This is a genomic window from Nocardia niwae NBRC 108934 = DSM 45340 (assembly GCF_001613465.1).
GTDB lineage: Bacteria > Actinomycetota > Actinomycetes > Mycobacteriales > Mycobacteriaceae > Nocardia > Nocardia niwae.
Genome location: NZ_BDCK01000015.1, coordinates 286,503 through 344,173 on the forward strand (window position 1 = coordinate 286,503; position 57,671 = coordinate 344,173).

Here is a 57,671-nt window from a genome sequence, read left to right on the forward strand (position 1 = left end):
GGGAGGAGATCGACGCGATGATGGTGATGGGTGTCGACCCGGTGCGCCGCCTGGTCGCGCCCCGGCTCGCGGCGGCGGTGCTGGTCAGCGTCTTGCTCTGCGGTTTCGTCGTCTTCGTCGGATTCGCGACCGCGTACATGTTCAACGTGTACGCGCAGTCCGGGACGCCGGGCTCGTTCATCAGCTCGTTCGCCTCCTTCGCGGTGGCGAACGACTTGATCATCGCGTTGGTCAAGGCCGCGATCTTCGGTGTGCTCACCGCGGTGATCGCCTGTGACATCGGCTTGCACGCGCACGGCGGGCCGGGCGGTGTCGCGAACGCGGTCAACTCGGCGGTGGTCAGCTCGGCGCTGATGTTGTTCGCCACCAACATCATCCTCACCCAGCTGTACAACACCTTGTTTCCGGCGAAGGTGGTGTGAGGATGGCGAGCACCTACACACCCCCGGCGCTGAAACCGCTGCGCAGTGTCGGGAAAGCCGCGCTGGCGCCGGTGCACGCCAACCAGCGCCTCGGGCATCAGGCCATCACGTTCTTCCAGGCGCTGGCCGCCATCCCGTTCGTCCTGCGGCACTACCGCCGTGAGGTGTCGCGGCTGACGGCCGACGTCGGCTGGGGCAACGGCTCGCTCATCGTCGGCGGCGGCACGATCGGCGTCGTCGTGATCCTGTGCGCGTTCGGCGGCATCATCGTGGGGATGGAGTCGTTCACGGCGCTGAACCTCCTCACCATGTCTCCGCTCACCGGCGCGATCTCCGGCTTCGCCACCACGAGGGAACTCGCGCCGATCCTGGCGACCTTGGCCTTCGCGATCCAAGCGGGATGCCGGTTCACCGCGCAACTGGGCGCGATGCGCATCTCCGAGGAGATCGATGCGCTGGAATCCATCGCCATCCGCCCGCTTCCGTACCTGATCAGCACCCGCATGATCGCCTCGACCCTGACCATCATCCCGCTGTACAGCATCGGTCTCGCCACCGCGTATCTGACCACCAAGATCACGGTGCTGTTCTTGGGCGGAACGGCGGCAGGCACCTACGACCACTATTTCTTCCAGTTCCTGATCGGCACGGACGTCTTCTTCTCCCTGCTCAAAGTGGTGGTGTTCGTGATGCTGTCGACGTTCATCCAGTGCTACTACGGCTATGTGGCCACCGGTGGTCCGGAAGGCGTCGGTGTCGCGGCCGGGCGGGCCATCAAGATGGTGATCGTCGTGATGGTCTTCGCGAATCTCTTTCTGACCTTGACCATCTGGGGCATCGATCCCGGATTCCGGATTTCGGGGTAGGGCCGACGATGATTCTGGACCCCAGCGGCCGCGGACCGAGCGCCCGACAGCTGACCCTCGCCGGACTGGCGGTGCTGACCGCGATCGCGGTGCTGCTGTACCTGCTGGCGCTGCGCTACACCGGCTACTTCGAGGACAAGGTCCCGGTGACCGTGGTGCTCACCAGCACCGGCGACGGTCTGCCCGGCCGGGCGGACGTCAAGTTCCGGGGCATGGTCGTCGGCCGGGTGGCCGCGGTGGACGTGGTGGCGCGCGGCGCCAGACAGCAAGCGCGCGTGGATCTGAAACCGGGTGTGGCCACGACGATTCCGGTGAACGTGACCGCCAGGGTGATTCCGAACAACCTGTTCGGCGTCACGGCGATCGAACTCGTCGACAACGGGCCGGAACCGAAGACGCTGCGCGCCGGTGCGACCATCCCGGAGGACACCGGCAGCGAGACGGTGGCGTTGCAGACCACGTTGAACGTCCTGCGCAACGTCCTCGACAACATCCAGCCCGAGAAATTGGGCCGGGTGCTGGCCACCCTCGCGGCGGCGCTCGATCCCGGGGCCCGCGCACCCGGCTCGACGGTGGAGCGCCTGGACAACTGGCTCACGGAGATCCGGGCGACACCCGGCGTCGACCGGCTGCTCGGAGATCTCGGGCGGGCGTCGATCGCGTTGAGCCAGTCGGCTCCCGAGTTGGTCGGAGTGCTGTCGGAGTCGGTGACCACGGCACGGACCCTGGCCGAACGACGATCGAGACTCATCGATCTGCTGGCCACCGGCAACGCGACGGTCGATACGGTCAACGCGCTGTTCGCCCGCAATCCGGACGCGGGCAAGTTCCTCGTCGCCGGACTGGACGATCTGTTCGGCGGCTTGGCCGAGGACCCGGAAGCCATTCCCTACACCGCCGCCAACCTGAACGTGGCGCTGCAACGGCTGGCCACCACATTCCACTACGGCCCGGCCAAACAGATGGTGTGGAAGATGGACGTGTCGTTCACGCCGTTCCAGCAGTACACGGCGAAGGACTGCCCGCACTACGGCGATCAATACGGCCCCCGCTGCGGCGGCGCCACGGTACCCCAGGTGGCGCCGGAGCAGAACTACCCACCGCAGCTGATACCGAAGTGGCTGGATGCGGCCGGGCCGGCGCCGGTACCGGTCGCGCCCGCGCCGCTGGGCGCGATGGGCCTGGTGCGCCCAGGGCTGCCGGCGATTCCCGGACTGCCCTTCCTCCCGGGGCTGCCGTCCATCCCGGGCCTGTCGCCGCCACCGGATGCCGTCGCGCCGACGGAGCCCGGCACGCAGCCCCTCGGTGCCGAGGGGCAGCCGATCGCGCTGCGCGGACCCGATGCTGTGGCGGCGATCCTGGGAACGCGACCCACCGTGGCGCAGTACCTGCTGCTGAGCCCGGTGCTGGCGGGCGGATCGGTGAGCGTGGCCGCGCACGACGAAGGGCCGGGCAAATGAAATCGGCCAAGGCGCTGGCGGGCTTCAGCTTCTTCGCGGTGGTGGCCGTCGCGCTCACCTTCACCATCTGGTCCACCCTGCAACGGTCGGTCGAGGGGGACACCCACCGCTATTCGGCGATCTTCTCCGATGTGCTCGGCCTGCGCGTCGGGGACGACGTGCGCATGGCGGGCGTGCGGGTCGGGCGGGTGGACAAGATCGACTTCACCGACGGCTACCGCGCCAGGGTCGATTTCCGGATCGATGAACGCCAGCATCTCACCACCACGACGAAGGCGCTGGTGCGCTACCAGAATCTGATCGGTCAGCGCTATATCGCCCTGGCGCCGGGCAAGGAAGCGGGCGCCGTCGTGGAAGCCGGGGCGCAGATCCCGCTGGAGCGCACCGAGCCCTCGTTCGACGTGTCCGCGCTGCTGTCCGGATTCGAACCGCTGTTCAGCGTGCTGCAACCCGATCAAGTCAATTCCCTGTCCGAGACGTTGATCCAGGCGCTGCAGGGCAATCAGGTGTCGCTGCGCAGTCTCATCGTGCAGGCCTCCGAACTCGCGGGCACCTTCGGGCAGCGCGACGAGATCCTGGGGGAGGTGCTGGGCAATCTCAGTTCGGTGATCAGCGGTCTGGCCCACCGCAGCGGCGAGCTGGAGACGTTGCTCACGCAGGCCAGGGCGCTGGTCGAGGCCCTCTATTCGCAAGGAGAGAGTTTGAAGCACTCGGTCGACCGGGTGGCCGACACGACCGACTCGCTGACCCAGTTGATCATGCAGGTCAAACCGGGCCTGGCGGCGGCGCAGCAGGACGCCACAACGGGTGTCGCGTTGTTGCTGCTCAACGGCGCGTCCCTGGATCGGGCCGCGGTCGAATTGCCCGCCGTCCTCAATGGAGTCGCCCGCTTCACCAGCAACGGCGCCTACGGCAACGCCTACCTGTGCGGCCTCGACGTGTCCTTGTGGGGCGTGCTCTTGCCGCCGGGTCTGTTCTCCCAGGTGGGCGGCAATTCGCATTCGGAGGTGTGCCGATGACCAGGCGCCTTCCGGCTCCGGGATTCCTGCGGAATCGGTACCTGCGGCTCGGCTTGATCGCGGCCGCCACAGTGGCCGCGCTACTGATCGGGTCGAGTGTCCTGACCCAGGCGCGTCTGGGCGACAAGACGATTCACGCCGAATTCGCCCAGGCCGCCGGTCTCCGTCCCGGCGCGACGGTCGACGTCTCCGGGATCGAAGTCGGCGAGGTGCACTCCGTGCGCCTCGACGGCACCACAGTGCTGGTGGACCTGAAGGTTCGCCGCGATCTTCGGTTGGGCGCGGACGCGCGCGCGGCGATCAAGATGTCGACCATCCTCGGCCGACTGCACGTGGACTTGCTACCCGGCGATGGAAACGGCCTGCCGGGCAATCGCATTCGCCTCGAGAACACCTCGGTGCCGTACAACCTCAGCAAGGTCATCCAGGACCCGAAGTACAAGAACTCCTTCGAACGCATCGAACGCCTCGACCCGCAGAAACTGCGTCAGGCACTGGACCTGGTCGACCAGCAGCTGGGGGATTCACCGCAGCTGGCGGTCCAAGCGCTCGACAGCATCGGCGCCCTCGCCAAAGTGGTCACCGATCGTCGGGAGGAGGTGGACGCACTGCTGAAGAGCATGGACCAGGTGTCCCAGCTCGTCTCCGACAATCAGAACAGCGTGCTGCTGTTGCTGACCCGCGGCGAAGCGATCGGCACCGCGGTGCGGCAGCGGCAGGATCTGCTGAAGCAGCTGCTCGACAACGTCGCGGCCCTGTCGCGACTGCTGCAGGAGATGGGGGTGGAGAACAACGGTCGGCTCGCGCCCCTGATCCACGATCTGAACACCATGTCGGAGGGGCTGGAGAAGAACAGGGACAACCTGGACCGGCTCTACGAGAACATGCCGATCGCGTTGCGGCAGTTCAACAACGCCGTCGGCAACGGGCCGTACGGCGACGTGTGGGCACCATGGTTCTTCCCGGACAACTGGCTGTGTTTCGCGCGAGCCGTACAGGGGTGCAACTGATGAGAACACGACGATTCGCCCAGGTCGGTGGGCTGATCGTGGCCGCGCTGGCCACCGCGAGCTGCGCGCTCGTGCCCGACAGCCTGACCGCGCTGCCGAGGCAGTATCTCGGCGAGCACATCCGCGTCAGCGCCGATTTCGAGAACGTCGCCGGGCTCTACGCGGGCAACGAGGTCGCCGTGCTCGGTGTCCCCGTCGGCCGGGTCGACACAGTGGAAGCCAAGGGCAGCTACGTCCAGGTCACGATGAGCTTGGAGCAGGGCACCAAGGTTCCGGCCGACGCCATTGCCGCCTTGGTGTCGCCGCAGCTGATCACCAACCGCCATGTCGAGCTCGCCCCGGCCTATGGCGGCGACGGGCCGATCCTCACCGACGGGATGCACATTCCGCTGTCCAGGACGCGGACACCGGTCGAACTCGACCGCATCCTGCAGAATTTCGACCAGCTCGGAGCCGCGCTCAAAGGCGACGACCAGAACGGGCCGATGGCCAGCCGGGTCTTGTTCCCGCTGCTGGACGGCAACGGCGACAAACTGCGCGCGACCTTGGACGCGCTGTCCTCGGCCTTCGAGATCACCTTCGCCAACAAGGACCAGATCTCGAACACGATCATCAAACTCAACGAGATCACCCAGATCATCGCGCAGAACGACCAGACCGTGCGCGATTTCAGCGGCCGCCTCACCGAGCTGGTGCAGCTGATGGGGGACCAGGCGCCCGGTCTGCAAGCGGTCCTGCAGCAGCTCGACCAGTTCGTCACGAATACCGGCACGCTGGTGGGGGAGAACTCCGATCAGCTCGCGGGTGCGCTGGAGCGATTCACGACCATCACCGAACAGATGCGGGCCAACTCTCGCGGCCTCACCGAGATCGTCGACGTCGGGCCGCTGCTGTTCGAGAACCTGTCCAACGCCGTCAGCCGGGAACATCAAGCGCTGCGCCTGCACGCGCTGACCGACAAGGTGCTGCTCGACAACGAGGTCCTCTCGCAGTTCTGCGAACGCATCCAGATGCGCCTCGACGGTTGCCGCACCGGAAAGATGCAGGACTTCGGGCCCGATTTCGGCCTCACCGCGGCACTTCTGGGGATATCGAAATGACCGGCACGAACCCGCTTCGGCGCGCGGCGGTGGCGGCCGCGCTGGTCGCGGCGATGAGCACCGTGACCGGCTGCAGCGTTACGGTGGCGAATCTGCCGATGCCGAAACCCGGCATCGGCGCGCCCGGCTACCCGATCCGGGCGGCCTTCCGCGACGCGCTCAACCTGCCCGATCACGCCCACGTGAAGATCGGCGGCACCGATATCGGCGTCGTCACCGCGATCAGCACGACCAATTTCATCGCGGAAGTCGAGATGCTGATCAGGGAGGACATCCTGCTGCCACGGGGCACCACCGCGGAACTGCGTCAGGCGACACCGCTGGGAGACATCTTCGTGGCGATGACCTTGCCCGAGTCCGCGCCGGGCGGGGAGAACCTGCGCGCGGGAGACGTCATCGACACCGAGCACACCTCGGCCGCGGCGTCCGTCGAGCAGTTGATGATGTCGGTCTCGATGCTGATCAACGGCGGCGGCATCAACCAGGCCGCGAAGATCACCTCCGAGCTGGACTCGATGTTCGCCGGTCGTGCGCCGCAGCTCGCGCACCTGCTCGGCGAGCTGACCAACGTCATCGCCGCGCTCAATCAGCGCACCGGGGACATCGACAACGTGCTGACCGGTCTCAACGTGCTGACCGGCGAATTGGCCCGGCGCAAAGCCGAACTCGGCGACGCCGCGGACACCTTCCCGGCGCTGCTGGCGCTGTTGGCCGAGAACAATCAGTCCATCGTCGACCTGCTCGACAAGGTCTCGACCACGATGACGGCGCTCGGTGACTTCACCGACACGACCGGGCCGCAGGCGGTCGGCCTGTTCGACAGCATCCAGCGGTTGATGGCCGGCTTCACCCAGATGGGCGACGACCTCGGCGGAACGTTGAACGGTCTGCACACCATCTACCCCTCGCTGATGGCGAGCCTGGACGGCCCCGCCCTCGCGGTCGCGGCGACGGTGTCCTACCTCAGCGTCGGCGCCTTGACCGATCCCAGCGGCAGCAGGCCGCCCGAATTCGGTGACGTCCCCGCGTTCATCGGCAGCCTGGCACAGGTGATCGAGAAGGTCATCGGCCGGCTCACCAGCCCGCCGCAGCAACCTCGGCAAGGAGGAGAGCGATGAATCCTCCGCTGTGGCAGTGGCTGGTGCGCCGCCGTATCGCGGTCGCGAACTTCGGATTGGTCGTGGTGCTGATCGTCGGCGCGGCGTATCTCGGCGCCGAAGTCCTGCGGATCAACCCATTGCCGGACAATTACGCGGTGACGGTGGAGTTGCAGTCCTCCGGCGGCTTGTCGGCGGGCAACGACGTCACCTTCCGCGGCATCAGGGTGGGCAAGGTTCGCGAAGTGAAGGTCGCGGGAAGCGGCGTCGCGGCCGTCGCCGAGATCGATTCGTCGGCGAAGATCCCGGTGGGCGGCACGGTCGCCGTCGGCCGGCTGTCGGCGGCGGGCGAGCAATACCTCGACTTCCGTCCGGATTCCGACACCGGCCCCTACCTCACCGACGGGGCGCTGGTGGAACGGTCCCAGACGACCGTCCCGGTGACGGTGCAATCGGTGCTGACCAACCTCAGCGGCTTCATCGGAGGTCTGAACCCGGACCGATTGACCGTCATCGTCGACGAGCTCGACAAGGCGCTGGCCGGTGGCCCCGACCAGCTCCGGAATATGGTGTCGGGCATCAGCCGCGCCATGGCCGGGCTGACCGATCTGCTTCCCCACACCCGGCAACTGATCGAGAACCTCGAAGTGATCGCGGAGACGACGTCGCACGCGCAGCCGGACCTCGCGACACTCACCCGCACGGGCGGGGTGTTGTTCGAACAGCTGACCGCGGCCGACCAGGAAGTACGTCATCTCCTGGACGAAGGGCCGGTACAGCTGCGCACACTCGGCGGCTTCGTGTCCCGCACCCAAGACCCCTTGACCAACCTGGTCACGAATTTCGTCGCCATCACCAAGGCCGCCAAACTGCGCGCGCCGGCGATCGCGGCGCTGTTCCCGGCCTTGCGAGTCGGGTCGGAGGCGCTGGGGATACCCGCCCACGACGACGCCTTCTACACCCTGGTGGACATCTGGCCGCGCCCTACCTGCGAGTACGACACCATCCCGGTGGTGCCCACGGACAAGATGACCGACACCAGGGTCCGGCTCTACAACTACTGCGTCACCAACGATCCCGCCCTGCAGGTGCGCGGTTCGGCGAACGCGCCACGGCCCGACATCCCGGACAACGGTTCCACCCGGCCGCCGGGCGTCGGTGGCGATGAGCTGTCCCGCCCGGTGCCCGGCAACTAGGAGATCCCATGAAGAGTGAAGACGTCGAACCGGCCGCTGAGACCGATTCGCCCGCAATGTCATCGGAAAAGCAGATCGACCCGGTGCAAGCCGGCTCCGGTGACCCGGCGGACGGGAACGGGGGCGGCGGGGCGGATACCGGCTCGGCCGCCGCGAAACCCCTTGGTCGGTGGGAGCGGCTGCGCCGTCTGCCGATCGGACGCCCCGGACCGGTGGTGCTGCGATCGGCGGCCGCGGTTCTCGTGGGCGTATCGGTGGCCTCGGCCGGCTACTGGTACATGCAGAACGACAACAGCAAGGATTTGCTGGCTGCGCAGGAAGACGCGCGCGCCGCGGCCTGCCGATACGCGCCCATCCTGGCGAACTACGACTCGAAGAACCTCGACGCGTACTTCGCCGCTGTAGGTGAAGGCGCCACCGGCGACTGGAAGAAGCAGTTCGAGTCCACCAGCACCGAACTGCGTGCGGTGCTCGGCGAGGGCCAGGTCACCTCGGCGACGCGCGACGTGCAATGCGCGATACGCGCCGGTGACGAGCACTCCGCCGAAGCGATCGTGGTCATCGGCCAGACCATCACCAGTCTCGGCACCAAGGGCAAGCCCGCGCCGGGCCAGCTGTCGATGGTGATGCGCTTGGAGAAGGTCGGGGACCGGTGGCTGGTGAACAAGGTCAACTCGCCATTGGCGCTGCCCGCACAGCCCTAGGCTAGAAGAATACGCGTACACATAATTTAGTACCGAGCACCCCGATTTTTGTAATTTAGTAGTTGTACCTTCTTGTTCCTGTCGCGAAAACCATTAGAATAGTAAGTAACATAATTGGAAGGTGACCTTCTCGGTCGTCGAACGCAGCTGGAAGGACATTCCGATGACCGCAGTCGCTCGTCAACCCGACCACGGTGTGCCGCTGGCAAAGGATCGCACCCGTATCGGTATCAGCGTCACGCATCGGCCGTTCACCAAGCGGCCGATCGAACTCACCGATGCGCTGGATTTCTGGTCCTTCGCCGGCGCCGCGGCGAACGTGGTCATGCAGATGGCGCGGCCGGGCGTCGGCTATGGCGTGGCCGAAAGCAAGGTGGAGTCCGGATCGCTGATGAAGCATCCGTGGAAACGTGCGCGGACTACCACGCAATATCTCGCGGTCGCCATACTCGGCACCGACGAAGAGCGCAAGGCGTATCGCGAGGCGGTGAATGTGGCGCACCGGCAGGTGCATTCGGCCCCGGGCGCCCCGGTGAAGTACAACGCCTTCGACCGCAATCTCCAATTGTGGGTCGCCGCCTGCCTGTACATCGGATTCGAAGACACCTACCAGCTGCTGCACGGAAGAATGAACGACGAGCAGGCCGAGGCGTTCTACACCTCGTCCTCCACCCTGGGCACCACCCTGCAGGTAACCGAGGACATGTGGCCCGCCACCCGGGCCGAATTCGACGAATATTGGAACGCCGCGTGCGAGCAAGTCGTCCTGGACGACTACGTCCGCGGCTACCTCGAAGCCTTGCTCGAGCTTCGAATGATCCACTGGTACCTGCGGCTGCCATTCCGGAAGCTGCTCCGATTCCTCACCATCGGATTCCTGGCTCCGATCTTCCGGGAGCAACTCCGGGTCGAGTGGACCGCCGCGGACCAGCGGCGTTTCGAGCATCTGTTCGTGTTCGTCTCCTTCGTCAACCGCTTCATTCCGCGCTTCGTACGCCATGGCGGATCACGCGGGCTGATGGTCGACCTGCGACGGCGCATCCGGAAGCAGAAAAACCTGATCTGAACAGTTGCTCGGTAAACCATTCGGCCACTGCGGGACTCGGATTTGGCGATTTCGCGCGCCGGCCGGTACATTCGTTCTCGTCAAGCTACCGAGCGATCGGTGGATAGGCACGAATACCCCCGAGCGAGCCCCGAACCGATGCAGACCGGTTCGGGGCTCGGTTGGTTCGGGCGGTTTTCGAACAATCCGGTCCGGTACCGGGCGATGTCACATGCGCGATCGAAGCCGCATCGCCCCGTGCTCGCGTGATCGGCCGCCTTTGCCCGGATGCGCGGCCGAACGAATCAGTCCGGCGGTTCCTGCGGCTCGTCGGTGGTCAGTTCCGGAGCTATCTCCCGGGTCGCCATCCCGCCGTGGCGGTCTTGATCGGTCGGACCAGGCCTGCCTCCCTTGGGCTCGCCCGTCTTCTCGTCGTCGGTGTCTTTCTCGCGTGCCATGACAAACCCCTTTCCGTGTCGCTTCGAACTACCCGTCCGGCCTCACTTCAATCGGCGGGCGGCCCGACCGGTGCGGCTACGCGAGGGTGATGTCGGAAGACGTGGATGTCATCATGGCCGAAATCGACTGTGATCGGACCGGGGACGCGGTCTGAGCGACGCGCTCGAGCCGAGGCTGTCGTCCTGCGGTCAACGGCGACGTTCGTGCACGGTGAGCAGCACGTGATCGAAGCGGGTGCGCGTGTGTACTCCGGCGCCGCCGAAATCGATCAGCGCCGCGACCAATTCCTCGGCCAGCGCGCGTAATTTCGTGTTCGTTTCCTGGGACCGCCAGATCAGCACGCGAAATGCCTGATCGGCCGAGATCCCGTACACCAGCATCAAGGCGCCCTTCGCCTGCTCGATCACCTCGCGTGCGGCGACCAGATCCGGCAGCGTCTCATCGATGATTTCCTGGCGTTCCTCATCGACGGTATCGGTGACATCGATATAGAAACCCGCCGTACCGACCACCGCACCGGTGGCATCACGCATCTGATCACTCACCACCAGCACGTGGCGCACCGCGCCCGCGGTATCGATGATGCGGTGGCGGCCGCTGAAAGGCAGCCCGGTCCGCACCGCCGTGGCCAGGGTGTCGGCGACCTCGGCTCGATCGTCGGGATGTTTGTGTGCCAACAGCAATTCCGTCGTCGGCGTCACCTGGCCCGGCGCGTAACCATGCAGGGCCGCGACCTCGTCCGACCATTCCCAACGTTGATCGGCGAACCAGAACTGGAAACTTCCGGTCCGCTTCGAGAGTGGGACCGTGGGCGCCGGTCCCGATGGCGCGTAGTCGTTCACCGCCTCTGCATTCCCCGCCGCCGAGCCGGTATGCGCCAGAACCGCACCGGCAGGCCGTGAACCGCCTCACGAGCCGCGCCCTCCCTTTGCGTCTCGGGTTACCTCGGCGGGGACAGATGTCCACAGCAGCAACCGGCCTGTTCGGGCACAGCCCCCGTCGGACGCGGACGGCGCATGATCGCAACCCGGCGCATCCGCCGACGGCTTCGGCGCTCATAACGCGGGTATCCGCCGCTTCGTGGTGGATACCCTGCGACGGGCGGTGAGCACGCCCCTGCTGTATTTCTTCATCCTCGGTGACATCTTGGGTGCGGGCGTCTACGTGCTGGTCGGCTCCATCGCGCGGGAATCCGGCGGCGCGGTCTGGCTGCCGCTGCTGGTGGCGCTCGGTCTCGCCTGCCTCACCGCCGGTTCCTATGCCGAGTTGGCGACCAAGTACCCGAAGGCAGGCGGCTCGGCCCACTACGCGGGCCGCGCGCTCGGGCCGGCGGCCGGATCGCTCGTAGGTTTCTGCATGCTCGCCGCCGGGGTCGTGTCGGTGGCGGCGCTGAGCAGGGCTTTCGCCGCGGACTACCTGCGCGCCCTGGTGACGTTGCCGACCGCCGTCGTCGTCGTGGTCTTCCTCACCGCGCTGGCGTTGCTCAACGTCTACGGGATCAAGGAGTCGCTGCGTGCCAACGTAGCCGCGACACTGGTCGAACTCGGCGGGCTCGTCCTCGTGATCGGACTCGGAGCGTGGGTGATCTTCCGGGGAGACGCCGACCCGGGCCGGCTCGCCGAGGTGGGGACCGCGGAACAGGGCGTTGCCGGCGCAACCCTCGCGGGCGCCGTCCTGGCCTTCTACTCCTTCGTCGGATTCGAGACCTCGGTGAACCTGGCGGAGGAAGTCGCCGAGCCGCGCAGGTCGTATCCGCGAGCGCTCTTCGGGGCGCTGCTCACCGCCGGTGGCGTGTATCTGCTGATCGGGTTGGTGGCCGGTGCGGCGGTGCCCACCGATCGGCTGGCGAATTCGAGCGGTCCGCTTCTGGAGGTGGTGCGCTCGGCGGGCGGCGTTCCGGACGAGTTGTTCGCGGTGGTCGCCTTGGTGGCCGTGGCGAACGGCGCCCTGCTCACCGGCATCATGTCCTCGCGGTTGGCCTACGGCATGGCTCGTGAGGGACTGCTGCCGCGGGCGCTGGGCCGGGTCCTGCCCGGCCGTCGGACGCCGTGGGTGGCGATCGCGGTGACAGCGGTCGTGTCGCTGCTGCTCGCACTGACCGGGGAGGTCGCCTCGCTGGCCGAGACGTTGGTGTTGTTGCTGCTGGTCGTTTTCGCGGCGGTCAATGTGTCGGTGCTGATCCTGCGGCGCGAGCCGGACGAAGCGGAGCATTTCCGCGTGCCCGTCGTGGTGCCTTGGCTGGGTCTGATCTCCTGCCTGTTCCTGTTCACCCGGATCGGCGCAGAGGTCTGGCTGCGGGGTTCCCTCCTGATCGGCATCGGAGTGTTGTTCGCGGCCGCGAACGCGGTTCGTGCCCGTCGGTCGGAGCCAGATGGCCGCAGCGCCTTCCCGTCCCGACGTGGAGCATGACGATTCGCTTTCCATCGGGCGGCGACACGACCATGTCCTTGCACCGGCATAACCTCAGTGGTACACAAAATCTATGACAGTCTAGTCAGATTTTCTTCCCGAAGAACAACGGTATCCGGGTGTGCCCGGCTGCCGGATCAACGGCGCCGCAGCGCCGATCGCAGTACGGAGATCGAATCGAACTCGCAACAGTCCCTGGAGGTACCCACGCAATGACATACCCCGCGCACGGCGGCTCTCTGCTCGGCAACGGAGCCCACGGTCACACCCCGCGGCGAGACAGGGCACTCGCGGCAGCGCATCGCGGTATCGCCGTACCGGACCGTCCCAGCGAGTGGCACCCGGGGATGCTGTGGTGGGATGCGAGCACAGTTCTGGTGACATATCCGCGGCCCGGTGGCGACGAATCCTGGAATACCGTGCCGCACCTGGTATTACCGGTCGGCCACGGGCGCCTGGCCTTCCGGATCTCGTCGCATTCGAGCGAGGCCGGGCACCTCGCGCGTGAACGCCGGGTCATCGTGCAAGCGGCGGACTGGCGAGGGGAACCGGCCCTAGGGTCGCGACAGCACCGAGGCGCCGCCGAATTGTTGCGCACCGGGCCGCTGTTCGACCGGGTCAGGACCGGTATGCAGGTGAAATACGGTAGACGGCTCGGCTTGGCCCGGCTGGCCCACCGCGTGGTCATGGGCGCGGCCCCCTACGGCGACACCGTGGTCGTCGTCACCGTGGACGACGATTGGTTCCCGGACATGTGAGCTCACCCGCCGGGGAACCGCTCTGCGCTGCCTCGCGGCATGCCCTCGGCTCTGATGCCGAGCGCGGCGAGGATTTCGCGCCAGAGTCGCCCGGCCCGGTTCGGCGGTGATCCGGCGTCTCGGGGGCAACAGGTCCACCGGCCACAGCAGAAAGAAAATCCGCTCGGACCGGACACATGCACGGAATGTTGTCCATACGATGGGGGTCGTCGTGTCGCGGAAGGCGTGACGCACCGAGGGACGACGGAGGTCGAAGTTGAAGGTCCATCTGCAGGTCAGCGGAGCGCCGCGGCAGGTCGCGACGGACGCGCGGGAACTGGCCGAGACCGGCGCCGATGGACTGTTCACCTTCGAAGGTCCGCACGACGTGTTCTTCCCGCTCGTCGTCGCGGCCGGTGCGACGTCCCTGGAACTGATGACGAACGTGGCGATCGCCGGTCCGCGCAGCCCGATGCATCTGGCGCACGCGGCGCACGACTTGCAGGTGTACAGCGAGGGTCGTTTTCGCCTGGGGTTGGGCTCGCAGATCCGCGCCCACATCGAGAAGCGCTACGGCAGCACGTGGGGTGCGCCCGCGGCGCGCACCGCGGAGAGCGTGGCGGCGGTACGGGCCATCCTCGCCGCGTGGGAAGGGAGGGCGCCGTTGAACTTCCGCGGCAAGTACTCCACGCACACCCTGATGCCGCCCACCTTCGACCCCGGCCCGAACCCGTTCGGGCCGCCGCCGGTGCTGATGGGTGCGCTCGGGCCGGTGATGACCCGCAAGGCCGCCGAGGTCGCCGACGGGCTGCTGGTGATGCCGTTCAACAGCGCGCGCCACTTCACCGAGCGCACGCTGCCCGCGCTCACCGAGGGCCTGCGCCGTTCCGGCCGGACCGCGGCCGAATTCCCGGTGATCGCGCAGGTCATGGTCGCACTCGGACGCACCGAGGAAGCTCTGGCCGCCGCGATCGGCGGTGTCGGCGCGCTGATCGCGTTCTACGGGTCCACCCCCGCCTATCGTCCCGTCCTGGAAGCCGAGGGATGGGCACAGCTGCACTCCCGGCTCAACGCGTTGTCCAAGGCGGGCGGATTCGCCGAGATGCGGTCGCTGGTGACCGACGAGATGGTGCGCACCATCGGAGTGGTCGGTACTCCGGAAGAGTGCGCGGCACAGATCCGGGCCCGCTTCGGCGCCGGGATCGAGGAGGTGTGCTGCTATTTCCCCGGCTACACGCCGGACGCGGCGGATGTCGCCGACTTGGTGGACGTGTTGCACGGGCGCCGCGACGTCATCACGCCCGGTGCGGGGCGGGGTGGCGAAGCTCGAAGGTAACGACCACAGACCAGTCGGTGAGTCCGGACGAGGCCGCGGAGTGGGATCCGCTGTCCGTCCCCGCCGCGCGGCTGCTCGATCAGCAGCTGGTCGGTACGTCGCCTTGGACGGGGATCCCCGCCGGCATCGATCCTCGCGGTGGCTCGGGACCTGCCGCGGGGTCGGTGGCATGGCGTGCACGGTATCGCCGAGCAGGGTGAGCGGGCCCACGGGCGATTGTGTCGAGGCGCACCGCCCGGAGCGTTCCGGGAAGGTGGGTGCATTCGGAGGGGATCGAGCGCACCCACCCTCGCGCCTCGGCGCCAGCTGAGCAGCGGGCACGGCCGGCGCGGGCAGCGTCGGGACTGACCGACGGAGACGAATGCGAAAACCCCCGGAAACCCCGACCCGTGACCGACCTTAACTCCCTCGGCTGTGCGATGGCGAGAGAAACCGCAATTCCCCCTTCCTGAAGCGGATTTCAGGCGCCTTCAGGCTGTCTTAAGCCGCGCCCTGCGAAAGTGCTCACCAGCTTCGAGATCACGATTCCCTCAGGAGGTTTCGCAATGAAGGCCACTGTCCGCCGTACCCTTTCCGGACGGCGCGGGCTGCTCGCGTGCGCCGCTGCCGCCGCTGTTCTCATCGGCGGCCCCGTGGCGCTGTACGCCACCGCGAGCCCGCAGGCGCCCGCCCGGCACGCCGTCACGGATCACGAGTGGTCGCTCACTTCGGCACCCGCGATCGGCGAGCAGCAAGCCGCCGACAAGGCGCGCGAGGCCGTGCCCGGGAGCACCGTGATCGCCACCGAATTCGACGACGAGGGAAGCACATCGGTGTGGGAGGTCGAACTCCGGACACCCGACGGCGTCGAGCACGAGGTGACGATCGACGCGACCAGCGGGGCCGTGCTGCGCACGGTGCGACAGGACTGACAGCGACACAACGAAAGGTCAAGGTTCCGCCAGATATGATGCTGCGCAAGATCGCCACGATATCGACGCTCGCTGTCGCGCTGACCGGCGTCTCGGCCGGGAACGCCGGCGCCGTACCGCAGGATGGCGCTGCGGAAGTCGTCAACTACACCGCCACCTCCTCGGCCGAGAGCGTGGTCGTCCAGATCGACTCGGGCTCGATGCGGGCCGAGAACGGGATATTCGCGATCGAGGCGACCGACGGCACCGTACTCGCAGGCACGCCCCTGGAGTTCCGTGTCGACGATTTCCTCTTCCCCATCGCGGCCGATATCAGGGGCCGCACAGCCACGCTCACACCATTGTTCGATATCGGCCATGCCCGGTACCGCCCGGTCGCCCTTCCGTTCGAGGACTCGGCGCATTGGCGTACGCCGTACGAGCGCGAAGTCGCGGCCTTCACCAGGCTCAAGGACACCGTCGCGACCGGCGCCGCGATCGGCACCGTCGTCGGCGGCCTCGGTGGTGGCCTGGTCGGCTGTGTGCTCGGTGGCATCGCAGGCGCCACGGTCGCCGCCGCGACGATCGTCGGCATGTTCGGTCCGTTCATTCCGGCCGCCGCCGTCGGCTGCCTGGGCGGCATCCTGGCCGTGGGCGCGCTGGGCACGCTCGCCGGTCAGCTCTTCATCACCGCACCCATCGCCGTGGCCGCCCTGGTGCAGTACTTCACCACGATCAATCAGCCCTTCGTCCCACCGGCGAAATAGCTCTCCGGTGGGGCTCTCTACTGATCGTGCCGCCAGGTCGAACTGCCGGGTCCTGGCGTCGCGGGCTGTTTCGCCGGTCCTGGACCGGGCAGCTATGTGATGTGAGGACAGAACGCGAGCGACCGCGTGGCGACCGGGCCGCGCTATCAGGCGGTGACTGAATGCGATTGCGTCGTAGCCGACCATATGACGGCGGAGTCGAGCGCGTCCGGCGCGGACGCGGGTTCAGTTACCGCACCGCGCACGGCGCACCCGTCGATGACGTGACATTCGAGCGCATTCGCGGGCTGGCGATTCCACCGGCCTGGCGAAAGGTGTGGATCTGCCCGCACCACAACGGCCACATCCAGGCCGTCGGCGTCGACGCCGCGGGGCGGCGCCAGTATCTGTACCACGATCAGTGGCGTAAAGATCGCGATGAGGAGAAGTTCGACCGTGTGCTGGCACTGGCCGGACGCCTACCGGAGATCCGCGCCCAGGTGCGGGAGGATCTCGCACTGCGTGGCCTGGCCCGGCGGCGGGTGGAGGCGGTTGCCGTCGACCTGGTCGATCGCGGAGTGTTCCGGGTCGGGGGCGAGGAATACGCCGAGGAGCACGGCACCCGGGGAGTCGCGACGCTGCTGCGTGAACAGGTCGAGGTGTCCGGGGAGCGGATGCTTTTCGACTATCTCGCCAAGGGTGGCATCCGGCGCCGCGTGAGTATCCGGGATCCGTTGCTCGCCAGAGCGGTTCGATCGCTGCTGCGCAGCAAAGCCGAGTCCGACCGGCTCCTGGTTTACCGCGACGGCAGCCGTTACGGCGAACTGCGCGCCGACGACATCAACTCGCGCTTCCGCGAACTCGCCGACTGTGAGTGCAGCGTCAAAGACCTGCGCACCTGGCAGGCGACCGTGCTCGCCGCGGCCGCGTTCGGCTCGATCGAACGCCCGGCCGACCGCCGGGCGCGCAGGAGCGCGGTGCGGGAGGTCATGGACGAGGTCGCCGCCGCGCTCGGCAACACCCCCGCGGTCGCCCAGGCATCCTATGTCGACCCACGGGTCGTGACGGCGTTCGAGAACGGCACGACCGTCGCGGCGGCACTGCGGCGCGCGAAGCGGGCCGAGTCCGCCGATGCGGAGCGGGCGATCATCGACAGCGCCGTTATTCGCATGCTCCGCCGGATGCGGTGACACCGGACCGCTCCGACGGCACTACGCCACGACTCCGCTGGGCTACCTGCGCCGTGTCCGTCTCGAACGTGCCCACGAGGAACTCGCCTCGGCCGAGCACGGTGACGGTCGCACGGTGGCCGCGTGCTGGGGATTCGGAAATCCGGGCCGGCTCGCCGAGAGCGCTACCAGGAGGTCTGCGGACGTCCGCCGAGCCGGACGCTGCGGGATCGACCCGCTCGGTCAGCGCGCATCGAGTGCGGGCAGGACGGTCTCGCGCAAGATCAGCAGGACGGCCGCGGCGACGGGAATGGCCAGCAGGGCGCCGATGATGCCCAGCAGCGCGCCGCCGAGCAGCACCGCCACCACGGTCACGAGTGCGGGCACGTGCACCGCGCGGCCGATGATGCGCGGCACCAGCACATAGTCCTCGACCAAGCGCAGCGCGATGAAGAACGCGACGGTCGCCACGGCCACCGGCAGGGAGACGGTCAGCGCGACGAGCGCGACGATCACGCCGGCGAGGGTGGAACCGACGACGGGAATCAAGTCGAGCAGGGCCACCAGCACCGCGAGCAGCAGCGGGTACGGCACATCGAAGATCAGCAGCCAGATGCCGGTCAGCACAGCGGTGATCAGCGAAATGAGCAGGTTGCCGAGAATGTAGCCGCCGACCTTGGCGAAGATCTCGTCGCCGATCAGGATGGCGCGGGCGCGGCGGGAGCGTGGGAAGAGGCGGTAGACCGAGGCGCGCACCTGGGTGAAGTTCGCCATGAAGTAGGCGGTGAGCACCGCGACGATGATCGTGCTGCTGACGATCGAGAACACCGCGCGTCCGGCGTCCAGCACCCCTGTGGCCAGCCCGGAGGAGTCCGATTCGAGCGTCTGCTGCAGCCGCTGCTGCAGATGGAATCGCTGATCGAGGGTGCCGATGTAGGGGTAGCGGTCGGCGAGATGAGTGACGTAGTGGGGCGCGTTGTGCGCGAGTGCGTCCCCTTGCGTGATCAGCGGTGGTATCGCCGCGGCGAGGAATCCGGCGAACAGGCCCAGTCCGACGAGGTAGACGGTCGTCACCGCCGCCCAGCGCGGGAACCGCGGCCGGACCAGCCGGGACACCAGCGGCTCCATTCCGATGGCCAGGAACAAGGCCACCACGATCAGGATCAGCGTCCCACCGGCGGCGAGCACGGTGCGAATGGCGGCGTAGGTCAGTGCGACGCCGGCGGCTCCGGTCATCCCGATCAGGAACGGTGAGCGCCGGTCGAACCGGCGTCCGGGGCGGCCGAGGGGAAACTCCGCGCTGCGCGCACGGGCGGCTTCGGCCTCGGCGGCGACGATCGGACCGGCTTCGTCGGCGCAGTGGGGCTGTGCGATCTGGTCGCTGTGGCCGGCGTCGGCGGCATCGCGTGTCCGACTTTCGTCGTCGGGGGTGTCTTGTTCGGACATGTCTTTCCGGCCGATCGGTGAGTGAGCTGGTCCGGGATGCAGAGCGCGGCGTACCCGCTGCGCGATCGGCCAAACCCGGCGCAACTGCCGACGGGATTCGGTGATCGTCTGCGGCTCGCGGTGGTGCCCGGCGTGCCGGAGTGCGGCGCAGGCGCGGGCGTCGCTTCGAGGCGCTCGCCGCTCATCGGGTGTCGGCGGGCGCACCGCGCTGCGATCGATACTGCCGGCTCGCCGAGGGGGCATCCGCTCGGCGCCTGCTCGATCTGTTGCACTCGATGCCCACGCGGTGAATGTCGCGCACATCCGATGCCGCACCGGCGGCGTGCCTTGGGACACCGCCAGTGACCAGGTATCGATACGTGATTCCTTGCCGAAACACAAGCTGCGCAGTCGGTTTCCCCTTTTTCGCCAGCCTGCTTTCACCGGAACCAGCAACGGTGCAGCCATCGACGTCCGATACTGAACGAGCAGCTGATCCGCATTCCGCGGTGATCCCTACGAGCCGATCTGGTAAGCGACGCTCCGAGAATCGACAGGATCCGGCGATGTCCAAGGTCAAGAATTTGAATCCGCTCCCCATGGCCGACATCGGCGGCTCGGATCTGTTCATCCCCTTCCGAATGCCGAGTGGCGAAACCGGATACGTCCTCGGCGACACGTTCGCCGGAACCGAACCGAGAGTCGGTGGCCCGAATTGGCGTTCGCCGATGCTGTTGCGCAGCGATACCCACGACATGTCCATGCCGATCCAGTTCGGCTCGGCCGCGCGGGGCGCTCGGCAGCTCTGGGATTACCTGCACGACAATCCGCAGTACTCCACGATCCTGCCTTGTGACGCCCTCACCATCGGCGGCCGAATCTATCTGTGGGTGATGGTGACCCAGGGATTGGCGAACGAGCGGTGGTGCGAAATACGTTATTCCGACGACAACGGCGAGAGCTGGACCGATACCGCGGTCCGCTGGTCCACCAGCGCCTACGGCGGGAAACGCACCATGATCTCCTGGGAACGCGGCGGCGACGGCTTCGTCTACGTCATCTCCACCGGCGGACTCGCCCGCAACAAGAACATGCTGCTGTGGCGGGTGCGTGAGAATCATGCCGCGCTCACCGATCCGGCGGCCTGGCAGGGCTGGGGGTGGAACGGCCGGGACTGGGGATGGGGCCGGGATCCCGGCAGCGATCCGCGTTTCGGCATCCTGGCCGACGGCACCAAGCTCGGCGAGATCGGATTGCGGCGGATCCAGGGGAACTGGGTGATGTCCGGTTTCGACGCCGGGGCCTACGGCGCCTTCGTCAAGGTCGCCGCGAGAATCACCGACAACTGGCGCACGGCCTCGACCTACCGTCCCGTGAAAGGGTCGTTCTGGGCCCCGGGCGGCCCGGATATCGTGCCGCGTCTCTACGGATGCTACGTCCATCCCGACAGCAGATTCGACGGCGCCTTCGGCATGATCGTCAGCGAATGGGCGGAATCCGGTAACCCGTACCGGGGCATGCAGTTCCGGATCTTCGGGGTTCGGCCCGCCGCTCCGATCACTGCGGGAGGGGTCGTCAGCCGACCACGCGGCGGTTCGTTCCGCGTAACGGATTGGCCACCGGGAACGTGATCGCGGGCAGCGTCACCGACATCCGCACGGTGGTGCCCGCTTCGGAGTGGTCGATGTCGAGTTGCTCGGTCAGCGCACGCATCATGTCGATGCCGCGGCCGCGATAGCCGGGATCGGACGCGCGTGGCTTCCAGTCACCGGTGTCGGTGACCACGATGACGACGGTGTCGATGTCGCACGTGGCCGACATCCGCACCCGGCCGTCGTTCTCGTTGCGATAGGCGTGCTCGATGCAGTTGCTGCACGCCTCGTTGGCCGCGGCGACCAGATCGGCGGCCAGATCGTGCGGCACCGCCGTGGCGGCCAGCCACCCCTTCAGCGTGCGCCGCAGCGCGGCGAGCTCGTCCGCGCGCGCAGGTACGTCCAGCCGCAGCGGCGCGGGCGGCTGGCGGTAGACCACCATGGCGACATCGTCGTCGTAGCCCGCGTCCGGCCGGAGACGCGAGAGCACCGCGTCGGCCACCTCGCGCGGCAGCCGTCCCGCGGTGTCGGCGAGGACCGCGGCGATCTTGGCGAAGCCCTCATCGATGTCGACGCCGCGCTGTTCGACCAAGCCGTCGGTGAACAGCACCAGGGTGGAACCGGGCGTCAGCGCCGTGGTGGCCTCCGGCCGGCGCGGCGTATCGAAGGTGGCCAACGGCACCGCGCGCCCACCTTCCAGCATCCGGCCGGTCTTGCCGACGTCGGCGAGGATCGGTGGCATGTGACCGGCGTTGCTGTAGCGGACGAGGCCGCGCACCGGGTCCAGCACAGCGGCGCACACCGTGGTGCACATGGCGCCGGGGATGCGCGCGGCCACGGTGTCGAGTTCGGCCAGCAATTGCGCCGGTCCCGCGCCGCGCAGCAGCAGCGCACGGGCGGCGGTCCGCAATTGCCCCATCACGACCGCGGCCGACAGACCCCGGCCGACGCAGTCGCCGACCACCACGCCGATGGTGCCGTCGCGCAGCGGCACCACGTCGTACCAGTCGCCGCCGATCTCGAGCGGCGGCAGCGCGGGTTCGTAGTGCACCGAGAAACGCGGCGGCAGATCGATCGGGCCGAGCATGGCGCGCTGCAGGGTCAGGGAGGTGGCGCGGGCCTGGTCGAAGTTGCGCGCCCGCTGGACGGCGAGGCTGAGATGACCGATCAGCAGGGAGAACAGCGTCCAGTCCGCGGCGCTGATCGCCCGTGGCGCGGCGAAGCGCAACCACATCGCCGCGTCGCCGGTCTCGCCGAGCGGCGCGACGATTCCCTCGGAGCTCTCGGCCGCTTCGGGAATCGCGAGCAGGCTGCGCGGCGGTCTGCGCCTGGCCCGTTCCAGCAGTGCGCGCGACCGGTCGTCGAGGGACGCGGCGCCGTCGTGTGACGCGCCGTCTGCGCCCACCCCGGAGACGTACACCTCCGGCACGGCGTTGCGGCTCGGCCACACCGCCACCACCGCGGTCTCCGCACCCACCGTGCGGCGCAGCTCGTCGAGCCCGACGGCGAGCACTTCGACCACGCTGGTGGCCGCGCCGACCGCGGTGGCGAGCCGGGACGCGGCCTGGTCGCGTGCCTGCGCGTCGTGTTCGGCGGTGATGTCGCGGAGAGTGCCGACGAAGATCCGCTCGTTGCCTTCCGGCTTGATCAGCGCGCTGGTGCTCACCGCGAGCCACACATTCCGGCCGTCGCGATGGCGGATCGGGATGACGAAGCGCTGCGCCTCGGTGCCGAGATCGGGGTAGCGCGGACCGTCCGGGCGTGACCACGGGTGCGGCAGGGCATAGGGGACACCCGCCGCGCCGTAGCCGGTCAAGGCGCCGAAGGCGGTGTTGACCTCGATGATGGTGCCCTGCGCGTCCGCGACGAAGAAACCGTCCTGCAGCGATTCCACCAGCGCGGTGCGGAAGGCGTCGCGTCCGGCGAGGTCGTCGGCGCGGGTACGCTGCTGCTCGTAGCGGCGGGTGCCGTCCAGATAGCCGCGGGTGGCGATGTCCAGCGGAACGAGGGTCTGCAGAAGGAATTCCAGCGCGGTCTCCGGCAGGCGGGCCCGGGATTCGCTGCCCTCGGCGGAACCTTCCTTCTGCCGCTGTTCCTCCACATCCTGGACGACCCGGAAGTGGTTCTCGGTGAGATCGAGCAGGCTGATGCCTTCGACCAGGGCGCGCCTGCCCAGCTCGTACCCCTCGGCGAGGCCGGCCTGGGTGGGCGAATCCATGTGCCGGCGTAGGGCGCCGGCGTAGTCGTCCAGGAAGTCGGCCAGCAGCCCGCTCATCTGGCGGCCCCTCGGTGCCGCGCCGCGAGCACCAGCGCGTCGTCGGTGTCCTTGGCGTGCCGGGCGAGCATGTCGGCGGTGATGTCGGCGGTGGACTTGGAAAGATCGATGTCGCCGGTCGATTCGGTGACGATGCCGTCGGTGGACATCAGCAGCAGGTCACCGGGGCGGACCGCGACCGACTGCGGCAGGAGCGTCGCCGGAAGCCGATAGCCGACGATGCCTGCGGTCAGCAGGACGGTCGCGTGTACGCGCAGTCCGGCGGGACCGGCGGTCAGCACTTGGGATTCGACATTGCCGACGCCGAGCCAGCGCACCGTGTCACCCTCGTCGAACAGGGCGAGCGAGATCGCCGCCCCCCTGGTGTCGGCCATCGCTCGGTGGCACAGCACCATCAGCACGTCCAGCGGTTCGGCGCGGTTCTCCGACAGCACCCGCGCGGCGCGATCGGCCGCGTCCGCCGCGGCGGCGCCGTGACCGAGCCCGTCCAGGACCGCGAACAGGACGGTGCCGCCGCCGGTGTCGAGGACGACGCCGCGGTCACCGGAGACCTGCTGACCAGGCAGTGCGCGACCGGCCACCGCCCACTCGATCCGGCCGATGAGCCCGTCCTCATGCACCGTTCGGTACCCACTTCCACATCTCCACGAGCGTGCCGCGACCCGGCGCCGAATCCACGGTCAGCCGGTCCATCAACCGCCGGGCACCGGGAAGGCCGAGCCCGAGCCCGCGTCCGGTGGAATAGCCGTCTTCCAGCGCCCGGGCGATGTCGATGATGCCGGGCCCCTGATCCTCGGCCTGCACCACCAGGGCTTGACGTCCCTCCCGGTCGTCGACGAGCAGGCGGATCTCGCCGCTGCCCGCGTAACTGGTGATATTGCGGGCGATCTCGGAGATCGCCGTGGAGATCATCGTGCGGTCGGTCAGGGTGAATCCGAGTTTTGCTGCCAGTTCGCGTCCGGCTTGACGTGCGGTCACGATGTCCCCGGACACCCTGACCGCGATCACCACGTTCTCAGCGGCCACTGTCACGACCGTCTCGCTGGCGACGGGCTGGAATCTTTCGGTCCAACCAGGCGAGCCCCTCTTCCAGATCGAGGGCGGTGTGCATGTCCTCGAAGGTGAGCCCGAGCTGCACCATGGCGAACGCGACTTCCGGTTGCAGACCGACGATCACCGTTTCGGCGCCGCGCAGCTGCGTCATGTGCGCGATGGTACGCAACGATCTCGCGGCGAACGAATCCATCACGTCGATGGCGGTGACATCGACGATGATGCCATGGGCCCGATACTTGCTGACCTGTTTCATCAGGTCGTCCTGCAGGCGTTCGGTATCGGCATCGGTCAGCGCGGACTGCACCGACGCGATGAGATAAGTCCCCTGTTTGAGAATCGGTACCGGCATGTGACGCGCCTGATCAGCGGCCGTCGCGTTCGGTCACCCGTTCGGTGACGCGGGAGACCTCGTAGCCGAGCAGCCGTTCCGCCTCCTCGATACCACCTTGCAGGTCGCCGACCGCGTTCATCTTCGACAGATCCAGACCGATGGTCACCAGGGTGAGCGCGATCTCCGAGGACAAGCCGGTGATGATCACGTTCGCGCCCATCAGCCCGGACGCGTCGACGGTCTGCACCAGGTGGTTGGCGACGGTGGAGTCGATCTGCGGCACACCGGTGATGTCGATGACGACGACCTTCGCGCGGTTGGCTCGTATGGCGCGCAGCAGCTGTTCGGTGAGCTGGCGGGCGCGCTGGCTGTCCAGCACGCCGATGATAGGGAGGATCAGCAGCTGCTCACGGACCTGGAGCACCGGGGTGGACAGCTCGCGAATGGCTTCCTGCTGCTGCCGGATGACACGCTCGCGCTCCTGCACGAAGGACACGCCCACGGTGTTGGCGATGCGGTTGGCAGCTGGTTCGTAGGCGTCGAGCACTGCGTTGAGCAGTTCGAAGTCCGCCTGATACTTCTCGAACAGCGAGCGGGCCAGCACGTCGCGCAGCAGCAGCACGATGCCGAGCACCTCGTCGGTCTCGACGCCGCGGGGAATGATGCGTTCGGACAGGTCGCGCGCGTAGGCCTGCAGCGCCTCGACGCTACCGGTCTCGAGCACCTCGACGTAGTTGTCGTAGACCGAGGTGGCCTCGGAGAAGATCTCTTCGGGCGTCATCGCGGTCAGCAACTGCGCGTCGGTGATGCGCCGGGCCCATTCCTCACGCAGCGCGGTGCGGTTCTGGCGCAGGTGCTCGACCAGCTGCGGGAGCAGATTGTCGACCGGTCCCGCGGTCAGGGAATCCGCCGAAAGGCTCATGGACACCTCGGACATGGAAACTCCTGCCCCTTTCGACGGGTTAGTCGGGATCTTCGTGCATCGGCGCTAGCCGATTCCGAGCCTAGTCATACCCCACCCGCGTCACCGGCGAAACCTACTGCTTGTTCGCCGGATGTTCGGGTGCGACAGTCCTTACGGCACCGTAGCGAACCCGCGTTCCAGCGCTGCGAGCGCCTCGTCCAAATACACGGTGAGATCCGCGTCGGCGCGGGCCAGCCAGGCGTCGAACGCGGCGCGCGCCGCCGCCAGCGTGGTCCGTCCGACGGCGAGCGGGATGAGCCCGTCCTCCGGCTGGCCGAGCCGGCCCGCCGCGAACCCGCTCACCGCGCGCTCCCAGGCGTCGTAGTGCGCGCCCGCGGTGGCGGCGAGCGCGGGAACGGTGGCGACCAATTGCATACGGGTGCGCAGTTCCGGAACGTCTTCGGCGCGATATTGGTTGGCGCTCACCACGATCCGGCGCACGGCGGTCATCATCGGCACGTCGTCGGGCACCGTCGCGAACGCGGCGCGCAGGGCGGCGACCTCGTCGTCGAACTGCCACCACAGCACCTCCGCCTTGGTGGGGAAGTACCGGAAGAAGGTGCGTCCGCTGATCCCCGCGGCGGCGGCGATCTGCTCGACGGTCGTCTCGTCGAAGCCCTGTTCACTGAACAGCCGCATGGCGATCACTTCGAGTTCGCGCTTGGTGGTGCCTCGTGGGCGGCCGCGCGTGGCCCGGTTCTCCAACATCGTCTGATTGTGCTCGTTCATCGCGACTATTGATTATGTCAGTGACTGACGATAATCTCGCGGCATGTTGGCGGATCTCACCTGGCCCGAGGCGGGCGCGCGCGCCACGGCGGGTGCGATCCTCGCCGTGGCGGTCGGGGCGACCGAGCAGCACGGCCCGCATCTGCCGCTGTCCACCGACACCGACATCGCCGCGGCGCTGTGCGCCCGTCTGGCCGCGGCGCGCCCGGACGTGCTCGTCGGACCGGCGATCCCGTACGGCGCGAGCGGTGAGCACGCGGGCTTTCCCGGCACGCTGTCGATCGGGCAGGCGGCGCTGGAACTGCTGGTGGTCGAGCTGTGCCGTTCGGCGACCGACACCTTCGATCGGATTCTGCTGGTCAACTGGCACGGCGGCAACATCGAAGCGCTGCGGCGGGCGAAGGATCTGCTGCGCACCGAGTCCAGGGACGTGCGGCTGTACCTGCCGCGCTTCGAGGGCGATCCGCACGCGGGACGGTCGGAGACCGCGCTGCAACTGGCGCTGACGCCCGGGCGCGTGCGCGGCGACCGCGCCGCCGCGGGAGACACCCGCCCGCTCGCCGAACTGCTGCCGCTGCTGCGTCGCGGCGGAGTGCGCGCGGTGAGCGCCAACGGCGTGCTCGGCGACCCGGCGGGGGCGTCCGCCGACGAGGGCGTGGCCCTGCTCGAGCACCTGAGCGCCGACCTGCTCGACCGAACCCGGCTCTGGTGGCCGGAGAACTCCCCGGAAAGGACCGGAACATGAACCCGTGGTTCGAGACCGTCGCCGAAGCGCAGCGACGGGCGAAGAAGCGGCTGCCGAAATCGGTGTACGGCGCGTTGATCGCCGGTTCCGAGCGCGGCCAGACCATCGAGGACAATCAGCGGGCGTTCACCGAACTGGGTTTCGCGCCGCACGTGGCCGGTCCGATCGGCGAGCGTGATCAGTCGACTACCGTTCTGGGACAGCAGCTTTCGATGCCGGTGCTGATCTCGCCGACCGGTGTGCAAGCGGTGCACCCCGACGGTGAGGTGGCCGTCGCCAGGGCGGCCGCGGCGCGCGGCATCGCGATGGGCCTGAGCTCGTTCGCCAGCAAGCCGATCGAAGAGGTGATCGCCGCCAATCCGGCGACGTTCTTCCAGCTGTACTGGTGCGGCGGCAAGGACGAGATCCTGGAGCGGATGCGCCGGGCCCGGGACGCGGGCGCGGTCGGGTTGATCCTGACGCTGGACTGGTCGTTCTCGCACGGACGGGACTGGGGCAGCCCGGTCATTCCGGAGAAGCTGGATCTGCGCACCATGCTGAAGTTCGCGCCGCAGACCCTGGCGCGCCCGCGCTGGCTGGCCACCTACATGCGATCGGGCAGCATCCCGGACCTGACCGCACCGAACATGGCCATCGGCGACGCGCCAGCGCCAGGATTCTTCGGCGCCTACGGCGAATGGATGGGCACGCCCCCGCCGGACTGGGCGGATGTGCGTTGGATCTGCGAGCAGTGGGACGGCCCGGTGCTGCTCAAGGGCGTCATGCGGGTGGACGACGCGCTGCGCGCGGTCGACGCGGGTGTGGCGGGGATCTCGGTGTCCAACCACGGCGGCAACAATCTCGACGGCACCCCCGCAGCGATCCGGGCGCTGCCGGTGCTGGCGGACGCGGTGGGCTCGCAGGTCGAGGTGCTGCTCGACGGCGGCATCCGGCGCGGCAGCGACGTGGTGAAAGCCGTGGCGCTGGGCGCTCGGGCGGTGCTGATCGGGCGCGCCTACCTCTGGGGGCTGGCCGCGAACGGGCAGGCCGGGGTGGAGAACGTGCTGGACATCCTGCGCGGCGGCATCGACTCGGCGCTGCTGGGGCTGCGCAAGACGCGCGTCACCGATCTGGAACGCTCGGACGTGGTGGTGCCCGCCGGGTTCGAGCGAGCGCTCGGGCTGCCCGAAACCGCCACCGCGGCAAGCGCTCCGGTCGATCACGCCGCTTCGCACGCCTGAGCGGTCACCTTTCGGCCGCCGCCCGTCGATGGTGCGCGAGCAAGGTGTCGTAGATGTCGGCCAAGGCGGCCAGCTGCTGACGATCGAGGATGTCGATCATGTGCCTGCGCACGCTCTCCACGTGCGCGGGCGCGGCGCCGGTGAGCACGTCGGCGCCGCGCGGAGTGAGCTTGGCGGCCGTGCGGCGGGCGTCGTCGGGAATCGGCTCGCGGACGACCAACTCCCGTTTCTCCATCCGGGTGATCTGATGGGACAGCCTGCTCTGCGACCACTCGAGTTTGGCCGCGAGATCGGCGAAGGTGAGCCGGTGGTCGGGCGCCTCGGCCAGGTAGGCCAGCACCGAGTATTCGACGTAGGTGAGGTTGGACTCTCTGGTGGAATCCCGCCCGACCGCCGCGGCGATGAGGTCGCGGGTGCGTACGAAACCCAGCCAGGCGCGCATCTCTACGTCATCGAGCCAATGGGGACCGGTCACGATAGCGCTCCAAACTCTGACGTGTCTCGAGATCGTCCTGCGTCGCGACGTGCGGCGCGTGAACAGTCTGCGCGCGGCCGGACGCTGGCGCCCGGGCGCTTTCTCAGAATTGAGAGGTAGCACCACCGGGGTTGAACGTGCAACCTTTTCGGGCAACTGTCCGAGATAGGGTTGCCTAACCATGAGGCGCTCAGGCGGTGGTGGCTAGGCTCGCTGTGCTCGTGACCAGCCCGGCCGTTCGCGGTGCTCGGGCCCAGCCAAAGGAGTGCGACTGGTGACCGCGCCGGACTTCCGTTATTCAGACCTGCTGCCGATCGGCGCGGACGACACCCCCTACCGGCTGCTCACGACCGAGGGCGTCCGCACGTTCGAGCACAACGGTCGCACGTTCCTGCAGGTGGAGCCGGAAGCGCTGCGGTTGCTCACCGAAACGGCGATGCACGACATCAGTCACTTCCTGCGCCCGGCGCATCTGGGTCAGTTGCGCAAGATCATCGACGACCCGGAGTCCAGCGGCAACGATCGCTTCGTCGCGCTCGATCTGCTCAAGAACGTCAACATCTCCGCCGGCGGTGTGCTGCCGATGTGCCAGGACACCGGTACGGCGATCGTGATGGGCAAGAAGTCCGAGGGCGTGCTCACCGGCGTCGATGACGCGGAGTGGATCAGCCGCGGCGTGTTCGACGCCTACACCAAGCTGAACCTGCGGTACTCGCAGCTGGCGCCGATCACCATGTGGGAGGAGAAGAACACCGGCTCCAACCTGCCCGCGCAGGTCGAGCTCTACTCCACCGCGGGCGATCCGGCGAACCCCGCCTACAAGTTCCTGTTCATGGCCAAGGGTGGCGGCTCGGCGAACAAGTCGTTCCTGTACCAGGAGACCAAAGCCATCCTGAACCCCACCCGCATGCTCGAGTTCCTGGACGAGAAGATCCGCTCGCTCGGCACCGCCGCGTGCCCGCCGTACCACCTCGCGGTCGTCATCGGCGGCACCAGCGCCGAGTTCGCGCTGAAGACCGCGAAATACGCGTCCGCGCACTACTTGGACACTCTGCCCACCGAGGGTTCGCTGTCGGCGCACGCGTTCCGGGATCTGGAGCTGGAGGAGGAGGTCTTCAAGCTGACCCAGTCCTTCGGCATCGGTGCGCAGTTCGGCGGTAAGTACTTCTGCCACGACGTGCGGGTGGTTCGCCTGCCCCGGCACGGCGCGAGTTGCCCGGTCGCCATCGCGGTGTCCTGCTCGGCGGACCGGCAGGCGCTGGCCAAGATCACCGCCGAGGGCGTGTTCCTGGAGCAGCTCGAGCGCGAGCCCGCGCAGTACCTGCCCGAGCAGACCGACGCCATCCTCGGCGGCGATGTCGTGCGCATCGACCTGAACCGGCCGATGGACGAGATCCGCGCCGAATTGTCCAAATACCCGGTGAAGACCAGGCTTTCGCTGAGCGGTCCGCTGGTCGTCGCGCGGGACATCGCGCACGCCAAGATCAAGGAGCGGCTGGACGCGGGCGAGCCCATGCCGGACTACCTGCGCGACATGGCCGTCTACTACGCCGGTCCGGCCAAGACGCCGGAGGGTTACGCGTCCGGTTCCTTCGGCCCGACCACCGCGGGCCGGATGGACTCCTACGTCGACCAGTTCCAGGCCGCGGGCGGTTCGTTCGTCATGCTCGCCAAGGGCAACCGTTCCGCGCAGGTCACCAAGGCGTGCAAGGAGCACGGCGGCTTCTACCTCGGTTCGATCGGCGGACCGGCCGCCCGGCTGGCACTGGATTGCATCAAGTCCGTCGAGGTGCTCGAGTACCCCGAACTGGGCATGGAAGCCGTCTGGAAGATCGAGGTCGAGGATTTCCCGGCATTCATCGTGGTCGACGACAAGGGCAACGACTTCTTCGCCGAAACGCAGAAGCCGATCGCGCTGCGTGTGCGCACTCGCTCCAAAGAGCGCGTCTGACTCACCCTCGGCCCGCATGCGGCAGAACGCGGACACACCGATGTCCTGCCGATCACCGGGTTCTCGGCGTCGTCGCAGCGGGCACGCTTAGCGAAGTACACCGTTGATCCGGCACCGATGCAGGTCGAGGAGAGCTATGAGCACGTCCAGGCCAGTACCGACGGCGTTGTGTATCACCGAGTCGGCCGCCCTCCGGCTGGCCGATCGCGCTGCCCAGGAGGGCACCAGCAGTACCGCACTGCTCGATCGGCTCATCCGCGAAGGCGTCGATCAGCTCGATCACCCCGGGATCGTCTTCCGCGGTCCGCTGCACGACCGCCGCGCGGCGCTGTCTGCCGGTCCGGAGGTTTGGGAAGTCGTTGCGCGCCTGCGCGAATTGGACGGACCCGTGGAGCGCCGGATCGCCGTGCTGAGCGCGAAGTCGGACCTGAATACGAGCAAGATCAGGCTGGCGCTCGCGTACGCACGGGCGCACGACGGCGAGATCCTGGAGCGGATCGCGCGCAATAAGCAAGCGGCGGAGTCGATTCACCGCCGCGCTGTCCGGGTGGCCGCGCCGTCGTTGCCGCCGAGCGCGCTGGACAATCCGCCGGGTGCGTGATTCGGCCGGTTCGTCCGAGGCGGCCGATCTCCACAACTGGATATTCACCCCAGCTGCGGGCGACTGACGGCACGAGCCGACAGTCGCCCGCAGTGCGTCTGCGGCTCAATGCCGTTCGAGGCTTGGGCGGCGGCCGCTGCTCGAAGCGCGGTCGTGCCGGGCCGGCGCTCGATGGCGGGGGATACGCGCCGACATACAGGCCGAAAGGGCCACACCGCTCTGCGAGATCTTCGCCATTCCGGGCGATCTCGTCAAAAGCCCCACCAGGATATGTCGCATATCGTTCAAAAACCCCGTGGATCCGGGCATTCGGGAAATAGTAGCCATAGCGGCCGGAGTGTGATCCACAGCACTGGAATAGATTGTGGACAGCCGGTTTTCCATGTCGGCGAAAGATTAGCTACTTCAGCGTAATTGGGCGCATAACGGACATATCAGATGCGTATTATCCCAAGCTGTGGAGTTTTCTGTGGAATTCGCTGGATGTTGTCCACATGCAGAAGCGTCGGGTGCGGAGTGGCGCCGCGTCCCGCCGCGGGGGAAGCGTGATCCTTGGCCGCGGGGGAGGGAGTAGAAGCGGACGTGTCAGAGCAAGTTCCTTCCTGCGTCTTCGATCGGGGCAAACCCGGCATAGGTGACCGCAGGCGATAGCATCGGCGCATGGTGCTTGGGAATTCTGCGCGGAGTCGGGTGGCGGTAGGGCTGTCGGTGGCGGTGCTTCCGGCGCTGGTCGCGACCGGTGCGCTGGCGGCGGAGGCGCAGGCCGACGCCGCAGTCGCCATCGAGCAGCGGGAGTCGGTGGGCTCGGCGACGGGGACCGAGGGACTCGATCCCGCGCTGGCGTTGGCGTATACCCTGGCCGAGCGGGAGGCGCACGCCCGAGGAGTGCCCTTGTCGATCACGTCCGGGTACCGGACGCCCGCCGAGCAGCAGGCGCTGTGGGAGGACGGGGTGGCGACCTACGGGCCGGACGACGCGCGCCGCTGGGTGCTGCCGCCCGAGGAGTCCACCCACGTTTCCGGAGACGCGATCGATGTCGGCCCGCAGCAGGGCGCGCGGTGGCTCGAGGCGAACGGCAACCGATGGGGACTGTGCCGGACGTTCGAGAACGAATGGTGGCATTTCGAGCTGGCCACCGTGCCGGGCACGGATTGCCCGCCGATGACGCCGGACGCGAGCGTGCGCTGATCCGCCGCTGGACCATCGGGTCGGGAATCGCGGTGATCAGGGACGGCACCGGAGCGGGTTCGGATCCAGCTGACCGATGTGCTCACCGCCGCGGGCGACCCGCTGCGGCTGTGCGTGGTGCGGATCCTCGCCCAGGGCGGCCGGCTAGGTCACCGGCGTGAGTTCCAGGCCGCCCTCGATCGTGGTGGGGACCCGGCGGCGATCGGGAGAGCCGAGCGCGGCGGTGAGATCCGTTCCGTCGTGTTCGGCGAGCAGATCGCCGCTGTCCCACACCAGCAGCGTCGCGCTGACGGTGTTCTCGGCGGCCGAGTGCGCCAGGTCGTAATGCGCGCAGGCCGGGACATGCGGATAGGTGATCCACAGGTCATAGCCGGTCATGAACAGGTCGAGGTCGAACTGCACACTCAATCCGAGCAATTCGCTGCGGCCGTTGTCATCGACGCCGGCGAACGCCTCGTCCAGCGCGAGCAGGCGCGGGGCCTGCGGGTCGGCCGAATCGAGCATGACGTGCGCAGCGGCGAACAGCGGCAGGTGCAGCGATACCGACTGCTCCCCGCCCGACAGCGCGCTGTGCCTGGCCACGGTGAGCTTGTCCTCGCTGCCGTCGGCGGAGATCAAGGTGAACGAGAACACCCGCCAGGTGCGGTAATCCAGCGTCGCGGCCAGGATCTCGGGGTAGGAGCGTTCGGGGTGCGCGGCCCGCGCCGCGCGGATCTCGGACGCGAAATGCGCCCTGATCGCCGCCAGGTCCTCCGCCGTCAGCGCCGAGGCATCCCGCTCGAGCAGCTTGCACATCGCCCGCGCCGCATCGGAGAGGCTGTCGGCCAGCACCCAGTGCACGCCGATGGTGTTGCCCGAGGACATCCGCCGCTGCTTCATCTCCGCGCCCATCCGGCCGATGAGATCGCGGGCGTCGCTGGTGCGTTCGTGGATCTGCTGGGCCAGGCCGGTCAACAGCGCGTCTTCCAGGATGCGCCGCTCGGCGTCGGTGAGCAGCAGTTCCTGATCGCGGCGCGCGGCGTCGATGCGGGTGGCGAAGTCGGCCAGCGGGGAGACGCCGTGCTCGTCGTGCACCTGGACGACGGTGAGGCCGTCGGCGGCGTCCCAGTGCAGCCGGTAATCGCGGCCCGAAGCGGCGAGCGCGGCATCGAATTCCTGCAACGCCGCGGTCACCGCCGAGCGCGTGGACTTGCGGGTCGCCTCGCCGGCGCGCACCGCCGACGTGGCCGCGGCGAGACTGTCGAACAGTGCCGCGACTTCGTCGGGCAGCACCCGTGGCGGCGCCTCCGGACCGGCCGACGCTATCCGGTACAGCAACTGCTCGGGCGTCGACCAGGCGGCGTCGCTGCTTGGCCAGCGTCCGTCCGCGGGCGCGCCGAGCAGCGTGAGCAGATCCGGCTGCGCGTACGGCGCAAGGGCCCGGACCTCCGCCAGCACCTCGGTGAGCGCGGTGGCGAGGGACTCGTGCGCGGTGCGGTAGGCGGCCTCGGCGTCGCCGACCGCCTCGATCGCCTGGTTGGCGGCCTTGCGCGCGGCCTTCTGCTCGGCCTTCGTCGCCTCGATCCGCTGCCGGGCCCGCTCCAATTCGCTGTCGACGTCGGCCGCGCCCGCACCGATGGCCTCCCGCAGGGTCTCCAGTTTGCGTAGCTGTTCCTGGTAGCCCGTGCGCGCGGCCTCGGCTTCTTCCGCGAACGCCTCGGCCAGGTCGGCGGCCTCGGTCAAACGGTCCTCGGCTTCGCGCGCGCGCTCTCGTTCCCGCTCGTGGTCACCGCGTAGCCGCAACAGTCCCGTGCCGGTGTTCTCGAAGTGCCGGATGGCAGCGGCGAGGGCGTCGATCTCGCCTGCCGTCCGCGGTGTGCGATGGGCGGTGGCGGCCGCGCGCAGCTTCTTCTCCGCGACGGACACGTCCGCGACCGCTCGGTCGAGCTCGCGCTCGGCGTGGGTGGCGGCCTCCGCGCGCGAGCGCAGCACACCCGCGGCCTCCGACACCGCGCGCAAAGCGGTGAACACCGCGGCCGGGCGCGGAAGCGCCTTGGCCGCGGCGGAGATTCGCGCGAGCTCGGCGGTGGCGGCGGCTTCCTGCGCTTCGGCGGCGCGCCGATCCTCGTCCGCGGCGGCCACGGCGGCGGTCAGTTCCGCGCAGCGGATCTCGCGGCGCCGGGCACGCGCGGTGGCGCCGATGAATTCGGCGTCCGTCTTGCGATGCCTGCCGATCTGCACGCCTTGCCGGAACGCGCCGTTCGCTCCGATCACCACCGCGCCGCTCGGCTCGTCCTCGTCCTCGTGCAGCGCGACGGAGGCGAGAACGTCGGCGACGACCCGCCGTGGCACCGTCAGGGCGTCCGAATCGTCCTCTACGACGAGCACGTCGGCGAGCGTGCGACCGGCCGGACGGTCCGCGGCGGCTAGCGGCACCAGGAACTGATCGGAGTCGTAGCCGGGCGGCAGCTCGCCGTCCGGGCACACCCAGGCGTCCAGCAGATTCGCGGCGTGCAGTGCCGCCTCGATGCCCGCCGCGGCCTCGGGCGGCACGTCGTCGGCGAAACGCACCAGGCGCCACAGCGCGGCGCCCGGCCGGTCGCCGGTCCGGCCGGAGCGGGCCGCGAATGCCGGTGGCGCGTCATCCCGCCTGGCCACGACCCGTTCCAGTTCGGCGGTCAGCTCATCGCGGCGCGCCGTGGCGGCGGTGACGCGGGCGCGTGCCTCCTGACGGCGGGTACGGACCTCGTCGAGCAGGGGTTCGGCCCGCTCGGCCAGGATCTCGGCGACGGATGGCGCATCCGGAAGCGACTCGGCCAGAGCCGAATCCAGCGCTTCGAACAGCCCGGCGCGCACGGGAGCGTAGCTTTCGCGGTGCTCGTCCCACCAGGTCCGCAACGCGGCCGCGACTTCGGAGCGGGTCACGGTGACCTCCGCTTCGGCATGCGCGACCTCCGCCGCGGCCGCGTCGCGGAGTTCCCGCGCCCGCTCGGCCAGCCGCTCGGCCCTGGTGCGTTCGGCGGCGGCGGTATCCACCGCTGCGACCGCCTTGCGTACCGCGCGCACGTCGGCGTCGCGTTCCTCGGCGTGCCCGCGCACCGCGGTGGTGAGCTGCTCGATCCGCGTCGTCTCCGGTAGCGGCGTCCAGGCGATTCCCGCCTCCTCGGCCGCGGCGCGCAGGTCGTCCTCGCCGCGGGCGAGCGCGGCGGCGGCGGTGCGCACCGCGGTGCGGGCCCGCTCGGCCTCCTGGGTCCGCTGATCCAGGGTCTGGCGTGACTTGAGGGCCTTGTCGGCGTGCACACCCGCCGAGGTCTCCAGGCGCCGTACCGCATCGGCCAGGTCGTCGAGCTGCTGCTTACCCTCGTAGGCGCTGGAACGCTGGAGGTTCTCCCGGTCGGCGAGGGCCTGCTCGTAGGCGCGGTCGGCGTCCTCGGCCCTCGCCTCGGCGGCGGCGCGCTCGGTATCCCTGCGCTCGCGCAGAGCGGTGGCGGCGAACAGCGCGGTGCTCGCGTGGGTCACCGCGTCGAGCCGCGCGCGCACCTGGTCGACGTCCGATTTCGCCTGCACCGCCAGATATTTGCGATACACCTCGACGAACGCCCGCGTCGCGGTGTCGGCGTGCACCAATCCCTCCAGGGTGCGGCCGACCTCCTCCATGTCGCTGAACGAGCGGGCCGCGTCCAGGATCAGTTGCTCGTCGAGCGGGCGCAGGCCGTCGGTGAGCGCCTGCGACAGGCCGCGCGGGTCCAGGTTCTTGGCCAGCTGCGGGCGGCGCAGCGTGAGGATCAGATTGATCAGCTGGTCATAGCGCTGCGCTCCGAGACCGAACATGCGCGCGTCGATCGCGTTGCGATAGTCCACCGGCCGGTCGACGATCGAATCGGTGCCGATCTGCTCGGCGAGCTGTTTGCGGGTGAACGGTCGGTCGTCCGGGCCGATCAGCGAGAAGTCCACACCGACCCGGCCGTCCGCGACGAAATACCAGCGGGTCACCTTGTCCGAGGACCGCGTGGCGCGCATGCCGATCCCGACGGTGACCGCCTCGGGGTCCTCCCAGCGGCCGCGCGCGAACTCCATCCAGACATAGGAGTAGGCCGAGTCCTGCTTGCGGTAGAGCAGGTTCGACTTCATCGTGCGCTCCTCGCCGGCGAACGGGTTCAGCCTGCGTGGCTCGATCCGCCCGTCCAGCACGAAGGGGAACAGCACCTCCAGAGCCTTCGTCTTGCCCGAGCCGTTCGGCCCGCGCAGGACCAATCTGCCGTCGGCGAAACAGAACTCCTGGTCGCGGTAATCCCACAGATTGACGATCCCCGCGCGGGTCGGGGTGAACCGCACTCCGCCGTGAATGAGCGACATCCGTCAGTTCCCTTCCGTACCGGTGCCGTCGGGCCCGTAGGTGTCGGCCGCGGTGACGAACAGTTCCGCGGCCCGCTTGGTGCGTACCGTGACGACCGCGCCACGGTAGCGGGCAAGGGCGGGCAGCACGAGCAGCCCCTCGTCCACGACCCGGACCAGTCGCAGCCGCTCCAGCAGGGCCACCACCTCGGTGGTGAGGCGCGCGACGTCGGCCTGCCATTGCGCGGCGAAGGTAGTGCCGTAGCGGTCGGCCAGCGCCTGCACCGTCTCACGCAGCCAGGTGCGGTCGATCAGCGGATAGCCGGGCGAATCCGGCCATTCCGCTTGTCGCCGAGAGCCGTCCGGCTCATCGGGGTCGTCCCCGGGCGGATCCGACGCGCCGGACTCGGCGAGCGGTGCGAACACGGTGGATTCGGGGATGGCCTCGTCGAGTTGGCCGGTCAGTGCCTCGCCGAGGTCCGCGGCGGCGTGGCGCCGCGGCAGCGGGTGGTCGATATCCAGCACGCGGTCGGCGATCTCACCGGCCAGCAGCAAGGCGACCTGCGCGAGCGTGCCGGTCCCCGGGAAGCGGACATCCGACAGCCGCCCCGAGGTGTCGATCAGCGCGACCCCCTCCGCCCGGCGTTCGGCGCGCAACCCGGTGAACAGCTCCACCTCCGCGACCACCCGCTCCTGGGCGAGGACAGGACGCTCGTCGGGCGCGAGATCCTCGGCGTACACGACCGGTTGCTCGACCAGCGCCCTGCGCACTCGGCGGGCGATCTCGGCGTTGCCGGTCGCGTGCGCGGAACCACCGGGACCCGTGGACTCTTCGGTGAGCAGCCCCCGCACGCTGTGTAGATGCTGCAGTGCCCGCGGCGGCCGGAACAGCGCGAAGACCACCGGCCGGTCGATGTCGTACAGAGCTTCGCCGGCATCGGGGTCACTGGCCCAGCCGCCCGCGTCACCGTCGGCCAAGGTGAGCGCGCCGCGCACGGTCAGCCAGCCCACCGCGTCGACGAACGCGTCGCGGTCGGCGGCCCGGTCGGTGGCGAGTTCCAGCCCGTCCACCCGGCTTGCGTAGGCGGCGACCTGTTCGGCCAGCTCGGACAAGGTGATCTGGTCTCCCGCGCGTCCCAGCGCGGCGAGCGCGAGGGCGAGATAGGCATAGCGGCGGCGGTCGAAGACGCGCTCGGCGGGTGTGCGCGCGGGCCTGCCCGCGTCGAGGCGGTCGAGCACCGGGAAGACCCGGGCGGTGGTTTCGGTGACTTCGAGCCGGTAGCCGAACAATTCGGCGAGGTCCTCGCGCAACTCGGTGGCCCAGCGCCGGATCAGCGGCAGAGCGATCCGGTCCGGATAGGTGCGGGTCACCAGGTGGTTGGCGAGGACGACCCGCGCTGCGCGCTGATAGTTGTCGAGCGCGAGCGCGTCGATGGTGCGTCCGTGCATCAGCGGCGCTCCCCGCGCGGGTGCGACCGCGTTCCGGTCGTCTGCTCGATCTTCAGCGTCCGGTTGTTCAACCGCAGCAACCCGCGGGTGGTGCGCACAACCGTCGGACCGTCGTGCTCGGACACCGTCAGGGTGACGCCGCTGTCGGACCCGGTGGTCCCCGCCACCCGGCCGCGCACCGGAACCCACGCGGTGGACGCGGCGTCCAGCAGCCGCAGCAGCACTTCGGTTTCCCGCTCGTCCAGGACGCGTTCGTGCACGTCGCCCGCGGCCAGTGACCTGGCGGCCTCGGCGCGGGCCCGTTGCGCGTCCAACTGGGCCTCGCGCAGGCGGCGGATGCCCGCGTCGTTGCGGTGGATGCGGGCGGGCGCACCCGCCGAGGGCGGTCGTCCGGTCTCGGCGAGCGTGCGCGAGATCTCCAGCGGCGGTGCGTCCCACCAGGATCGGATCGCCGGGATCAGATCGGCGTCCGGGTGCTCCATCGCCAGGTGCCGCGGCTTGCCCAGCCCGAACACCGCGTCGAACAGCGCGTGGGCGCTGTCCACCGTCGGCGCCGCGGCGAACCAGCCGGCCAGATGACGCAGCGCCGATTCCCGGCTGACCCCACCCCGCCGCGTCTCGGTGACCCGCCGCAGCAGCGAGAGCACCGCGGCGATTGCGCTCATGGTGGCCTCGCGCAGCCGTTCGGCCTCCGTCGGTCCGTCCGCCTCGCCGCCGGACGCCACGAACCAGGTCCGCAGCCCGTCCCACCTGGCCTGCCAATCGGCACGGCGTTCTTCGAGACTCAGCAGCACCCGTTCGTCGCAGCGCGCCGCCCGGACGATCAGGTCCTCGGCTCCGGTTTCCTCGATCTCGGTGATCGCGACCGCCAGCCGGGGGGTGAATCGGGCCAGGTCCAGGCTGAATTCCCGCATGTGCGCCAGTAGCGCGTCCTTGTGCGCGAGAAACGATTCCGGGGTGATCTCGGTGGTGCGCACCAGGTCGCCGAGCCCCAGGTAGAAGTGCGCGGCACGGGCGGCCAGATCGGACAGCGCGGTGTCGAGACGCCGCAGCGTGCGATAGACGCGCTCGGCGTCGCCCGCCCGATTGGCTTCGGCCAGGGTGTGCAGATCGGCCAGCAACTCCGGCAGCACCAGGCGCGAGAGCGAGGCGTCGTCGAGGCGCGCGCTGAGCACGCCGGCGACCGCCCGGTATGCCTGGAATCCCGCTTGGGAGAACTGGTACACGTAGTGCCGGTTGCGGTATTCGGCCAGCGTCGCGGCGCGGGTTCCGTCGTAACTGCGCTCCAGCACGCCCCAGCGGTGCAGCTGGTCGAGCAGCGGACCGATCTCGGCCGCGGTCAGGTGTGCGGTTCCGGGCCGGCCGGTTGTCTCCGGGGCGTGTTCCGGCGCACCGGTTTCCCGCGTCCGCCCCCGGCCTTCGGACGGACCCATGGAGAGCGTGCGTGATTCCGCACCAGCCATTGCGACCGGTTGGTTCGAAACGGCCGGGTCCGGCGTGCGCAGCGTATTCCCGTGACGCTCGATCCACTCCGCGACGTCGTCGGCGTGCAGCAGCACCACGTACGCCGCCCGCGCGCTGTCGAACGCGCGCAGCACCCGGAGGTAGTCCGCGCGGCGCTCGGCGGTGGCGAAGGAGAACAGCCGCAGCCGGTCGTCCCAGGGGGTGTCGGTACAGCCGTCATCGGAGTCGGTCACCGGGAACAGGGTAGTAGCGGGCCGATCGCCACCTGCACGACGTTCCGCTGTCCGGCGTGGCCGGGCCCGGTTCGTCGCCGTTCGCCGCGGCGGCGGAGCAGTTCGGCTCACTCGACGGACAACGAACGCATCTGGTCCAGATACGCGAGGGTGCGCGGGTCACCGGGGAACCGCTCGATGATCTCGCGCGCGACTTCACCCGCGATCCACATCAGCGACGGCAGCGACCTCCTGCTGCCCGCGAACGCGCGCTTGCCCTCGGCCACCGCCAATTCCAGGTCACGGTCGCGCACCGCCACGACGGCCAGCGTCAGGTGCGCCTCGGAGACCCGCATCGGGTTGCGCACCGTGCCGTCGGGACGGGTGGCGTTGCGGATCACCTCACGCGCGTAGGTTTCGGCGAGCCGATCCTCGCCCGCCACCCGGCAGCAGTCCATCGCGTAGAAGTCGAACTTGTTCGCGTCGATGACGAAATGGTTGTCCAGATTCGCCGGATGTTCGAGTCGCTCCAAGATTGCTCGGCCGTCGTCGAGTGCGGCCTCCACCTCGCGCGGGTTGCCCAGCCTGGCCCAGGCTTTGGCGCGCTGGGCAGCGAGCTGCACGCCAACGCGCAGGTGCTGGCTTACTTCCAGCGTCGGCTGCACGGTCTCGATGACGCCGCGGTAGTTGCCCTGGGTCAGCGCGAACCATGCGGTCATTTCCGCTGCCCAAGCGGAGATCTCGAGGTGCTCCGCTTCGCGCGCCAGCGATTGGGCGGCGCGCCGAGTCACCTCGGCGGCAGTGCGCCGACCGAGGTCGTAGTCCACGCAACCAACCAGCAACGCGACCCAGCCAGCGAGAACAAGGATTTCACGGTGCTGTGCGAGGGTCAGGCGACCATCCAGCAACGAGGTGATCCGTCGGAGCCACGCCGTGCCCTCGGCGTGCAGGTCGTGTGGGTCGGCGTAGGAGTATTCGCAGCACAGGCGCTCGGCGGTGATGCGGATGGCTTCCAGTGTCACCGAGGACACGTCGGACATGCGCAGTCGCCCGAGGAACTCGAGCGTGTCCATGCCCGTCGCCGAGAGTAACTCGTCGTCCCGGTTGGGTCTCGCCTTGGGGAAGAACGCCGCGGGCACCGTGTCGAAGGCGGCGGCGATGATGGGCGCGTAGAAGTCGTCGGGGCGTGATTCGCCCGATTCCCAACGGCGCCAGTTGCGTAGGAGCGTACTGTCGGTCGGCAGGTTGTGCGAAGACTTTCCACGCATTACGCGAACAGCGTCGGCTTGCGACCACCCCCTCGCGTCACGCTCGGAACGCATTCGGACAGCCCAGACGGGTCGATCGTCGGTAGCGGCCACGACGGTAGTATCGCACCAGTTAACGTTTGGTGGCCCCAAGAGGGCAGGCAGATGTCCGTGTGTTGCCAGCTACATTCGGCCCACCGCGTTGTGCATGCTGGATATGGCGCCAGAAGTTTGCCAGCCCCTCCTGTAAGAGCAGTTGCAAGTACATCTGCTCTTGCACGAAGCGCAAATACCCCGTAAAACGGGTGGATCCACACAAGAGAACAGCGATCCCAATCCAACGGAGGTTCGGGTGGAAGCGTTGATCTATGGATACTTGCGTGACGATCTGGCCGATGGCCATAGCAAAGAGCTCGAGGCCGCGATGAGCAGCCTCGCCCGCGAGGAAGGGCTGTGCTTCGCCGCGACGTTCCATGAATCGACCGGCGGTGACGGGACGGCTTTCGCCGAGCTCACAGCGGAACTCAAGCGCGCCGACGCGCACCACGTGGTGGTTCCCTCACTCGATCACTTTGCCGGTCAGACGATTCCGCGCGACATCCTGATCGCCAAGCTGGCTCAGGACGCGGCGGCGCGGGTGTGGACCGTGGAGAGCAGCTGACCGCCGCGACCGAATTGCCCGGTACCGCACCGATCCCCAGCGTCGCAGCCAGGTCGCCGCACCGGTCGCGAGCACACCCGCTGCCAGGGAAGCGAGCAGCCCCGCGAGCCGGTGCTGTTCGAACAGCGGGTACACCTGCCAGTGCAGCAGATAGACGAACAGCGAGCCGTCGGCAAGCACCGCCGCGCAGACGGCGACGACGGCGGGAACCCGGATCGCGGAGAACCACACCAGGGCGAGCAATCCCGCCATGATCAATCGTTCCCGCTCGGGAACACCGAAATACCCAGGCATCGCGATCAGTACGACGGCACTCACCATCATCCGCTGCCACACCGACGTCGCCTTCGCCGCCGCCCAGCCGAGCGCGAAGAGCCAGACCGCCAGCGGAGAGAACGGGATGTCCTTCGCCGAATACAGACCGAACGCCTGGTATCGAAAGACGAGGCTCAGCGCGACCAGCGCCATCGCGAACCAGAACGGCTCGGCGCGTTGCCACCGGTCCATCGCGGGAATCCGGATCAGCAGCGCGGCGGCCAGCATGAAGTACACGAGCACCTCGAGAAACCACAGGTGCCCGGCGGTGGCGCTGTCGTGCGGGCCGAGAATCTTGTTCAGCAACAGGACATTTTGCCAACCGTAGTAGTCGCCGAAGGGGAGTGTCAGCGCGACCCAGACCGCCGTCGGCGCCGCGATGTATCCCACGGCGTGCAGCGTGTGCCGTAATCGCTCGGCGGGTGGCGCCGCCGTGACGGAGAACCGCGCGAAGTTGAACCCCGCCGCCCCGAGCAGCACGTGTGCCGCGCCCCATCGCACGAACACTCCGGCATGTGCGCTGACGATGAGCACGATGCCGATCGCGCGCAGCAGAGTCGCGGTGTCGAGCGTCCGCCCGAAACGCTTGCGGCTGTCGGGTATCCGCTCCAGGTCCGATACGGGCGTATTCGGCCAGTCGGCGGGAAGGCCGCCGAGTGCCCGCTCCAGTCGCGCCGCTGTGGTCACGTAGGTGAGCGAGTTACCGCCGAGGTCGACGAACGTGCTGTCCGGGCCGATCCGCGCGGGGTCGATGCCGAGGGTGGCGGCGTAGAGAGCGCGGACGTCACGCACGTGCGACGGGGGCCCGGCCAGCCGGCGGATAGCGGGGTAGTCGGGTTTGCCGTTGGGTAGCCGGGGCATCCGCTCGACCGGGCGGACTCGCACCGCTGCGGTGGGCAGGCCGGACAGTCGCGCGGCGAACTCGGTCGGATCGGACCGCGGGGTCTGCACCGCTATGACCAGGTGTGCGTCGTCGTCGGCGCAGCAGGCCGTGAATCCGGCTTTCGCGAGCCCGGATTCGAGACGTTCGAGGTCGATGCGCAACCCGAAGATCTTGGCGAACCGGCTGCGCCTGCCGATCACCTGATACAGGCCCTCCGGTGTGCGCCGGGCCAGATCGCCGGTGCGCAGGGCATCGAGCGTGTGGCCGAGGGCGAGGTCCTCGGCCGACTTCGCATAGCCCATCATCACATTGGGCCCGTGATAGACCAGTTCGCGCGGTTCGTCCCCTTCGTCACCGGCATCCTCGACCGGCTCGAGGGTGAATTCGCCGCCGGGAATGGGAATCCCGATGCAGTCGGGATGCGCGCTCGCCAGATGCGCGGGAAGATACGCCATCCGGGCGGTGGCCTCGGTCTGCCCGTACATGACCACGAAGTCCCAGCCGCGTTCCCGGCCCAGTTCGGCGTATTCACGCACCCGCTCCGGCGCGAGCCTGCCGCCGGCCTGGGTGACGTAACGCAGATGCGGCAGTGACCTGCGGGCGAAACCGATGCGGTCGAGGAGGTCGACGGTGTAGGGCACCGTGGCGAAAGACGTTGCCCGGCAGTCCCGGAACGCATGCCAGAATTCCGCATCGAGTACCGACCGGTCGGTGAGCATGAGGCTCGCCCCGCGTACCAGGTGGCTGTGCACCACCGACAGCCCGTAGCAGTAGAACATCGGCAAGGTGGTCGCCGCACAGTCGTCCGGGCCGATGGCCAGGTACTCGGCGATGGCCGCGGCATTCGAGCGCAGGTTGGCCGCCGAGAGCCGGACCAGCTTCGGCGAGCCGGTGGACCCCGAGGTACTCAGCAGCAGCGCGAGATCCGGATGCAGGTCGCGCGCCGAGCGTTCCCGGAGCACGCGGGTGCGGCCGTCTTCGACGATGATGTCCGGATCGTAGGTGTCCCGCAACTCCGCAGTGATCTGCTCGGCGAGCAAGACGACGCACCCGGCGCTGAGCGCTCCGAGATAGGCGACGAGCGAGGCGAGGTCGTTGCGCGCGGCGATGGCGACGAGGCGGCGGGCCGGACCCAACTCGGTCGCGCAGGCCTCGACGAGCGTCGCAAGCCGAGCGTAGGTCACCTGCCGGCCAGGTTCGCACCCGGCATCGCCGTCCAGGCCCGGGTCCGGGCAATGGACGGCGATCCGCTCGTCGAAGGTGCGCAGACGCTCGACGATCGGATGGACGGTCACCGGCGAAAGTGTAGGAGGCGGCCGTCGCCCAGCTCGGAGGTGGCCCCCCGGCGAACTTTCGGTGAACCCCCTGGCGGATGGCCGTCCGCCCCGAACGCTCCGCGGCGCAACCGATCAGAGACCGAAGCTGCCCGGGCCCCGTCTGCGCAGGTACTTCTCGAATTCGGCGGCGATGGCGTCGCCATCGATCTTGGCCATCGCCTCGTTGACGTCGACCGCCGCGTCCCCGCGCTCCTCCAGCGAGCGCACGTACTCGCTGATCTCCTCGTCGCCGACGGTCATCTCGTTGACCGCGGTTTCCCAGTCCTCGGCCTGCTTGGGCAGCTCACCCAGCGGCACCTCGATGTCCAGCACGTCCTCGACCCGGTGCAGCAGCGCGATGGTCGCCTTCGGATTCGGCGGCTGGGAGACGTAGTGCGGGACGGCGGCCCAGAACGATACCGCCGGGACGCCCGCCTTGACGCATTGGTCCTGCAGCACGCCGGTGATCCCGGTCGGTCCTTCGTAGCGGGTCTGCTCCAGGCTGAACCGCTCGGCCGCCTCCTTGCTGTAGGCCGATCCGGTGACCGGCACCGGCCTGGTGTGCGGGGTGTCCGCGAGCAAGGCGCCGAGGATCACCACCGTCTGCACCCCGAGTTGCTCGATGAACTCCAGCAGGTCGCCGCAGAAGCTGCGCCAGCGCATGTTCGGTTCGATGCCGCGCAGCAGCACCACGTCGCGGTCGCTGCCGGGCGGCGAGCAGACCGACAACATCGTCGACGGCCACTGGATTTCCCTGGTCACCCCGTCCACCTGACGCACCGTCGGCCGGTTGACCTGATAGTCGTAGTAATCCTCGGAGTCGAGTTCGGCCAACGGCTCGGCGTCCCAGATCAGTTCCAGATGCTCGACGGCTCCGCTGGCGGCGTCACCGGCGTCGTTCCACCCCTCGAAGGCGGCGACCAGTACCGGATCCCGCAACGTCGGCAGTTCCGGATCGGGAGTTTCACTGGCGTTCACCCGGTCAGCCTACGGTGTGCGGCGATATGGCGTGTCCTATGACGGGCGGACGGGGTGGCGTGTTTCCGCGTGCCGGAGACGGCGGCGCCGGGCCGGATGTGTGGCCCAGGACACCGAGCCTCGACGCGGTGGCCTGGAACGCCCACCCCGCCCACTACGCTGGAACGCATGTCTGCGTCCGTCCCCGCCGAGTTCGACACCACGCTACTCGACACGCTGCGCCGCCGTGTCGTCATCGGCGACGGTGCGATGGGCACCATGCTGCAAGCAGCTGATCTGACCCTGGACGATTTCCGCGGGTTGGAGGGCTGTAACGAGATCCTCAACGACACCCGGCCCGACGTCCTGCGCGGTATCCACCGCGCCTACTTCGAGGCGGGCGCCGACGCGGTCGAGACCAACACCTTCGGCTGCAACCTGCCCAACCTCGCCGACTACGACATCGCCGACCGGATCCGCGACCTCTCCGAGCGGGGTACCCGGCTGGCCCGCGAGGTCGCCGACGAGATGGGCCCGGCCTCCGACGGTACGCCACGGTACGTCCTCGGCTCGATGGGGCCGGGCACCAAGCTGCCCACGCTCGGTCACGCACCGTTCGCCGCGCTGCGCGACGCCTACACCGAGGCCGCTCTCGGCATGCTCGACGGCGGCGCCGACGCCATCCTCATCGAAACCTGCCAGGACCTGTTGCAGGTGAAGGCGGCGGTGACCGGCAGCCGCCGCGCGATGGCGAAGCTGGGCCGCCGGATCCCGATCATCACGCACGTCACGGTGGAGACCACCGGCACGATGCTGGTCGGCAGCGAGATCGGCGCGGCGCTCACCGCGCTCGAGCCGCTCGGCATCGACATGATCGGCCTGAACTGCGCGACCGGCCCGGACGAGATGAGCGAGCACCTGCGCCACCTGTCGCGCCACGCGCAGGTGCCGGTCTCGGTGATGCCGAACGCCGGGCTGCCGGTGCTGGGCGCCGACGGGGCGGTGTACCCGCTCACCCCCGAGGAGCTGGCGGTCGCGCTGCGCGGGTTCGTCGCCGAGTTCGGGCTGGCCCTGGTCGGTGGCTGCTGCGGGACCACGCCGGAGCACATCCGCCAGGTCACCGCCGCGGTGCGCGAGGTCGAGCCGGCCCTGCCGCCGATCGCCGAGCGGCGCGCGCCGGTGCACGAGCCGGGCGTGTCCAGCATGTACACCGCCGTGCCGTTCGAACAGGACGCCTCGGTCCTGATGATCGGTGAGCGGACGAACGCCAACGGTTCCAAAGCATTCCGCGAGGCCATGCTGGCGGGTGACTGGCAGAAGTGCCTGGACATCGCCAAGGACCAGACCCGTGACGGCGCGCACATGCTCGACCTGTGCGTCGACTACGTCGGCCGGGACGGCGCCCAGGACATGGCGGAGCTGGCCGGACGGCTGGCCACCGCCTCCACGCTGCCGATCATGCTCGACTCCACCGAGGCCCCGGTGCTGCGGGCCGGGCTGGAACACCTCGGCGGGCGGTGCGCGGTCAACTCGGTGAACTACGAGGACGGCGCAGGCCCCGATTCGCGTTTCCAGCAGACGATGCGGCTGGTCGCCGAGCACGGCGCCGCGGTGGTCGCCCTGACCATCGACGAGGAGGGCCAGGCGCGCACAGCGGCGAAGAAGGTGGAGATCGCCGAGCGCCTGATCGCCGACATCACCGGCAACTGGGGGCTGTCGGAGAGCGACATCATCATCGACACGCTCACCTTCACCCTGGGCACCGGCCAGGAGGAGTCCCGCCGCGACGGGCTGGAGACGATCGAGGCCATCCGCGAGCTCAAGCGCCGCCATCCGCGGGTGCAGACCACCCTGGGCCTGTCCAATATCTCCTTCGGCCTCAACCCCGCGGCCCGCCAGGTGCTCAACTCCGTCTTCATGCACGAATGCGTCGAGGCCGGCTTGGATTCCGCGATCGTGCACGCCTCCAAGATCCTCCCGATCAGCCGGATTCCGGACGAGCAGCGCGAGACCGCGCTGGATCTGGTGTACGACCGCCGCGCCGAGGGGTACGACCCGCTGCAGAAACTGATGGCGCTGTTCGAAGGCGTGTCCACCTCCTCGTCCAAGGCGTCGCGGGCGGAGGAACTGGCCGCGCTGCCGCTGTTCGAGCGGCTGGAGCGGCGGATCGTCGACGGCGAGCGCGCGGGGATGGAGGCCGACCTGGACGCGGCCATGACCGAGGTACCGCCGCTGCAGATCATCAACGAGACCCTGCTCGCGGGGATGAAGACGGTCGGCGAGCTGTTCGGGTCCGGTCAGATGCAGTTGCCGTTCGTGCTGCAGTCCGCCGAGGTGATGAAGGCCGCCGTCGCTTACCTCGAACCGCACATGGAGGCAACCGACGACAGCGGCAAGGGCCGCATCGTGCTGGCAACCGTGAAGGGCGACGTGCACGACATCGGCAAGAACCTGGTGGACATCATCCTGTCGAACAACGGCTACGAGGTGGTCAACCTGGGCATCAAGCAGCCGATCGCCACCATCCTGGACGCGGCGGTGGACAAGAAGGCCGACGTCATCGGCATGTCCGGCTTGCTCGTGAAGTCGACCGTGGTGATGAAGGAGAACCTCGAGGAGCTCAACGCCAAGGGCGTCGCCGAGCAGTTCCCCGTGCTGCTGGGCGGCGCGGCCCTCACCCGGTCGTACGTGGAGAACGACCTGACCGCGGTGTACGAGGGCGACGTGCACTACGCGCGCGACGCGTTCGAGGGCCTGCGGCTGATGGACGACATCATGACTCGCAAACGCGGCGGTGCACTCGACCCGGACAGCCCGGAGGCTGTCGCCGAGCGCGAGCGGGCCGCCGAGCGCAAAGCGCGCCACGAGCGCTCCAAGCGGATCGCCGCCGAGCGCCGGGCGGCGGAGGTGCCCATCGTGGTGCCCGAACGCTCCGACGTCGCGGCCGAGCTGCCGGTGCCGGTGCCGCCGTTCTGGGGCACCCGGGTGGTGAAAGGCCTCGCGCTGCACGAGTACTCGGGTCTGCTCGACGAGCGGGCACTGTTCCTGGGGCAGTGGGGTCTGCGTGGGCAGCGCGGTGGTGACGGGCCCAGCTACGAGGAACTGGTGGAGACCGAGGGCAGGCCGCGCTTGCGCGCCTGGCTGGACCGGCTGAGCACCGAAGGCGTACTGCAGCACGCCGCGGTCGTGTACGGCTACTTCCCCGCGGTGTCCGAAGGCGACGACGTCATCGTGCTCACCGAACCGGAACCCGATGCGCCGCAACGGTATCGGTTCACCTTCCCGCGCCAGCAGCGCGACCGGTTCCTGTGCGTCGCCGATTTCATCCGGTCCCGGGAGTACGCCCGAACGACCGGTCAGGTCGACGTCCTGCCGTTCCAGCTGGTGACCATGGGTCAGCCGATCGCCGACTTCGCCAACGAGCTGTTCGCGGGCGACAGCTACCGCGATTACCTCGAGGTGCACGGCATCGGCGTCCAGCTCACCGAGGCGCTCGCCGAGTACTGGCACCGCCGCGTCCGCGAGGAACTCGTCCTCGACGGCCACGCGGTCGCCGACTCCGACCCGGCGGACGTGCTGGAGTACTTCAAGCTCGGTTATCGCGGCGCACGCTACTCCTTCGGGTACGGCGCCTGCCCGGACCTGGAGGACCGCGCCAAGCTGGTCGACCTGCTCGAGGCCGACCGCATCGGCGTCGCGCTGTCCGAAGAGCTGCAGCTGCATCCGGAGCAGTCGACGGATGCTTTCGTCCTGCTGCACCCGGAGGCGAAGTACTTCAACGCGTAGCCGCGCGCAGTCCGGTGAGGTGCGCGCCCTCCTCGGCTTGTCCGTCCGCTCGTGGCAGGCAGCTGGTGTCGTGTGCTGTCGCGGCCGGGCGGCGATCAGCCATAGCGAAATGCTCTCGCGGCAAGGGCCTTTGCTACCTGCTCTGATGTCATGTCGAGCGGGTAGCGGAGCGCTCGTCGGCGCGTCACCGTGCCGGGCACGCGCGGTTTACCTGGGCGATCGCCCATCCCAGTACCGGGAGGTGGATGTGTGTCGGGTAGATGTGCCATTGTCGAAGGCGTTGTAACTGCATCCGGGGCAGTCGGCGGATGCGTTCGCGTCCCTGCTCAGTGGTGCAAAGCACCTCGGCGCGTACGCCTTCGGAGTCTTTCCGGGCTTGCGCGTGGAGTGCGAAACGGCTAGGCGCGCAAGTAGGAGAGGCACACCACCATGACGGCGGATCGATTGATCGCGGGACGATATCGGCTCACGGATCCGATCGGCACCGGCGCCATGGGTGTGGTCTGGCGGGCGACCGACGAGCGGTTGCAGCGCACCGTCGCGGTGAAGCAAGTGCTGCTGGGTCCCGGCCTGACCGGGTCCGCGGCGCTCGAGGCGAAACGACGGGCCATGCGGGAGGGGCGGATCGCCGCGCGCCTGCACCATCCGAACGCCATCACCGTGTTCGACGTGGCGGAGGAGGACGGCCAGCCCTGGCTGGTCATGGAATATCTGGACGCGCCGAGTCTGGCGACCAAACTGTCGGGTGATCGCACGCTGCCACCACACGAGGTCGCCCGGATCGGCGCGCAGGCGGCGAGCGCCCTGGCCGCCGCACACGACGCGGGAATCATGCACCGGGACGTGAAGCCGGCGAACCTGCTGGTCGCCGACGACGGCACGGTCAAGATCACCGACTTCGGCATCTCCCGCGCGGTCGGCGACGTGACGGTCACGGCCACCGGATTCCTCGCCGGGACGCCTGCCTATCTGTCACCCGAGGTGGCGCGCGGCGAGGATCCGGAACCGGCTTCCGACGTCTTCGCCCTCGGTTCGACGCTGTACGCGGCTGTGCAGGGCACCCCGCCGTTCGGCGAGGGCGACAACCCGCTGGCTCTGCTGCACGCGGTCGCGCGGGCCGAGATCCCGCCGCCCGAGTCCGCCGGCTCGCTGGGACCGGTGTTGATGTACCTGCTCGCTCCGGCCGCCGCCGACCGCCCGACCATGCTGGAGGCGAAAGCGGTCCTCGAAGCCGTGGCGGCGGGCCGGGATCCAGAATTGCCCGCGTCGGCGACCGAAGTGATTCCCGCACCGGCCGCGGCTGCCGCGGCGACGACCGTGCTGCCGAACCACCCCGCCGCCGTATCGCCGGAGCAGCCGGGCGACACCGGCGCCACCGCGGTCGTACCCGCCGCCGCGCCGGGTACGACCGCGCCGCAATCGGTTACGACTCCACCGGTGCCGAGGCGTGCCGGGATGGTGGCGACGTTGCCCGGCGTTCTGCGCGGCAGACAACGGGGCCGGCTGATCGTCGTGGAAGTCGCCGCAGTGGTCGGGGTGCTGATCCTGGTCGCCATCATCGCGACGCTGGCCGGAGTGGACGGCGAGGGTGGCGCCGCGCCGACCTCGCCGACGGCGCCTCCGGCCGCCGTGGGCCCCGAGAACGCGCCGTCACCGGCCGACGCGGCGGGAACCGAGCCGCGACAGGCCCCGGCGCAAGCTCCCGCTCGAGCCCCGGCGCAAACCCCCACCCCTCCAGCGCCCGCACCCACTTCCGGGCCCGCGCCGGGGCCCGCGCCCACTTCCGCAGGCGGCCCGCCCCCGCCCGCCCCGGGATCCACCCCGCCGGCGCAAACGACGAACCCCGCACCGAGCGCCACCCCGCCGCCCAGCGCCACCCCGCCGCCCAGCGCCACACCCCAGCCCACCACGTCGAGCCCTGCCCCGACTACCTCCGGTCCGGCCACCACCGTGACGACGACTCCGTCCGGGCCGCCGACGTCCGACCGGATCGCCTCGTTCATCCAGGGCTACTACGGCATGTTGCCCACCAACGTGTCCGGCGCCTGGACCCAGCTGGCGCCTGGATACCAGGCGCAGACCGGCTACGACTCCTACGTGAAATTCTGGGGCACGATCCGTTCGGTGAGCGTGGGCTCGGTCACGCAGAACGGTGCGAATCGGGCGGTGGTCGCGCTCACCTATACCTTGAAGAACGGATCGACGACCTCCGAGAACCGCTGGATCGAGATCGTCGGCGACAGCGCCAAGCTGCAGATCGCCGCATCGGGCACCTAGGCGCCGTCGGCCCGGCCGGTGCCAGTGCCGCCGGTCTGCGGGTCGCGCGGCGCCGTTCGGACGGAGTCTCCCTGCTCAGCGCGGCACGATGGACGCGCTGGCGGGCGCCCGGCTCGGCCGGTTGGGTGCCGGGATGCGCCATTCGATCCAGCTGGGCGGGCTACGGAGGAACTTCCTCCGACGGTACGGTTCCTGCGGTCGTCTCGGCGGGCGATCGCGGACGGCTCGCCGAGTGGTGCCCGATGGGATGACAGGGACGAGATCTAGGAGAAGGACCGAAACGTGACAGCGCGACTGGCTGGAGTGCTCTGGGACATGGACGGCACGCTGCTCGACTCGGAGAAGCTCTGGGACGTGGCGGTGCGGGAACTGGCGCGTGAGCACGGTCACGAGATGACCGACGCGATCCGGCACGCGCTGATCGGGGCGTCCGGGCCGAATGCCCTGCGGATCATGTTCACCGGGCTGGGCATCGAGCCCACTCCCGGCTCGCTGCGGGCGGCGGGGGAGTTCCTGGAACGGCGGGTGACCGAATTGATGACCGGCCCCATTCCGTGGCGAGCGGGTGCGAAGGACGCGCTGGCCATGGTCCGCGCGGCGGGCCTGTCCAGTGCGCTCGTCACCAATACCAAGCGGTCGCTCACGGAGTTCGGTCTCGACACGCTGGGGCGCGACTTCTTCGACGTCTCGGTCTGCGGCGACGAGGTGGCGCACGGCAAACCGGAGCCCGATGTCTACCTGCGCGCCGCCGAGTTGCTCGGACTCCATCCCGAACAGTGCGTGGCGGTGGAGGACTCGCCGACCGGCGCTCGCGCGGCGCAGGCGGCGGGCTGCGCCTTGGTGATCGTCCCGTGCGAGATTCCGGTGCCGGACGCGCCGGGACGGGTGTTCCGTGATTCGCTCGTCGGGTTGACCGTCGCTGATCTGGAACAGGCTCTGCGCGTGCGTCGTTGAGTGATCCAGCCCACTGCGGGACGCGCCGACGGCGCGCTCGCCGGGGCGAGAGTTACTGTGCCGCAACGGGAGTGCGTGCAGATAGTACGTGTGACCGTGATCACCGGCAATCTCGGCGAATCCCGGGCGTGTCGGCGAGCGCTCTACCAAAATGACGCCATGGCAGCGTTGGGCGTCCTCGACGAGATCGTAGATACCGCACGGTATCCCCTGGCGGATGCGGAAGGACCCGCGCTGCGGGAAGCGGTGCGGCGCGCCCGTGCGGAACTCGCCGACACCGGCTGCACGGTGCTGCGTGGTTTCATCCGCCCCGAGCTGACCGGCACTCTGCGGGCCCAGGGGGAGCAGATCGCACCGCACGCGCACTACGAGGTCGAGCAGGTCAACGCCTACAACATCCCGCTCGACGCCGACCTGCCGGAGGACCACCCCGGCCGGATCGTGCTGGAGCGGGGCAACGCCTTCGTGCCCCGCGACCGCATCCCCGCCGACGCGTTGATCCACCGGCTCTACACCGACGAACTGTTCCAGCGGTTCGTCGCCGATTGCTTCGGCTTGGCCGAACTGCACGAATTCGCCGACCCCCTCGCCGGACTGTGCCTCAACGTCGTCGCGCCGGGTATGTCGCATCCCTGGCATTTCGACACCAACGAATTCACCGTCTCGATGCTGACGCAGCCCGCCGAGGACGGTGGCGTCTTCGAGTACTGCCCCAATATCCGCACACCCGAGGCGGAACACCTCGACGACGTCCGCGCCGTGCTCACCGGCACCGGCGAGCGTTTCGTCCAGCGGCTCGAACTGCGCCCGGGCGACCTACAGCTGTTCCAGGGTCGCTTCTCGTTGCACCGCGTCTCACCCGTCAGCGGTGCGCGTCAGCGCCATTCGGCCATTTTCGCCTACACCGATCGTCCCGGAATGGTCGGCACGGTGGAGCGGACGCGGCAATTGTTCGGCCGCGTGCTACCCGACCATCTAGCCGCCGCGGCCGACGCCGTCCGGGGCGATCGCCTGCTCGACTGAGCCGAACGGCTCGACTGACCGAGCTCGACCCGAGAGGACCGACAGTGCCAGTGCCGTTACACACGACCGGGAAAGCGTCTTTCGACGACATCTACGAACGCCCCGATCCGCGCGCCTACTACGCGCGCATGTCCGAACTGGACTATCGCATTCCGGAACTGGCGAAACCGTTCTTCCAACAGCAGATTCGGGAATTCCGAGCCTCCGCGCGGGTCACCGTGCCGACGGTGCTCGACATCGGCTGCTCCTACGGCGTCAACGCCGCGCTGTTGCGTTTCGACACCACGATCGGCGAACTGGCCGAGCACTACGCCGTCGCCGACCTCGATCTGGCCGGTTTGATCCGGCGCGACCGAGCCCGTGTCACGGCGGGGACCGCGGCCGAGGACGTCCGCTTCCTCGGCATGGACGCCGCCCGCCCCGCCCTCGAGTACGCGCGGGAGGCCGGGCTCCTGCACGACGTGGTGCACGCCGACCTGGAGTCCGGCGAACCGACCGACGAGCAGCGCGCCCTGCTGGCGACCGCCGATCTGGTCGTCTCCACCGGCTGCGTCGGCTACGTCACCGAGAAGACCTTGACGCGCGTGGCCACGGCGCACCCGCGCAGGCGGCCCTGGATGGCACACTTCGTACTGCGCATGTTCGACTTCGCACCGATCGAGGCGGAACTCGCCGCGCTCGGCTACCGGACCGAGCAGGCGCCGGGGTTGTACGAGCAACGCAGGTTCGCCTCCGCGGCCGAACAGGCGCAGGTGCTGAACACCCTGTCCGCCAAGGGAATCGACACGACCGGCCGGGAAGATCAGGGATGGCTGTATGCGACCCTGTATGTGTCCAGGCCGCTGCCGAAACATCACGCCGACACCGAGGACTCGCATTGACCGAACGCACCTTCGCCGCCGACGACCACCTACCCCGGGTGCCCCTGCCGACGCTGGAGGACAGCTGTGGCCGATTCCTGCAGTGGTGCGAGCCGCTGCTGACCGCCGACGAGCTCGACGCCACCCGCGCGGCGGTCGACGACCTGTTGCGACCAGACGGTCCGGGGCGCACGTTGCACGCCGCGCTCGCGGAGTACGACGCGACGCCCGGCGTCGGCAGCTGGCTGGACCTGTTCTGGCCGTCGCGGTACCTGGGCAGGCGGGACCGGATCGCGCTGAACGCGAACTTCTTCTTCCTGTTCCGGGACGACACCCCGCTGGCCGCCTCCACCGCCGCCACCCAGGTGGACCGCGCCGCGGGCATCATCTCCGCGGCCGTCGACTACAAACTGGCGCTGGATCAGGAGGCCATCCCGCCGGTGACCCAGCGCGGACAGCAGCTGTCCATGTGGCAGAACAAGTACCTGTTCTCCGAGACCAGGATCCCGGGCGCGGAGCAGGACACGGTGCGGGTGCCCTACAGCGCGGAATGGCCGGGCCCGTCGCAGGCCCGGCACATCGTCGTGTTCTTCCACGGCAGCCCGTTCCGGATGGACGTGATCGGCCCGGACGGAGCGCCGTACTCGCCGGAGGATCTCGCCGACGGATTGCGCGCGGTGCTCAAGGCGGGCGCACGCCCGGCCCGCACCGACACCGCCGTCGGGCACCTCACCACCAAGGCCCGTGCGGAATGGGCGGAGAGCAGGCAGCGGCTGCTGGCCGAGCCGGCGAACGCCGCGGCGCTGGACGCCATCGAGACCGCGCTGTTCGCCGTCTGTCTCGAAGACTTCGCTCCGCGCGACGAGCAGCACGCCTGCGACTCGCTGTTGCACGGCGACAGCGCCAACCGTTGGTTCGACAAGTCGGTCTCGTTCATCGTCTTCGGTGACGGGCAGGCGGGCATCAACGTCGAACACTGCGGACTCGACGGCACCACCATCCTCTCGTTCGTGGACACCCTGCTGGAGACCACGGTGCCGGCCCACGCCGCCCGTTCCGGCGCGCAGGCGCAGGGACTGCCCACGGTCGAGCCGATCGAGTTCGTGCTGGACGAGGCGCAACGCGGCGATATCGCCGCGGCGGCCGCCGCCTTCGCCCGCTATGCCGCGGAGAACGCCACCCAGACGGTGTCGTTCCCGGACTTCGGCACGACCAGGGCCAAGCAGCTGGGCATCTCGCCGGACGCATTCGCCCAGCTGAGTTACCAGCTGGCCCACCGGCGCAGCAAGGGGCTCACCGGCGCCACCTACGAGTCCATCGCGACCAGGCAGTACCGCAACGGCCGTACAGAGGCCATGCGGGTGGTCACCCCGGAGATGATCGCCTTCGTGGACTCGATGCAGAACCCGGGGGCCGACGCCGAGGCCCGGCTCGCCGCGGCGCGGGCGGCCGCGGCGGCGCACGTGGAACGGGCCAAACAGTGCCAGGCCGGGGACGCGCCCGAACAGCATCTGTGGGAGCTGCAGTGGATCCAGCGCAGGCGCGGCGCGGAGCTGGGCGTCACCGAGCCGATCCCGCTCTACGACAGCCCTGGCTGGACGATCATGCGCGACGACTACCTGAGCACGAGCTCGGCGCCGTCGGTCAACATCCGCTACTTCGGTTTCGGGTCCACCAGCTCCCGCTGTATCGGCATCGCCTACGTACTGCTTCCGGACCGCTGGAATCTGTACCTGGCCACCCCGACGCCGGTCGCCGACCAGATGTACGCGTTCGCCGATCACCTCCGCACCGCGGTCGCCGATCTGCAGGCGTTGCTCGCCGGGAACTAGGCGCCCTCCGCCCGGTTCTTCCGCACCCGGCCGGGTGCGGAAGAACCGGGCGGTCGCCGTGGGGGCCATCGTGGGCCGGAGCAACGGGCCCGCATCCGGGTCTGAAACAATGGCTCATCGTGAAGAACTTCGAATCCCTGTTCGCCGAACTGCAGGATCGTGCGGTCAACCGCCCCGAGGGGTCCGGAACCGTTGCCGCGCTGGACGCAGGCGTGCATACCCAGGGTAAGAAGGTGCTCGAGGAGGCCGGTGAGGTGTGGCTGGCCGCCGAACACGAGAGCGACGAGTCGCTCGCCGAGGAGATTTCCCAGCTGCTGTACTGGGTGCAGGTGCTGATGGTGGGCCGCGGGCTGAAGCTCGAAGACGTGTACCGACATCTGTGACGGCCGTCCGACCTCCCGTTTCTCCTGCCGAAAGGACTCTCCCATGCTGCGCGTCGCAGTCCCCAACAAAGGCGCCCTGTCCGAATCCGCCGTCTCGATCCTCACCGAGGCGGGCTACCGCAAGCGCACCGATTCCCGTGACCTGACCGTTCTCGACCCGGGCAACCAGGTCGAATTCTTCTTCCTGCGACCCAAGGACATCGCGATCTACGTCGGCTCCGGGGAACTCGATCTCGGCATCACCGGGCGTGATCTCGCGTGGGATTCCGGCGCTCCGGTGCAGGAACGCCTCGCCCTCGGGTTCGGCCGCTCCACCTTCCGCTACGCCGCCCCTGCCGGGCGGGAGTGGAAGGTCGAGGACCTGCACGACAAGCGGATCGCCACCTCCTACCCGAATCTGGTGCTGAACGACCTGCGCCGCCGGGGCATCGAGGCCGAGGTGATCCGTCTCGACGGCGCGGTGGAGATCTCCATCCAGCTCGGCGTCGCCGACGCCATCGCCGACGTCGTCGGCTCCGGGCGCACGCTGCGCCAGCACAATCTGGTTGCCTTCGGCGAATCGCTGTGCGATTCCGAGGGTGTGCTGGTCGAGCGCAAGGATGCCGACCAGGGCGACCGGGCGCGCAACCAGCTCGTCGCCCGGGTCCAAGGCGTGGTCTTCGCCCAGCAGTACGTCATGCTGGACTACGACTGCCCGAAAGACCTGCTCGACGAGGCATTCGTCATCACTCCCGGTTTGGAGTCGCCCACCGTGGCGCCGCTGGCCGATACCGGCTGGGTGGCCGTGCGCGCACTGGTCCCGCGCAAGCAGAGCAACGAGCTGATGGACAAGCTGGCCGACCTGGGCGCGAAAGCCATCCTGGCCACCGACATTCGTTCCTGCCGCGCATTCTGAACGCCGGATTCGTCCGATCCGCCTGATCCGCTCACGCTGAGCGCAATCGGTGTGCGCTGTGACCGGGTGTTGTTACCGTGCGGCCTCTCGATGAGGAAACGCAAGGAGCCCCCGTGTCACAGCCACCACCCGATGAGCAGTCGGGCAGCACATTCACCTGGAACGAGGACTGGCTGGCGGCGCTCGCCGGGCTGATCCTGATCGCGCTGGTCCTGCTCGGCGTGATTCCGGACCGGCTGGTGCCGTGATGGCCGAGACCGGCGCCGGAGCGGCGAACGAACCGAACGCACTGACCGAGAACCGGCCTGCGGCGAGGCCTGCTGGGGTGCCATCCTCGGAAACCGAAGCGCTGCAGGCGGTCCCCCGTGCGACGGCCGGCGCCATCGCGGCCGGCATCGCCGTCGTGATCGTGCTCGGCGCCCTCGCCCGGTACTTCGAGACGCACGTCCCACGGTGGTCGGTGGACACTCCGTTCCAGCGGGTCGCCAAGTCGATCGAATTCCCGGTGTACGCCATCGCACTCGGCTTGATCGGCAACGTGGTCTTGGCCGAACTGGCTCTGCGCGACCGTCTTTCGGCGGGCTTCCGCACCGAGTTCTTCATCAAGACCGGCGTGGTGCTGCTCG

The 57,671-nt window shown here is 68.8% G+C and carries 49 protein-coding genes (2 of these 49 cut by a window edge); 33 read left to right on the forward strand and 16 right to left on the reverse strand.

Going from position 1 to position 57,671, the window contains the following annotated elements; translation table 11 throughout:
* The 10 genes from NNI01S_RS05170 to NNI01S_RS05215 form a co-directional block, all read left to right on the forward strand.
* Nucleotides 1–422: the 3' portion of an MlaE family ABC transporter permease gene (locus NNI01S_RS05170; protein WP_063018716.1), read on the forward strand. The gene continues 388 nt to the left of window position 1, outside the view; 422 of the gene's 810 nt are visible here — the last part of the coding sequence; the start codon falls outside the window, past its left edge; the stop codon is at nucleotides 420–422.
* 2 nt (nucleotides 423–424) lie between these two features.
* Entirely contained in the window at nucleotides 425–1,288 is an 864-nt protein-coding gene (locus tag NNI01S_RS05175) for an ABC transporter permease (protein ID WP_063017994.1), read from the forward strand.
* 8 nt (nucleotides 1,289–1,296) lie between these two features.
* On the forward strand, nucleotides 1,297–2,748 hold the full coding sequence (locus tag NNI01S_RS05180) for an MlaD family protein (RefSeq protein ID WP_063017996.1): 1,452 nt from the start codon (nucleotides 1,297–1,299) through the stop codon (nucleotides 2,746–2,748).
* Nucleotides 2,745–3,767 carry an MlaD family protein gene (locus NNI01S_RS05185; RefSeq protein WP_063017998.1) on the forward strand — a complete coding sequence of 341 codons (1,023 nt, stop codon included), beginning with the start codon at nucleotides 2,745–2,747 and terminating at the stop codon, nucleotides 3,765–3,767. The genes NNI01S_RS05180 and NNI01S_RS05185 overlap by 4 nt, the downstream gene beginning before the upstream one ends.
* Complete coding sequence (locus NNI01S_RS05190; protein WP_063018000.1) at nucleotides 3,764–4,777, forward strand: MlaD family protein; 1,014 nt, start codon at nucleotides 3,764–3,766, stop codon at nucleotides 4,775–4,777. Before NNI01S_RS05185 ends, NNI01S_RS05190 begins: the two co-directional genes overlap by 4 nt.
* Nucleotides 4,777–5,877, forward strand: coding sequence for an MCE family protein (locus NNI01S_RS05195; protein WP_063018001.1), 1,101 nt, complete (start codon nucleotides 4,777–4,779; stop codon nucleotides 5,875–5,877). Before NNI01S_RS05190 ends, NNI01S_RS05195 begins: the two co-directional genes overlap by 1 nt.
* Nucleotides 5,874–6,995 carry an MCE family protein gene (locus NNI01S_RS05200; protein WP_063018003.1) on the forward strand — a complete coding sequence of 374 codons (1,122 nt, stop codon included), beginning with the start codon at nucleotides 5,874–5,876 and terminating at the stop codon, nucleotides 6,993–6,995. The genes NNI01S_RS05195 and NNI01S_RS05200 overlap by 4 nt, the downstream gene beginning before the upstream one ends.
* Entirely contained in the window at nucleotides 6,992–8,170 is a 1,179-nt protein-coding gene (locus tag NNI01S_RS05205; protein ID WP_063018005.1) for an MCE family protein, read from the forward strand. The genes NNI01S_RS05200 and NNI01S_RS05205 overlap by 4 nt, the downstream gene beginning before the upstream one ends.
* Nucleotides 8,171–8,178: 8 nt before the next feature.
* Nucleotides 8,179–8,874, forward strand: a complete 696-nt coding sequence (locus tag NNI01S_RS05210) for a hypothetical protein (RefSeq protein ID WP_157114597.1) — start codon at nucleotides 8,179–8,181, stop codon at nucleotides 8,872–8,874.
* Between the two features lie 163 nt (nucleotides 8,875–9,037).
* A complete protein-coding gene (locus tag NNI01S_RS05215; protein ID WP_063018718.1) occupies nucleotides 9,038–9,940 on the forward strand; it encodes an oxygenase MpaB family protein in 903 nt (300 codons plus the stop codon).
* 284 nt (nucleotides 9,941–10,224) lie between these two features.
* On the opposite strand, the gene NNI01S_RS35210 is transcribed toward NNI01S_RS05215, so the two are convergent.
* On the reverse strand, nucleotides 10,225–10,377 hold the full coding sequence (locus tag NNI01S_RS35210) for a hypothetical protein (protein WP_169812924.1): 153 nt from the start codon (nucleotides 10,375–10,377) through the stop codon (nucleotides 10,225–10,227).
* 189 nt (nucleotides 10,378–10,566) lie between these two features.
* Nucleotides 10,567–11,220, reverse strand: a complete 654-nt coding sequence (locus tag NNI01S_RS05220; RefSeq protein ID WP_063018007.1) for a PAS and ANTAR domain-containing protein — start codon at nucleotides 11,218–11,220, stop codon at nucleotides 10,567–10,569.
* A 262-nt stretch (nucleotides 11,221–11,482) separates the two neighbouring features.
* Here NNI01S_RS05220 and NNI01S_RS05225 point away from each other — a divergent pair, with 262 nt between their 5' ends.
* From NNI01S_RS05225 to NNI01S_RS05250, 6 genes are all read left to right on the forward strand, one after another.
* The gene (locus NNI01S_RS05225) at nucleotides 11,483–12,787 is read left to right on the forward strand and encodes an APC family permease (RefSeq protein ID WP_245675978.1); all 1,305 of its coding nucleotides are present in this window, start codon (nucleotides 11,483–11,485) and stop codon (nucleotides 12,785–12,787) included.
* A gap of 212 nt (nucleotides 12,788–12,999) precedes the next feature.
* Entirely contained in the window at nucleotides 13,000–13,545 is a 546-nt protein-coding gene (locus NNI01S_RS05230) for a hypothetical protein (protein WP_063018011.1), read from the forward strand.
* A gap of 256 nt (nucleotides 13,546–13,801) precedes the next feature.
* Nucleotides 13,802–14,860, forward strand: coding sequence for a TIGR03617 family F420-dependent LLM class oxidoreductase (locus NNI01S_RS05235; protein ID WP_063018013.1), 1,059 nt, complete (start codon nucleotides 13,802–13,804; stop codon nucleotides 14,858–14,860).
* Nucleotides 14,861–15,405: 545 nt separating this feature from the next.
* Nucleotides 15,406–15,771 (forward strand): PepSY domain-containing protein, encoded by a 366-nt coding sequence (locus NNI01S_RS05240; RefSeq protein WP_063018015.1) that lies wholly within the window; start codon nucleotides 15,406–15,408, stop codon nucleotides 15,769–15,771.
* A 35-nt stretch (nucleotides 15,772–15,806) separates the two neighbouring features.
* Nucleotides 15,807–16,517, forward strand: a complete 711-nt coding sequence (locus NNI01S_RS05245) for a DUF8020 domain-containing protein (protein WP_063018017.1) — start codon at nucleotides 15,807–15,809, stop codon at nucleotides 16,515–16,517.
* 161 nt (nucleotides 16,518–16,678) lie between these two features.
* A complete protein-coding gene (locus NNI01S_RS05250) occupies nucleotides 16,679–17,686 on the forward strand; it encodes a DNA topoisomerase IB (RefSeq protein WP_063018019.1) in 1,008 nt (335 codons plus the stop codon).
* A 222-nt stretch (nucleotides 17,687–17,908) separates the two neighbouring features.
* On the opposite strand, the gene NNI01S_RS05255 is transcribed toward NNI01S_RS05250, so the two are convergent.
* Nucleotides 17,909–19,111 carry an AI-2E family transporter gene (locus NNI01S_RS05255; RefSeq protein ID WP_084488500.1) on the reverse strand — a complete coding sequence of 401 codons (1,203 nt, stop codon included), beginning with the start codon at nucleotides 19,109–19,111 and terminating at the stop codon, nucleotides 17,909–17,911.
* Between the two features lie 545 nt (nucleotides 19,112–19,656).
* Here NNI01S_RS05255 and NNI01S_RS05260 point away from each other — a divergent pair.
* A complete protein-coding gene (locus NNI01S_RS05260) occupies nucleotides 19,657–20,721 on the forward strand; it encodes a DUF4185 domain-containing protein (RefSeq protein WP_084488502.1) in 1,065 nt (354 codons plus the stop codon).
* Here NNI01S_RS05260 and NNI01S_RS05265 read toward each other — a convergent pair.
* The 6 genes from NNI01S_RS05265 to mftR all read right to left on the reverse strand — a co-directional run bounded on the left by NNI01S_RS05265 (nucleotide 20,666) and on the right by mftR (nucleotide 26,016).
* Complete coding sequence (locus NNI01S_RS05265) at nucleotides 20,666–22,957, reverse strand: SpoIIE family protein phosphatase (protein ID WP_063018021.1); 2,292 nt, start codon at nucleotides 22,955–22,957, stop codon at nucleotides 20,666–20,668. The genes NNI01S_RS05260 and NNI01S_RS05265 overlap by 56 nt on opposite strands.
* A complete protein-coding gene (locus NNI01S_RS05270; RefSeq protein WP_063018023.1) occupies nucleotides 22,954–23,577 on the reverse strand; it encodes a SpoIIE family protein phosphatase in 624 nt (207 codons plus the stop codon). The genes NNI01S_RS05265 and NNI01S_RS05270 overlap by 4 nt, the downstream gene beginning before the upstream one ends.
* Nucleotides 23,570–23,983, reverse strand: coding sequence for an ATP-binding protein (locus tag NNI01S_RS05275; RefSeq protein ID WP_051020806.1), 414 nt, complete (start codon nucleotides 23,981–23,983; stop codon nucleotides 23,570–23,572). The genes NNI01S_RS05270 and NNI01S_RS05275 overlap by 8 nt, the downstream gene beginning before the upstream one ends.
* Complete coding sequence (locus tag NNI01S_RS05280) at nucleotides 23,973–24,362, reverse strand: STAS domain-containing protein (protein ID WP_039798459.1); 390 nt, start codon at nucleotides 24,360–24,362, stop codon at nucleotides 23,973–23,975. Before NNI01S_RS05280 ends, NNI01S_RS05275 begins: the two co-directional genes overlap by 11 nt.
* Before the next feature lie 13 nt (nucleotides 24,363–24,375).
* Complete coding sequence (locus NNI01S_RS05285; RefSeq protein WP_063018025.1) at nucleotides 24,376–25,281, reverse strand: STAS domain-containing protein; 906 nt, start codon at nucleotides 25,279–25,281, stop codon at nucleotides 24,376–24,378.
* 138 nt (nucleotides 25,282–25,419) lie between these two features.
* Entirely contained in the window at nucleotides 25,420–26,016 is a 597-nt protein-coding gene (gene mftR, locus NNI01S_RS05290; RefSeq protein ID WP_063018723.1) for a mycofactocin system transcriptional regulator MftR, read from the reverse strand.
* 64 nt (nucleotides 26,017–26,080) lie between these two features.
* On the opposite strand from mftR, the gene mftE reads away from it, so the two are divergent.
* On the forward strand, nucleotides 26,081–26,782 hold the full coding sequence (gene mftE, locus NNI01S_RS05295; protein WP_063018027.1) for a mycofactocin biosynthesis peptidyl-dipeptidase MftE: 702 nt from the start codon (nucleotides 26,081–26,083) through the stop codon (nucleotides 26,780–26,782).
* A complete protein-coding gene (mftD, locus tag NNI01S_RS05300) occupies nucleotides 26,779–28,002 on the forward strand; it encodes a pre-mycofactocin synthase MftD (RefSeq protein WP_063018029.1) in 1,224 nt (407 codons plus the stop codon). Before mftE ends, mftD begins: the two co-directional genes overlap by 4 nt.
* A 4-nt stretch (nucleotides 28,003–28,006) precedes the next feature.
* Here the strand turns inward: mftD and NNI01S_RS05305 are convergent, their stop codons facing one another.
* Nucleotides 28,007–28,477, reverse strand: a complete 471-nt coding sequence (locus NNI01S_RS05305) for a MarR family winged helix-turn-helix transcriptional regulator (protein ID WP_063018030.1) — start codon at nucleotides 28,475–28,477, stop codon at nucleotides 28,007–28,009.
* 274 nt (nucleotides 28,478–28,751) lie between these two features.
* Between NNI01S_RS05305 and NNI01S_RS05310 the strand changes: the two genes are divergently transcribed.
* The 3 genes from NNI01S_RS05310 (at nucleotide 28,752) to NNI01S_RS05320 (ending at nucleotide 32,217) form a co-directional block, all read left to right on the forward strand.
* Entirely contained in the window at nucleotides 28,752–30,428 is a 1,677-nt protein-coding gene (locus NNI01S_RS05310) for a fumarate hydratase (protein WP_063018725.1), read from the forward strand.
* 136 nt (nucleotides 30,429–30,564) lie between these two features.
* Complete coding sequence (locus tag NNI01S_RS05315; RefSeq protein WP_063018031.1) at nucleotides 30,565–31,029, forward strand: hypothetical protein; 465 nt, start codon at nucleotides 30,565–30,567, stop codon at nucleotides 31,027–31,029.
* Between the two features lie 690 nt (nucleotides 31,030–31,719).
* Nucleotides 31,720–32,217: a M15 family metallopeptidase gene (locus NNI01S_RS05320; protein ID WP_245675979.1), complete on the forward strand. Its 498-nt coding sequence runs from the start codon at nucleotides 31,720–31,722 to the stop codon at nucleotides 32,215–32,217.
* A 144-nt stretch (nucleotides 32,218–32,361) separates the two neighbouring features.
* Here the strand turns inward: NNI01S_RS05320 and NNI01S_RS05325 are convergent, their stop codons facing one another.
* From NNI01S_RS05325 to NNI01S_RS05340, 4 genes are all read right to left on the reverse strand, one after another.
* A complete protein-coding gene (locus tag NNI01S_RS05325; protein WP_063018032.1) occupies nucleotides 32,362–36,552 on the reverse strand; it encodes a TIGR02680 family protein in 4,191 nt (1,396 codons plus the stop codon).
* A gap of 3 nt (nucleotides 36,553–36,555) precedes the next feature.
* Nucleotides 36,556–37,980 carry a TIGR02678 family protein gene (locus tag NNI01S_RS05330; protein ID WP_063018033.1) on the reverse strand — a complete coding sequence of 475 codons (1,425 nt, stop codon included), beginning with the start codon at nucleotides 37,978–37,980 and terminating at the stop codon, nucleotides 36,556–36,558.
* Nucleotides 37,980–39,629, reverse strand: coding sequence for a TIGR02677 family protein (locus NNI01S_RS05335; protein WP_063018729.1), 1,650 nt, complete (start codon nucleotides 39,627–39,629; stop codon nucleotides 37,980–37,982). Before NNI01S_RS05335 ends, NNI01S_RS05330 begins: the two co-directional genes overlap by 1 nt.
* A 155-nt stretch (nucleotides 39,630–39,784) precedes the next feature.
* Nucleotides 39,785–40,924 carry a hypothetical protein gene (locus NNI01S_RS05340; RefSeq protein ID WP_063018035.1) on the reverse strand — a complete coding sequence of 380 codons (1,140 nt, stop codon included), beginning with the start codon at nucleotides 40,922–40,924 and terminating at the stop codon, nucleotides 39,785–39,787.
* A gap of 331 nt (nucleotides 40,925–41,255) precedes the next feature.
* Here NNI01S_RS05340 and NNI01S_RS05345 point away from each other — a divergent pair, with 331 nt between their 5' ends.
* A complete protein-coding gene (locus NNI01S_RS05345; RefSeq protein ID WP_063018037.1) occupies nucleotides 41,256–41,564 on the forward strand; it encodes a hypothetical protein in 309 nt (102 codons plus the stop codon).
* Here the strand turns inward: NNI01S_RS05345 and NNI01S_RS05350 are convergent.
* Nucleotides 41,463–44,057, reverse strand: coding sequence for an AMP-binding protein (locus NNI01S_RS05350; protein ID WP_063917315.1), 2,595 nt, complete (start codon nucleotides 44,055–44,057; stop codon nucleotides 41,463–41,465). The two genes, NNI01S_RS05345 and NNI01S_RS05350, sit on opposite strands and share 102 nt — an antisense overlap.
* A 114-nt stretch (nucleotides 44,058–44,171) precedes the next feature.
* Entirely contained in the window at nucleotides 44,172–45,056 is an 885-nt protein-coding gene (locus tag NNI01S_RS05355) for a PAC2 family protein (RefSeq protein ID WP_063018039.1), read from the reverse strand.
* 168 nt (nucleotides 45,057–45,224) lie between these two features.
* Between NNI01S_RS05355 and metH the strand changes: the two genes are divergently transcribed.
* From metH to NNI01S_RS05400, 10 genes are all read left to right on the forward strand, one after another.
* Nucleotides 45,225–48,821: a methionine synthase gene (metH, locus tag NNI01S_RS05360; RefSeq protein ID WP_063018041.1), complete on the forward strand. Its 3,597-nt coding sequence runs from the start codon at nucleotides 45,225–45,227 to the stop codon at nucleotides 48,819–48,821.
* Nucleotides 48,822–49,250: 429 nt separating this feature from the next.
* Nucleotides 49,251–51,098, forward strand: coding sequence for a serine/threonine-protein kinase (locus NNI01S_RS05365; RefSeq protein ID WP_063018043.1), 1,848 nt, complete (start codon nucleotides 49,251–49,253; stop codon nucleotides 51,096–51,098).
* Between the two features lie 282 nt (nucleotides 51,099–51,380).
* Nucleotides 51,381–52,052 (forward strand): HAD family hydrolase, encoded by a 672-nt coding sequence (locus tag NNI01S_RS05370; protein WP_357801510.1) that lies wholly within the window; start codon nucleotides 51,381–51,383, stop codon nucleotides 52,050–52,052.
* Nucleotides 52,053–52,211: 159 nt separating this feature from the next.
* Nucleotides 52,212–53,075, forward strand: a complete 864-nt coding sequence (locus tag NNI01S_RS05375) for a HalD/BesD family halogenase (protein WP_063018735.1) — start codon at nucleotides 52,212–52,214, stop codon at nucleotides 53,073–53,075.
* A 44-nt stretch (nucleotides 53,076–53,119) separates the two neighbouring features.
* On the forward strand, nucleotides 53,120–53,956 hold the full coding sequence (locus NNI01S_RS05380; RefSeq protein WP_174554366.1) for a class I SAM-dependent methyltransferase: 837 nt from the start codon (nucleotides 53,120–53,122) through the stop codon (nucleotides 53,954–53,956).
* A complete protein-coding gene (locus NNI01S_RS05385) occupies nucleotides 53,953–55,767 on the forward strand; it encodes a choline/carnitine O-acyltransferase (RefSeq protein ID WP_063018047.1) in 1,815 nt (604 codons plus the stop codon). Before NNI01S_RS05380 ends, NNI01S_RS05385 begins: the two co-directional genes overlap by 4 nt.
* A 101-nt stretch (nucleotides 55,768–55,868) precedes the next feature.
* Nucleotides 55,869–56,150 carry a phosphoribosyl-ATP diphosphatase gene (locus tag NNI01S_RS05390; RefSeq protein WP_174315390.1) on the forward strand — a complete coding sequence of 94 codons (282 nt, stop codon included), beginning with the start codon at nucleotides 55,869–55,871 and terminating at the stop codon, nucleotides 56,148–56,150.
* 43 nt (nucleotides 56,151–56,193) lie between these two features.
* On the forward strand, nucleotides 56,194–57,045 hold the full coding sequence (hisG, locus tag NNI01S_RS05395; protein ID WP_063018049.1) for an ATP phosphoribosyltransferase: 852 nt from the start codon (nucleotides 56,194–56,196) through the stop codon (nucleotides 57,043–57,045).
* 113 nt (nucleotides 57,046–57,158) lie between these two features.
* Nucleotides 57,159–57,293, forward strand: a complete 135-nt coding sequence (locus NNI01S_RS36305; protein WP_281180598.1) for a hypothetical protein — start codon at nucleotides 57,159–57,161, stop codon at nucleotides 57,291–57,293.
* Nucleotides 57,293–57,671: the 5' end (the start) of a YeiH family protein gene (locus NNI01S_RS05400; protein ID WP_084488506.1), read on the forward strand. 815 nt of this gene lie beyond the right edge of the window; 379 of the gene's 1,194 nt are visible here — the first part of the coding sequence; the start codon lies at nucleotides 57,293–57,295; its stop codon lies beyond the right edge, outside the window. Before NNI01S_RS36305 ends, NNI01S_RS05400 begins: the two co-directional genes overlap by 1 nt.

Excerpts from the sequence above, each read along its gene's own strand:
- NNI01S_RS05265 (WP_063018021.1), bottom strand. The coding sequence starts at position 22,957 with ATGAGCGGGCTGCTGGCCGACTTCCTGGACGACTACGCCGGCGCCCTA.
- NNI01S_RS35210 (WP_169812924.1), bottom strand. The coding sequence starts at position 10,377 with ATGGCACGCGAGAAAGACACCGACGACGAGAAGACGGGCGAGCCCAAG.
- NNI01S_RS05340 (WP_063018035.1), bottom strand. The coding sequence starts at position 40,924 with ATGCGTGGAAAGTCTTCGCACAACCTGCCGACCGACAGTACGCTCCTA.
- NNI01S_RS05245 (WP_063018017.1), top strand. The coding sequence starts at position 15,807 with ATGATGCTGCGCAAGATCGCCACGATATCGACGCTCGCTGTCGCGCTG.
- metH (WP_063018041.1), top strand. The coding sequence starts at position 45,225 with ATGTCTGCGTCCGTCCCCGCCGAGTTCGACACCACGCTACTCGACACG.
- NNI01S_RS05260 (WP_084488502.1), top strand. The coding sequence starts at position 19,657 with ATGTCCAAGGTCAAGAATTTGAATCCGCTCCCCATGGCCGACATCGGC.
- NNI01S_RS05280 (WP_039798459.1), bottom strand. The coding sequence starts at position 24,362 with ATGCCGGTACCGATTCTCAAACAGGGGACTTATCTCATCGCGTCGGTG.
- NNI01S_RS05325 (WP_063018032.1), bottom strand. The coding sequence starts at position 36,552 with ATGTCGCTCATTCACGGCGGAGTGCGGTTCACCCCGACCCGCGCGGGG.
- NNI01S_RS05195 (WP_063018001.1), top strand. The coding sequence starts at position 4,777 with ATGAGAACACGACGATTCGCCCAGGTCGGTGGGCTGATCGTGGCCGCG.
- NNI01S_RS05375 (WP_063018735.1), top strand. The coding sequence starts at position 52,212 with ATGGCAGCGTTGGGCGTCCTCGACGAGATCGTAGATACCGCACGGTAT.
- mftE (WP_063018027.1), top strand. The coding sequence starts at position 26,081 with ATGTTGGCGGATCTCACCTGGCCCGAGGCGGGCGCGCGCGCCACGGCG.
- NNI01S_RS05255 (WP_084488500.1), bottom strand. The coding sequence starts at position 19,111 with ATGTCCGAACAAGACACCCCCGACGACGAAAGTCGGACACGCGATGCC.
- NNI01S_RS05230 (WP_063018011.1), top strand. The coding sequence starts at position 13,000 with ATGACATACCCCGCGCACGGCGGCTCTCTGCTCGGCAACGGAGCCCAC.
- NNI01S_RS05250 (WP_063018019.1), top strand. The coding sequence starts at position 16,679 with ATGCGATTGCGTCGTAGCCGACCATATGACGGCGGAGTCGAGCGCGTC.
- NNI01S_RS05210 (WP_157114597.1), top strand. The coding sequence starts at position 8,179 with ATGAAGAGTGAAGACGTCGAACCGGCCGCTGAGACCGATTCGCCCGCA.
- NNI01S_RS05285 (WP_063018025.1), bottom strand. The coding sequence starts at position 25,281 with ATGTCCGAGGTGTCCATGAGCCTTTCGGCGGATTCCCTGACCGCGGGA.
- NNI01S_RS05365 (WP_063018043.1), top strand. The coding sequence starts at position 49,251 with ATGACGGCGGATCGATTGATCGCGGGACGATATCGGCTCACGGATCCG.
- NNI01S_RS05240 (WP_063018015.1), top strand. The coding sequence starts at position 15,406 with ATGAAGGCCACTGTCCGCCGTACCCTTTCCGGACGGCGCGGGCTGCTC.
- NNI01S_RS05200 (WP_063018003.1), top strand. The coding sequence starts at position 5,874 with ATGACCGGCACGAACCCGCTTCGGCGCGCGGCGGTGGCGGCCGCGCTG.
- hisG (WP_063018049.1), top strand. The coding sequence starts at position 56,194 with ATGCTGCGCGTCGCAGTCCCCAACAAAGGCGCCCTGTCCGAATCCGCC.
- mftD (WP_063018029.1), top strand. The coding sequence starts at position 26,779 with ATGAACCCGTGGTTCGAGACCGTCGCCGAAGCGCAGCGACGGGCGAAG.
- NNI01S_RS05205 (WP_063018005.1), top strand. The coding sequence starts at position 6,992 with ATGAATCCTCCGCTGTGGCAGTGGCTGGTGCGCCGCCGTATCGCGGTC.
- NNI01S_RS05180 (WP_063017996.1), top strand. The coding sequence starts at position 1,297 with ATGATTCTGGACCCCAGCGGCCGCGGACCGAGCGCCCGACAGCTGACC.
- NNI01S_RS05330 (WP_063018033.1), bottom strand. The coding sequence starts at position 37,980 with ATGCACGGACGCACCATCGACGCGCTCGCGCTCGACAACTATCAGCGC.
- mftR (WP_063018723.1), bottom strand. The coding sequence starts at position 26,016 with ATGTTGGAGAACCGGGCCACGCGCGGCCGCCCACGAGGCACCACCAAG.
- NNI01S_RS05315 (WP_063018031.1), top strand. The coding sequence starts at position 30,565 with ATGAGCACGTCCAGGCCAGTACCGACGGCGTTGTGTATCACCGAGTCG.
- NNI01S_RS05190 (WP_063018000.1), top strand. The coding sequence starts at position 3,764 with ATGACCAGGCGCCTTCCGGCTCCGGGATTCCTGCGGAATCGGTACCTG.
- NNI01S_RS05215 (WP_063018718.1), top strand. The coding sequence starts at position 9,038 with ATGACCGCAGTCGCTCGTCAACCCGACCACGGTGTGCCGCTGGCAAAG.
- NNI01S_RS05175 (WP_063017994.1), top strand. The coding sequence starts at position 425 with ATGGCGAGCACCTACACACCCCCGGCGCTGAAACCGCTGCGCAGTGTC.
- NNI01S_RS05185 (WP_063017998.1), top strand. The coding sequence starts at position 2,745 with ATGAAATCGGCCAAGGCGCTGGCGGGCTTCAGCTTCTTCGCGGTGGTG.